General features: G+C 61.4%; 55 protein-coding genes and 1 pseudogene (2 of these 56 only partly in view). 33 read left to right on the top strand and 23 right to left on the bottom strand.

The features are described 5' to 3' along the window. Positions 1–22, bottom strand: partial view of a glycosyltransferase family 9 protein gene (locus tag RM463_RS12530; RefSeq protein ID WP_195688708.1) — the beginning only. Its footprint begins 1,082 nt before the window's first position; the window shows 22 of its 1,104 coding nt (coding positions 1–22); it begins with the start codon at positions 20–22; its stop codon lies off the left edge, out of view. Between RM463_RS12530 and RM463_RS12525 the strand changes: the two genes are divergently transcribed. After that, positions 21–740, top strand: coding sequence for a 3-deoxy-D-manno-octulosonic acid kinase (locus RM463_RS12525; protein WP_195688707.1), 720 nt, complete (start codon positions 21–23; stop codon positions 738–740). The two genes, RM463_RS12530 and RM463_RS12525, sit on opposite strands and share 2 nt — an antisense overlap. On the opposite strand, the gene RM463_RS12520 is transcribed toward RM463_RS12525, so the two are convergent. From RM463_RS12520 to RM463_RS12510, 3 genes are read right to left on the bottom strand one after another with little or no spacing between them, the layout of a single operon-like run. Further along, entirely contained in the window at positions 728–1,315 is a 588-nt protein-coding gene (locus RM463_RS12520; protein WP_195688706.1) for a YrbL family protein, read from the bottom strand. The two genes, RM463_RS12525 and RM463_RS12520, sit on opposite strands and share 13 nt — an antisense overlap. After that, positions 1,303–2,430, bottom strand: a complete 1,128-nt coding sequence (locus RM463_RS12515) for a glycosyltransferase family 4 protein (RefSeq protein WP_195688705.1) — start codon at positions 2,428–2,430, stop codon at positions 1,303–1,305. The genes RM463_RS12520 and RM463_RS12515 overlap by 13 nt, the downstream gene beginning before the upstream one ends. 25 nt (positions 2,431–2,455) lie before the next feature. Next, the gene (locus RM463_RS12510) at positions 2,456–3,205 is read right to left on the bottom strand and encodes a glycosyltransferase family 2 protein (RefSeq protein ID WP_195688704.1); all 750 of its coding nucleotides are present in this window, start codon (positions 3,203–3,205) and stop codon (positions 2,456–2,458) included. A 79-nt stretch (positions 3,206–3,284) separates the two neighbouring features. On the opposite strand from RM463_RS12510, the gene RM463_RS12505 reads away from it, so the two are divergent. Together RM463_RS12505 and RM463_RS12500 are read left to right on the top strand one after the other, a co-directional pair. After that, entirely contained in the window at positions 3,285–4,310 is a 1,026-nt protein-coding gene (locus RM463_RS12505; protein WP_195688703.1) for a glycosyltransferase family 4 protein, read from the top strand. Between the two features lie 140 nt (positions 4,311–4,450). Then, entirely contained in the window at positions 4,451–5,305 is an 855-nt protein-coding gene (locus RM463_RS12500) for a glycosyl transferase family 90 (RefSeq protein WP_229333015.1), read from the top strand. 75 nt (positions 5,306–5,380) lie between these two features. Here RM463_RS12500 and RM463_RS12495 read toward each other — a convergent pair whose 3' ends face one another. From RM463_RS12495 to RM463_RS12485, 3 genes and pseudogenes are all read right to left on the bottom strand, one after another. Next, entirely contained in the window at positions 5,381–6,391 is a 1,011-nt protein-coding gene (locus RM463_RS12495) for a capsular polysaccharide synthesis protein (protein ID WP_195688702.1), read from the bottom strand. 11 nt (positions 6,392–6,402) lie between these two features. Continuing rightward, positions 6,403–7,263: a hypothetical protein gene (locus tag RM463_RS12490; RefSeq protein WP_311430188.1), complete on the bottom strand. Its 861-nt coding sequence runs from the start codon at positions 7,261–7,263 to the stop codon at positions 6,403–6,405. Next, positions 7,209–8,045: pseudogene (locus tag RM463_RS12485) on the bottom strand (integrase core domain-containing protein). Before RM463_RS12485 ends, RM463_RS12490 begins: the two are co-directional and overlap by 55 nt. 505 nt (positions 8,046–8,550) lie before the next feature. Between RM463_RS12485 and RM463_RS12480 the strand changes: the two are divergent. Next, positions 8,551–10,230 carry a sulfatase-like hydrolase/transferase gene (locus tag RM463_RS12480; protein WP_195688700.1) on the top strand — a complete coding sequence of 560 codons (1,680 nt, stop codon included), beginning with the start codon at positions 8,551–8,553 and terminating at the stop codon, positions 10,228–10,230. Positions 10,231–10,237: 7 nt separating this feature from the next. On the opposite strand, the gene waaF is transcribed toward RM463_RS12480, so the two are convergent. After that, entirely contained in the window at positions 10,238–11,293 is a 1,056-nt protein-coding gene (gene waaF / locus RM463_RS12475) for a lipopolysaccharide heptosyltransferase II (RefSeq protein ID WP_195688699.1), read from the bottom strand. Next, positions 11,286–12,242: an ADP-glyceromanno-heptose 6-epimerase gene (rfaD, locus tag RM463_RS12470; RefSeq protein WP_132043438.1), complete on the bottom strand. Its 957-nt coding sequence runs from the start codon at positions 12,240–12,242 to the stop codon at positions 11,286–11,288. The genes waaF and rfaD overlap by 8 nt, the downstream gene beginning before the upstream one ends. 97 nt (positions 12,243–12,339) lie before the next feature. Here rfaD and glyQ point away from each other — a divergent pair, with 97 nt between their 5' ends. The 3 genes from glyQ to gmhB all read left to right on the top strand — a co-directional run bounded on the left by glyQ (position 12,340) and on the right by gmhB (position 16,252). After that, entirely contained in the window at positions 12,340–13,314 is a 975-nt protein-coding gene (gene glyQ, locus RM463_RS12465; RefSeq protein WP_195688698.1) for a glycine--tRNA ligase subunit alpha, read from the top strand. 2 nt (positions 13,315–13,316) lie between these two features. After that, a complete protein-coding gene (gene glyS, locus RM463_RS12460; protein WP_195688697.1) occupies positions 13,317–15,383 on the top strand; it encodes a glycine--tRNA ligase subunit beta in 2,067 nt (688 codons plus the stop codon). A 257-nt stretch (positions 15,384–15,640) separates the two neighbouring features. Next, positions 15,641–16,252 carry a D-glycero-beta-D-manno-heptose 1,7-bisphosphate 7-phosphatase gene (gene gmhB, locus RM463_RS12455; protein ID WP_195688696.1) on the top strand — a complete coding sequence of 204 codons (612 nt, stop codon included), beginning with the start codon at positions 15,641–15,643 and terminating at the stop codon, positions 16,250–16,252. Positions 16,253–16,394: 142 nt separating this feature from the next. On the opposite strand, the gene gyrB is transcribed toward gmhB, so the two are convergent. The 4 genes from gyrB to dnaA all read right to left on the bottom strand — a co-directional run bounded on the left by gyrB (position 16,395) and on the right by dnaA (position 22,671). Further along, positions 16,395–18,815, bottom strand: a complete 2,421-nt coding sequence (gene gyrB, locus RM463_RS12450) for a DNA topoisomerase (ATP-hydrolyzing) subunit B (protein ID WP_195688878.1) — start codon at positions 18,813–18,815, stop codon at positions 16,395–16,397. Between the two features lie 23 nt (positions 18,816–18,838). Continuing rightward, a complete protein-coding gene (recF, locus tag RM463_RS12445) occupies positions 18,839–19,942 on the bottom strand; it encodes a DNA replication/repair protein RecF (RefSeq protein WP_311430226.1) in 1,104 nt (367 codons plus the stop codon). Positions 19,943–19,990: 48 nt separating this feature from the next. Beyond that, positions 19,991–21,094 (bottom strand): DNA polymerase III subunit beta, encoded by a 1,104-nt coding sequence (dnaN, locus tag RM463_RS12440; protein ID WP_195688695.1) that lies wholly within the window; start codon positions 21,092–21,094, stop codon positions 19,991–19,993. Between the two features lie 107 nt (positions 21,095–21,201). Then, positions 21,202–22,671 carry a chromosomal replication initiator protein DnaA gene (dnaA, locus tag RM463_RS12435; RefSeq protein WP_195688694.1) on the bottom strand — a complete coding sequence of 490 codons (1,470 nt, stop codon included), beginning with the start codon at positions 22,669–22,671 and terminating at the stop codon, positions 21,202–21,204. Between the two features lie 578 nt (positions 22,672–23,249). Here dnaA and rpmH point away from each other — a divergent pair. From rpmH to mnmE, 4 genes are all read left to right on the top strand, one after another. Continuing rightward, positions 23,250–23,384 (top strand): 50S ribosomal protein L34, encoded by a 135-nt coding sequence (rpmH, locus tag RM463_RS12430; RefSeq protein WP_027960517.1) that lies wholly within the window; start codon positions 23,250–23,252, stop codon positions 23,382–23,384. Between the two features lie 13 nt (positions 23,385–23,397). Next, on the top strand, positions 23,398–23,850 hold the full coding sequence (gene rnpA / locus RM463_RS12425) for a ribonuclease P protein component (RefSeq protein ID WP_195688693.1): 453 nt from the start codon (positions 23,398–23,400) through the stop codon (positions 23,848–23,850). Positions 23,851–23,979: 129 nt separating this feature from the next. Next, the gene (yidC, locus tag RM463_RS12420; RefSeq protein WP_311430187.1) at positions 23,980–25,668 is read left to right on the top strand and encodes a membrane protein insertase YidC; all 1,689 of its coding nucleotides are present in this window, start codon (positions 23,980–23,982) and stop codon (positions 25,666–25,668) included. A 103-nt stretch (positions 25,669–25,771) separates the two neighbouring features. Then, positions 25,772–27,139 (top strand): tRNA uridine-5-carboxymethylaminomethyl(34) synthesis GTPase MnmE, encoded by a 1,368-nt coding sequence (mnmE, locus tag RM463_RS12415; protein WP_195688691.1) that lies wholly within the window; start codon positions 25,772–25,774, stop codon positions 27,137–27,139. 89 nt (positions 27,140–27,228) lie between these two features. On the opposite strand, the gene RM463_RS12410 is transcribed toward mnmE, so the two are convergent. Beyond that, positions 27,229–28,095, bottom strand: a complete 867-nt coding sequence (locus RM463_RS12410) for a MurR/RpiR family transcriptional regulator (RefSeq protein WP_195688690.1) — start codon at positions 28,093–28,095, stop codon at positions 27,229–27,231. Between the two features lie 110 nt (positions 28,096–28,205). Here RM463_RS12410 and RM463_RS12405 point away from each other — a divergent pair, with 110 nt between their 5' ends. From RM463_RS12405 to RM463_RS12375, 7 genes are all read left to right on the top strand, one after another. Further along, positions 28,206–29,012, top strand: a complete 807-nt coding sequence (locus RM463_RS12405) for an N-formylglutamate amidohydrolase (protein ID WP_195688689.1) — start codon at positions 28,206–28,208, stop codon at positions 29,010–29,012. Continuing rightward, on the top strand, positions 29,005–29,601 hold the full coding sequence (locus RM463_RS12400; protein ID WP_195688688.1) for a TRAP transporter small permease subunit: 597 nt from the start codon (positions 29,005–29,007) through the stop codon (positions 29,599–29,601). Before RM463_RS12405 ends, RM463_RS12400 begins: the two co-directional genes overlap by 8 nt. Next, on the top strand, positions 29,601–30,923 hold the full coding sequence (locus tag RM463_RS12395) for a TRAP transporter large permease subunit (RefSeq protein WP_195688687.1): 1,323 nt from the start codon (positions 29,601–29,603) through the stop codon (positions 30,921–30,923). The genes RM463_RS12400 and RM463_RS12395 overlap by 1 nt, the downstream gene beginning before the upstream one ends. 141 nt (positions 30,924–31,064) lie before the next feature. Next, positions 31,065–32,117 carry a TRAP transporter substrate-binding protein gene (locus tag RM463_RS12390; protein WP_195688686.1) on the top strand — a complete coding sequence of 351 codons (1,053 nt, stop codon included), beginning with the start codon at positions 31,065–31,067 and terminating at the stop codon, positions 32,115–32,117. 92 nt (positions 32,118–32,209) lie between these two features. Then, entirely contained in the window at positions 32,210–33,580 is a 1,371-nt protein-coding gene (locus tag RM463_RS12385; protein WP_311430186.1) for a glutamine synthetase family protein, read from the top strand. A 42-nt stretch (positions 33,581–33,622) separates the two neighbouring features. Further along, a complete protein-coding gene (locus RM463_RS12380) occupies positions 33,623–35,005 on the top strand; it encodes an aldehyde dehydrogenase family protein (protein WP_195688684.1) in 1,383 nt (460 codons plus the stop codon). Between the two features lie 64 nt (positions 35,006–35,069). After that, positions 35,070–36,215, top strand: a complete 1,146-nt coding sequence (locus RM463_RS12375) for an iron-containing alcohol dehydrogenase (RefSeq protein WP_311430185.1) — start codon at positions 35,070–35,072, stop codon at positions 36,213–36,215. Between the two features lie 20 nt (positions 36,216–36,235). Here RM463_RS12375 and RM463_RS12370 read toward each other — a convergent pair whose 3' ends face one another. The 9 genes from RM463_RS12370 to RM463_RS12330 form a co-directional block, all read right to left on the bottom strand. Continuing rightward, complete coding sequence (locus RM463_RS12370) at positions 36,236–37,084, bottom strand: 23S rRNA (adenine(2030)-N(6))-methyltransferase RlmJ (RefSeq protein WP_195688682.1); 849 nt, start codon at positions 37,082–37,084, stop codon at positions 36,236–36,238. Positions 37,085–37,174: 90 nt separating this feature from the next. Beyond that, a complete protein-coding gene (locus RM463_RS12365; RefSeq protein ID WP_195688681.1) occupies positions 37,175–37,852 on the bottom strand; it encodes an OmpA family protein in 678 nt (225 codons plus the stop codon). A gap of 92 nt (positions 37,853–37,944) precedes the next feature. Continuing rightward, on the bottom strand, positions 37,945–39,126 hold the full coding sequence (hemW, locus tag RM463_RS12360) for a radical SAM family heme chaperone HemW (protein ID WP_195688680.1): 1,182 nt from the start codon (positions 39,124–39,126) through the stop codon (positions 37,945–37,947). Continuing rightward, a complete protein-coding gene (rdgB, locus tag RM463_RS12355; RefSeq protein WP_195688679.1) occupies positions 39,126–39,740 on the bottom strand; it encodes an RdgB/HAM1 family non-canonical purine NTP pyrophosphatase in 615 nt (204 codons plus the stop codon). Before rdgB ends, hemW begins: the two co-directional genes overlap by 1 nt. Before the next feature lie 10 nt (positions 39,741–39,750). Then, positions 39,751–41,010 (bottom strand): bifunctional aminoglycoside phosphotransferase/ATP-binding protein, encoded by a 1,260-nt coding sequence (locus tag RM463_RS12350; protein WP_195688678.1) that lies wholly within the window; start codon positions 41,008–41,010, stop codon positions 39,751–39,753. A gap of 48 nt (positions 41,011–41,058) precedes the next feature. Continuing rightward, the gene (hemL, locus tag RM463_RS12345; RefSeq protein ID WP_195688677.1) at positions 41,059–42,351 is read right to left on the bottom strand and encodes a glutamate-1-semialdehyde 2,1-aminomutase; all 1,293 of its coding nucleotides are present in this window, start codon (positions 42,349–42,351) and stop codon (positions 41,059–41,061) included. Positions 42,352–42,475: 124 nt separating this feature from the next. Then, positions 42,476–43,321, bottom strand: a complete 846-nt coding sequence (locus tag RM463_RS12340; RefSeq protein ID WP_195688676.1) for a hydroxymethylpyrimidine/phosphomethylpyrimidine kinase — start codon at positions 43,319–43,321, stop codon at positions 42,476–42,478. Next, a complete protein-coding gene (gene hemJ, locus RM463_RS12335) occupies positions 43,321–43,752 on the bottom strand; it encodes a protoporphyrinogen oxidase HemJ (RefSeq protein WP_195688675.1) in 432 nt (143 codons plus the stop codon). Before hemJ ends, RM463_RS12340 begins: the two co-directional genes overlap by 1 nt. 38 nt (positions 43,753–43,790) lie before the next feature. Then, positions 43,791–45,653 carry a chloride channel protein gene (locus RM463_RS12330; RefSeq protein ID WP_195688674.1) on the bottom strand — a complete coding sequence of 621 codons (1,863 nt, stop codon included), beginning with the start codon at positions 45,651–45,653 and terminating at the stop codon, positions 43,791–43,793. A 108-nt stretch (positions 45,654–45,761) separates the two neighbouring features. On the opposite strand from RM463_RS12330, the gene argC reads away from it, so the two are divergent. The 15 genes from argC to atpA form a co-directional block, all read left to right on the top strand. Continuing rightward, positions 45,762–46,796, top strand: a complete 1,035-nt coding sequence (gene argC / locus RM463_RS12325; RefSeq protein WP_195688673.1) for an N-acetyl-gamma-glutamyl-phosphate reductase — start codon at positions 45,762–45,764, stop codon at positions 46,794–46,796. A gap of 287 nt (positions 46,797–47,083) precedes the next feature. After that, positions 47,084–47,437 (top strand): iron-sulfur cluster insertion protein ErpA, encoded by a 354-nt coding sequence (gene erpA, locus RM463_RS12320; protein ID WP_132043384.1) that lies wholly within the window; start codon positions 47,084–47,086, stop codon positions 47,435–47,437. Between the two features lie 112 nt (positions 47,438–47,549). Continuing rightward, the gene (locus tag RM463_RS12315) at positions 47,550–48,338 is read left to right on the top strand and encodes a transporter substrate-binding domain-containing protein (protein WP_311430183.1); all 789 of its coding nucleotides are present in this window, start codon (positions 47,550–47,552) and stop codon (positions 48,336–48,338) included. Positions 48,339–48,447: 109 nt separating this feature from the next. Next, positions 48,448–49,119 carry an amino acid ABC transporter permease gene (locus RM463_RS12310; RefSeq protein WP_195688670.1) on the top strand — a complete coding sequence of 224 codons (672 nt, stop codon included), beginning with the start codon at positions 48,448–48,450 and terminating at the stop codon, positions 49,117–49,119. A gap of 33 nt (positions 49,120–49,152) precedes the next feature. Then, positions 49,153–49,920, top strand: coding sequence for an amino acid ABC transporter ATP-binding protein (locus RM463_RS12305; RefSeq protein WP_311430182.1), 768 nt, complete (start codon positions 49,153–49,155; stop codon positions 49,918–49,920). Positions 49,921–50,484: 564 nt separating this feature from the next. After that, the gene (mnmG, locus tag RM463_RS12300; protein ID WP_311430181.1) at positions 50,485–52,389 is read left to right on the top strand and encodes a tRNA uridine-5-carboxymethylaminomethyl(34) synthesis enzyme MnmG; all 1,905 of its coding nucleotides are present in this window, start codon (positions 50,485–50,487) and stop codon (positions 52,387–52,389) included. Continuing rightward, positions 52,386–53,036, top strand: a complete 651-nt coding sequence (rsmG, locus tag RM463_RS12295; RefSeq protein ID WP_195688667.1) for a 16S rRNA (guanine(527)-N(7))-methyltransferase RsmG — start codon at positions 52,386–52,388, stop codon at positions 53,034–53,036. Before mnmG ends, rsmG begins: the two co-directional genes overlap by 4 nt. 31 nt (positions 53,037–53,067) lie before the next feature. Beyond that, entirely contained in the window at positions 53,068–53,838 is a 771-nt protein-coding gene (locus RM463_RS12290) for a ParA family protein (protein WP_195688666.1), read from the top strand. Positions 53,839–53,874: 36 nt separating this feature from the next. Further along, a complete protein-coding gene (locus RM463_RS12285; RefSeq protein WP_311430180.1) occupies positions 53,875–54,792 on the top strand; it encodes a ParB/RepB/Spo0J family partition protein in 918 nt (305 codons plus the stop codon). A gap of 189 nt (positions 54,793–54,981) precedes the next feature. Continuing rightward, complete coding sequence (locus RM463_RS12280; protein WP_311430179.1) at positions 54,982–55,362, top strand: ATP synthase subunit I; 381 nt, start codon at positions 54,982–54,984, stop codon at positions 55,360–55,362. A 16-nt stretch (positions 55,363–55,378) separates the two neighbouring features. Further along, positions 55,379–56,206 (top strand): F0F1 ATP synthase subunit A, encoded by an 828-nt coding sequence (gene atpB / locus RM463_RS12275; protein WP_195688663.1) that lies wholly within the window; start codon positions 55,379–55,381, stop codon positions 56,204–56,206. A 78-nt stretch (positions 56,207–56,284) separates the two neighbouring features. Beyond that, positions 56,285–56,512, top strand: coding sequence for a F0F1 ATP synthase subunit C (gene atpE, locus RM463_RS12270; RefSeq protein WP_023006402.1), 228 nt, complete (start codon positions 56,285–56,287; stop codon positions 56,510–56,512). 76 nt (positions 56,513–56,588) lie between these two features. Then, complete coding sequence (locus RM463_RS12265) at positions 56,589–57,059, top strand: F0F1 ATP synthase subunit B (RefSeq protein WP_311430178.1); 471 nt, start codon at positions 56,589–56,591, stop codon at positions 57,057–57,059. An 11-nt stretch (positions 57,060–57,070) separates the two neighbouring features. Next, a complete protein-coding gene (locus tag RM463_RS12260; RefSeq protein ID WP_299234150.1) occupies positions 57,071–57,607 on the top strand; it encodes a F0F1 ATP synthase subunit delta in 537 nt (178 codons plus the stop codon). A 16-nt stretch (positions 57,608–57,623) separates the two neighbouring features. After that, on the top strand, positions 57,624–57,671 hold the beginning of the coding sequence (gene atpA / locus RM463_RS12255; RefSeq protein WP_311430177.1) for a F0F1 ATP synthase subunit alpha. 1,497 nt of this gene lie beyond the right edge of the window; 48 of the gene's 1,545 nt are visible here — the first part of the coding sequence; its start codon is at positions 57,624–57,626; its stop codon lies off the right edge, out of view.

The following is a 57,671-nucleotide window of genomic DNA, read 5'->3' as shown; positions in this document are numbered from 1 at the left end:
GGGCGGGCAGAGGATGCTTCATGCGCTTGGCAACATTGAGAACGGGAAAGTTCTACATTCTATATGATAAGGACAGTCTATGTGACGCCGACCAGGCGCCACAAATTGGCCCGTCAACCTTCGAACCCGACTGGTGGCTGGCGCAAGGCCGGGTCACCGGCCAGGCCCCGGGGCGCGGTGCCAGCCTGTTTCTGGATGCCGGTACTGGAGAAGAGTGGGTACTGCGCCCTTACCGCCGCGGCGGCATGGTGGCACGCTTCAGTGATGCCCGTTATCTATGGACCGGCCTGGAGCGCACCCGCGCCTTTCGCGAGATGCGTCTCACCGCCGACCTGCTTGCCCGTGACCTGCCGGTTCCGCGACCGGTCGCCGCCAACGTCACCCGCCATGGTCTGACCTATGAGGCCGCGCTACTCACCGTGCGCATTCCCGGCGCCCGCGCCCTGGCCAGCCTGCTGGAAAATGGCGAAGCCGATGGCGAGCTACTGCAACGGGTCGGTGCCACCATCCGCCGTTTCCACGATACAGGCCTCGACCATGTCGACCTCAATGCCCGCAACCTGCTGGTGGATAAAGGCGGCAAGGTGTGGTTGATCGACCTGGATCGCTGTCGACTGCGTCCCGACGGAGCCTGGAAAGCCCGCAACCTGAAGAGACTAGAGAGCTCTGTAGCCAAGTTTGTCGCTACAGAAGAAATAACGCGCATAATCGAGCGGATTACTGCCAGCTATGGTAGTTGACGCTCTTGTGTGGTCATGAAGCGCGGCTTGACTGTTTTCTCCATGAACCTTGCCCACTTGCGCCGAATCTTGCGCCGTCCAAGCCAAGGCACATATGCTGGCAATGGAATAAATTCCGAGACACCAAGGCCGTCGATCAGTATGACCGCGGTGGTATCCGTCCGCTCAATCACAAGCAGATTGCTCATCACCAGATCGCAAGGCACCACATTATAGGCCAACAAGTAGGTCTGGAGTGCTTCGAGCCCAACCCAAAATTGACCTACCTGCTGCTGCGTCAGCGGCTTGGCCAAGTATTCAGCCACATTAGGTGGAAGTAGTCCCTGATCATCGAGCACCAACTGCTGCTCGATTCCGATCACTTCATCATCTTTCACCACCCCAAAGAACTCAGGAATAAATGTGAAAGGAACCTTCCTTCGCTTCAACAGCCGGAAATATCGAAGTTCGCGATAAGTCTGCTTGGCCTTTTCTCTTCTACTGAGTTTAATACAGCGAGCTGGATCATTTGGGTGCAGATAGCAGATGCGCTCATCTCCCCGGCCGATGATCTTCCAGTTTTTTACATCTGGCATTGAGCCGCCTGCTTTTCCTGATATACGTCAAGGATGCACCGGTAGTTCTGGGCCATGATTTCTTCTATGTCGAGGGATAATGCCAGCTCTCGGCAGCAAATTTTCAGACTAGCATCACCTTTCCTCCTGGCCCAGTGGGACATAGCGTCGGTGAGTGCTTCAATGTCATCTGGGCGATCGATAACCGTAGCCACCTCTGACGTCACCACCTCTTTAGCGCCACACTTTTGGGTAGTTATAACTGGCGTTCCACAGGCAAGTGCCTCAAGTACGGTAAAGCCAAACGGCTCGTAATACGCCGGTAGCATATAGCAGTCGGCAAGGGAAAAATATCGTTCTGGTGAAGGCTGCTCGCCCAGGAATCGGCATTTATCTGCAATGCCGAGACTCTGGGCAAGCTCCTGATACTGAGCCTGTCGAGAGTCACGCCCAACCACCAGCAAGATGGCTTCTCCGTCGAGCCGGGAGAAGGCTTCAAGGGTTGGCTCCAGCCCTTTGCGACGATAACCGGTGCCCAGAAACAGAAAAACAGGAACTTGACCATCCAATTCTAATTCCTGGGCAAGAGCACTAACATCACCACTGAGCCGTGTGCGGTCAAAACGCTGAGTGTCGACAAAGTTATGAATCACAGAGCGCCGCTCAGCAGGTACATTGTACGCTTCGGCAATCTCATGGTCGCTTTGCCGAGAATTTGATACCACATGATAATAGGCGCCAGGCGCCATGGCCCGAGCCTCAATTTGCGCAGCCACCCTATCCTTCCACCGCCACTGACGCTTCGGCTTCGAGGCAAGATGGTGATGGACAGTGCCACCACCTATGCGCAACAGATCATGTGTCCAGGTTTTTCCCAATCCATAGACGAGATCATAGCCTGCAGCCTCTACATGGCGCTCCACCGCCTGGGCAAAACGCCACATGCGCTGGGCCTTACCAATACTGAACGGGCGTAAGCGAACAAAACGAATAGCCGGATGAGACGGAGCCACGTGGGAACGGCAGATGATTGTAACATCCTCACCACGCTCGGCTAGATACCGTGACAGTTCATTAAGAAACCGCTCAGTACCGCCGGAGGCAGCGTGGCGCATATGTACTAGGGCTATTTTCACCGGCATGGCCTCATGGTCGGCTCGTTCATATATCCCGAACACGACGTTTCATATATTTCCAGAACACACCGTTTGCATTAGCCACGGCGATTACCAAACCACGCCAGCCATCGAGAAAGCCGCACTTTAAAAGATAGGTACGCAAGAAAGCAAACGCGGATTTTAACACAACAACCCACACGGGATATACCGGAAACTTGTCCGATTTTGCACGAATAGTCGAATATCGATTTATCTTATCCAAAAACTGACCAAGTTCGGTGACAGCCAGATGCTCAATGCAACCGTCTAAACGAACGACTGACGTGGATTTTGCAACCTTCACTGACTCATGCACCATGGCATCATTGAAGTTATGCCATTGGCGATGAAAGACACGCACCAACCAGTCATTGCCCCAGCCCGAATGATGCACGGGCTTGCCCAATAGCCAGTTTTCTCGCAACACCTCTACCACCTGATCGGTATCAGCGGTGGGCAGCCAGCTGGCCAGCGCCTCAAGCCAGCAACTGGTGGGCGCCTCGTCGGCGTCCAACGAGACAATCCACTCACTACGAGCGAGTGACACGGCATGGCGCTTGGTAGGGCCAAAGCCAAGAAAGTCGCCCTGGTGAAGCGATACGTTGGCGTAGCGACGAGCAATTTCGAGAGTCTCATCGGTGGAGCCATTGTCGTAAACTACCACCTCCCCCAGGGCTTCGAGCGAGTCCAAGGTGCGGCCCAAGGTTGCCGACGCGTTGCGCGTGATGATCACGGCGCTTAGCTCAGAGAGCATGCAAAAACCACCCTGCCAGAATAGACACCGGATGCTACTATAGCCGTCATTATACCCACAAACCTTCTACGAGGCGGCTTTGCACATCATCCATGCCAATCTGGCCCGGGGGTTTCGCGGCGGCGAGCGGCAAACAGTGCTGCTGATCCAGGCACTGGCCGACAAGGCAGAAGTATCACTCCAGACGCTTGTGTGCCGGCCAGATTCGCCTATGCGCGCAGAGCTGGCCACAACCCACGGTCTTCGATTTGTCAGCGCTCGCCATCAGCTGGCCGGCCATCGACAGGCGGGGCGAGCCACCATGGTTCATGCCCATGACGCCAAGGCTGTACATTGGGCTTGGCTACACCATCGACTGTTTGGCATTCCCTACCTGATTACCCGTCGGGTGGATACACCCGTCAAGCACAAACTCAGCAACAGAATTTTTTACCGTGAAGCGCATCGCTGCGTCGCGCTATCCCGGGTTATTGCCGAGAATATCCAGCCGCTAAGCCCGCACCCGGTGGCACAAATTCCCAGCGCATTTACTCCACTAGTCTCAGACCCCAACATAACGCGGGCTTTCCGTGCACGCTATCCCGGTCGATTCCTGGTCGGCCACGCTGGGGCCCTTGTGGACCGACACAAGGGACAACGTGTTCTGCTCGACGCGGCTCGACGACTACAACACTCGCAGCCGGACATGCTATTTGTGTTTTTTGGCCAAGGCGAGGATGAGGCCGAACTAAAACAAGAAAGTATCAGGCTGGACAACGTAATCTGGGCCGGCTTCAAGTCCGATATCGGCAATTACCTTCCGGCATTGGATATTTTTGCCTTTCCTTCTCGTAACGAAGGGCTAGGGTCAGTGTTGCTGGATGCCATACGAGCAGAGGTGCCCGTGGTAGCTAGCAAGACGGGCGGTATCCCGGATATTGTCCGTCATGAAGAAACCGGTCTCTTGTTTCCGACTGGTGATAGTGAGTATCTAGCTGAATGTTTGGTAAGGCTGCGCGACATCGACTTACGCAAAAGGCTTGTAGAAAAAGCCTCCCAGCATTTAGCCAAATACAGCCCTGAGGCTATGGCTAACTCATACACATCACTCTATTCTCGAGTCTAAAAAATCGTATTTATTCAATGAAATTACTCAACATGGGCGGAAAGAACGCTTATCGTGCGCATAAATTCATGTTTTACGCCTCAGGTCTGCTAGGTGCCCTACCTCCGAGAAGCCTTTTCCGACGTCGGCGCGATAAACTGATGGCCCAGTTTGACACCCTGCCTTCAGCCGATCAGGAATTTATCATGAAACGCGTAGCCTATTACAACAAACTTGACACCTTATCAGAGCTTTCTGGTGCAGCCACTAGCAACCAAGACTTCAAAATACACTCAAAAAAATCCACATATCATCTCGACTTTTACCAAGTTGCTAAGCACTTCCCAGCAAGTAGTGCATATCACTATCGTTTTGGCGACAAGACTTTCGTTCCAAACGAACCCACGTTTGTCAAGAGCAGGCCAATTAACGGGGAAAACTACAATTCAGTACTACTCAAACTCGACAGCGTTCGACATTTTTACACGGTAAACGATCCTTATGATTATGATAAAAAAAAGAGCACCCTAGTGTGGCGGGGAGCAGCACATCAACCCCACCGCCAAAATTTTCTAGCACAGTGCCACGATATGGCCCAGTGCGATGTTGGTGCTACCGACAACAAGGTAGAAACGACCGCATATCGAAAGCCATTCATGTCTATCAAACAACAGCTTGGGCACAAGTTTATCTTCAGTATTGAGGGCAACGATGTTGCCACAAATCTGAAATGGATAATGGCATCGAATTCGTTGTGCTTTATGAAACAACCAGCTTATGAAACTTGGTTCATGGAAGGTACGCTGACCCCAGGCCACCACTATGTAGAGGTCAGTGATGATTTTTCCGACCTGGACGAAAAAGTTGCATACTACCTAACACATCCCGAAGAAGCCCAAGACATCATACACAACGCCAACCAATACATTACCAATTTTTATCACCCGCAACGGGAAAGGCTCATCGCACTGCTGGTTTTTGAGCACTACTTAGCACACACACAACAATATATTTAATAAATACCCACGGTAACTTTACAATATTTTTCTGATGATGATGAGTGAGGTTAGATGCAGGACTCATGGGCTAGTCTAAATGTTAAAATTTCCCAAAATATCAAGCAGCAGTACTGCTTTACGTTCTAAATAAACCTTTTCCTCTTGATATCTACCTTTATAGGTCTGCTTTGCAACAACCGAATTTAAAAAAACATCTATAGACTCTTTGTTATTACAAAAATTGTTTGGCAAATTAAAGAACATTTTTTCTTCAAAGTCATTAAATAATTCACCCATGCTTTCATTTAAAAAATAGGCCAATGTGAAATATGGCATAAAACCATACTTCTCAGCGTTATGTACACCTTGTGCATATATTTTATCAGGATGTGTCTTTTCATACCCCAGCTTGCGCATCATTTTCTTACTATTCGAAACGTAAATTGCGAACTCTCTATCCTTCAGCAAATAACTTAAATAAAGACCAAATGCTTTAGCAATTAAAGGTGAGCCTTTTTTAGCATAAATAAACCAAACTTCAAGGGGGCGACTCTTTACCTCTTCTTGTCTAAACATGAAAAAATCAGCTTGGTGCTTAATATGTGGAAGCCAAGAGCTAAGCGGCTTTAGGCAAAAGGTGGTTGCATCTGCCCATACACCACCAAACTGAGTTAGCAAATAGACTCTCAACAAATCAGCCTTATTAGCCTTTGTTAGCCTTATGTTGCATAAATGAAATATAGAATTAAAATCAAACCCTAACTTATTTTCGATATTCTCATCATTTAAAAATACCACCTTATAATCCGGGTTTAGCTTTTCCCAAGAAACATAGCTGAGCCGAACCACTTCAGGTGCGTTTGCCAAGTCTGAATCCCAATAAATCCATATAATTTTAGTATCGGTGCCTTGCTCATATGAGGTTAAGCATGCATCTTCTAAAATCTTTAAAGAAATCTTTGCTCTTTCTTTTAGCTCTTCATTTTCAAACCCTTCACCGATACCATGAGAATATCTATATCTCTTCTCTACCCAATCTAACTTTTTTCTAACTTTGAAAAACTTTTTTTCGAAAAAATTGCTTTTTATAAACTTATCCAGCATTTACGCCTCCATCACAACTCAATATTATAAAAACTCATCACATTAGCTATTTGCTTGTCATTATACCCCCTGTCCACGTTTAATTTATTCAAACCCACAACATAGCTATTCGATATTTCGATGAAATCTTTGAAATCCCTACCTTGTACATTTATAATCTCAGTTCCATTTAATTTTGCCATGAAAAACAACCACACATCATCTGCATAAGGGCAAATATCAGTGAATATTTCTTTCTTTGCCACATCTTTATACAAGGATCCCGGAGGATATAATATTGCTCCGCTGCCTGTTAAAAATATATTACCATTATTATCATTGGTTTCTTTCGCCCACTTCCTATAAGGCCTTATTTTACCTTTCTTATAAGTAATCTCATGTGCTCTATTTCCTATTATAGCGTTTGGATTTTTTTTATGACTTCTCAACAAGATTTCAATAGTATCTCTAGGGTATAAAACATCATCGTCTAAAGTAATAATCACACTATTTGGAAAACTTTCTATCGTAGGAATTATCTTCTTGTAACTTCTAATATCTGAACAAAACCTAACCTCAAGTCCAAAACTCACCCTTGATGTGATTGATATTGGCAAGTCATTAAAGTCAAATTCATCTTCTGCAAGCCATAGAATAACTCTGTTAGGCAAAACAGTTTGCTGAGAAATAGTTTCAAGAACCAAATACACGTCATGGATTCTTTTTGAGTAAGTCGTCAAGCTTACAACTATCTCACCATTTACAATACGCTTTTCTTGAGTTAGCTTCTTCGGCTTTCTCGCATCAACCTGGCACTGTTTTTTAGCCACCTCTCTCTCTACAAGTGCTCCGATTTTATAAATATTTCTCTTTTGCACCTTCTTAAAAAACATGGAACTTGGCCTCTATTCGTAAAAACAGGAAGAATGTCGGGTCCCGTATGACTAACTACCCGTTTGGTAAATAACTCAGAACGTTTGTCCTGCTATTCTTTAATCGCTGCGATCGGTGACTGATGGTACAGTGCCTTCTGCGGGATATGTTGATTGTACAGCCAAGCGTAGCACTTGAGTGTCTCTTCCAAGTCCTCGCTTGAGACATAGCACCGGGTCGAGAGCACGTCGCTAACCCGTTCGTTGAAGCGCTCCACCATGCCATTCATCTGCGGCCGTCCCGGCTTGATTAGCCAGTGCTCGATACCATAGACCTGACACTACTGATCGAAGGAATGGCGACCGCTGGGCTTGCGTTCGCCTGCCCGCGTGAAGCGACCGGTGAAAGACTTGGGTTTCTCGTCGTCACCGGCGGCCTGCCGAGCCAGTTCCACCAGCGTCGGCACTTCATGCCGCTTGAGCATGCGATGCAGGGCAGAGCGTGACAAGCGGGGATTCAGGAACTCACACGCAACGACGAGATGGTCATCCAGGCCGAGGCACAGGAACTCACGAGCCGTGATCAGCACCTCCTCTTGCTCGGACGTGAGCGTAGCCAGGAGGTTGTGACGCGTGTAGGGTCGATCATAGACATTATCACGATAACGCCAGCGCCGAATGGTCACGGTGACAACACCACACTGACGGGCCAGCTCGCTATCCGTGATGCTGGAGGGTGCTGCCTGGATCTTGGCACGAATCTTCGGTGTCGTCGCCGCTTGTTTATGCAGCTTGATGTCCATGAACCTGCTCCCGGATGAATTGCTGAAGAAGCTCCCTCGCGGCTAGCAAAAAATAATTTGATCATCCGGGACCCTACACTCCCCATCAAATGCAGCACTGACAGCTAATGATCGATGCTATTTTTTCCAGCGAATTCTACTTGATGATCGAAGCAAGCTCTATCCTGAATCCGAGAAGCTGACGCCAGCATTTTTCTTATCATCCAGTAGCGCACAACTTTTGTCTCTGGCCAAAAAATCGGAAGATCCCGGTAGTTGTCAAGAAATCTGTCGACTCTGCGTTCATTCAGGCCCCATGATCTTGCTCCACCAGTGCTGGGTAGGATCAAATGCATGCCGGACCAAAATGACGCCCCCAGAACTGACACGGGCTTTGTTATCGCCTTCTCCAACGCCAATGGCGTATTCTGGAAGTACATGAAGGCCTACGCGCTCCACCAGTCTTCCTGACAGGGTCCATGGATGCAGCTGAAAGGCCGCCACCCGATCCCTATCGAAGAGACTCATGCAACTCGCAAACCCGAACTGGCTCAAACATTCTCGCTGGTGGTCCCTGCTCGTCATCGGGGTCTGCCTTGGCTATGCCATCGCCACCGTGGCCGTGCTGCCACTCTGGAGCCTGATCCCCATCACCGGCCTCTGGCTGGGCCTTGGCTGGCTGCTGCGCTGGGGAAGGCCGGCCACGCCACGCCCGCCCCGGCAGATCTGGCCCTGGTCGCTGGTGCCCCTTTGCCTGTGGGGCGTCTACGTCTACCTGGCCGAAAGCTTCGGCATCGTCGAGATCGGGGCGATCTTCTTCCACCTCCAGGCCGGGATCGCCGAGCATGGAGGCAGCAGCCGCCTGCTGGCGGCGGCACTCTATACCCTGGCGATGCTGGCCCTGCTCGCTGCCTATACCTGGCTGGTGCGCCGTGACCATCGCTGGCGCCTCGTCGACCGCCTGCTGGCACTGGTACTGATCGCCACCAATCCGCTCTTCTACAGCATGGGGCAACGCAGTGCGGCCATCGTCACCGATGACGGTGCCTGGCTGGATCGTCGCTATGTGGCTCCGACGATCCAGCAGGCGCCGGAGAGCCCACCCAACCTGCTGCTGCTCTACCTGGAAAGCATGGAGCGCACCTATGCCGACCGCCAGCGCTTCGGGGATGCCTACGCCTTCCTCGATGCCCTGGGCCGACGCGGTCATGTCTTCGAGGGCATACGCCAGCTGGAGAACACCGGCTGGACCATGGCCGGCATGATCGCTAGCCAGTGTGGCACCCCGCTGATGCCCGCGGGCCTGCTCCACGACAACCAGTTCGAGCCTCTGGGCCGCGTGGTTCCCGGTATTCGCTGCCTGGGCGACCTGCTGGATGAACAGGGCTATCGTCTCAGCTTCCTGGGCGGCGCCAGTACCGAGTTCGCCGGCAAGGGAATCTTCTACGAGGATCATGGCTTCGACAGGGTGATGGGACGAGCCAGTCTCGAGCCTCGTCTCGTCGAGCCCGATTATGTCAACGACTGGGGACTCTACGACGACAATCTGTATGACTTTACCATCAACGAGATTCGCCGCCTGGAGGCGGAAGATGCCGGCCCCTGGGGGGTGGTCAATCTGAGTCTCACCGCCCATGCGCCCAGAGGCTATCCGGCGCGGGCCTGTCGAAAGCGTCAGGGCGAGTTCGACGGCGAGGATATCCTCTACTCCGTGGAGTGTTCGGCCTGGCTCGCCTTCGACCTGATCGACCGACTCGAAAATGAAGGGCTGCTGGAGAATACGCTGGTCGTGCTCGCCAGCGATCATCTGACGATGCGTGTGTCGGCCTGGGAGCAACTCATCGCCGGCGAGCGGGACAACACCTTCATGTTGCTGGGCCAGGGTATCGAGGCCGGCCAGCGGACCCATCGCGAGGCCGCCTCTATCGATCTTTTCCCCACCATACTTGAGGCGATGGGCTATACCATCGAGCGCCACCGGGCTGGGTTAGGTGTCTCCCTGCTCTCCGAGCAACCGACCCTGGTGGAGCAGCATGGCCTGACCGACCTGGCGGCTCGCATGCACGAAGAGACCGCCCTGCAGCAGCGCTTATGGGAAGGCCTGATACCTGAAGGCAGGCAGCAGAAGAGCGGGCAGGCCGCTTCCCGGCAGATTCTGGATGCGCTCGACAATACTGCAGATGAAGCAAACTCCGGCAAGGACTAACCGCGCATCAGCTCCTTGCGATGGTGGTACGCCACGCATGAATCGCCCGGTGCACTCGCTCGGGAGCCATCTCCACCAGGCAGCGCGTATGACCCAGTGGGCAGGTACGCTCGAAGCAGGGCGAGCACTCAACGGCCAGGTAGTGGATCTCGGCGTTATCGGTCAGTGGCGGCGTATAGGCCGGCGACGAGGAGCCATAGAGCGCCTGGACGCGAGTGCCCACCGCCGCCGCCACATGCATCAGCCCCGAGTCATTGGTGACCACCTGCTCGCAGTCGGCCAGCAGGTCCACGGCGTCGGCGAGGCGTGTCTTGCCGCACAGATTATGGGCACCCATCAGCCCATCGACGATCGTCTCACCCGCCTCGACATCCTTGGGCCCTCCCAGCACCCGCACCTCGACCCCCTCTGCTATCAGCGCCTCGGCCAGGCTGCGGAAGTGCTCCAGCGGCCACTGCTTGGCGGGGCCGTACTCGGCCCCCGGCATCATGCCGATGGCCGGTGACGCGGAAAGCCCCAGACGCTCGCGCAGGGCGGCCTGATTACCCGCGTCCACCATCAGCCGAGGCTGAGGTATGGGGAAGTTGCCCCTGGCCGCCTCCTCGGCGGACAGCCCCAGGGAGACAAAACGCTTGACGGTCTGGTCGAGCACGCTCTTGTCGAGACGACGACGCTCGGTGAGCAGACCAAGGCGCTGCTCGCCATGGAAGCCGACGCGTCGTGGGATACCCGCCAGGAAAGGCACCAGCGCCGATTTCCAGGAGCGCGGCAGCACGATGGCTCGATCGAAACGACCCCGCAGCCCGCGAGCCGCCTCACGGCGTACGGACCAGCCGAACTGGCCATGAGCCACGTCCAGGGCGATCGTCTCATCCACCTCGGGCATGCGCTCGAGGATCGGCAGCGACCAGCCCGGCGCCATCACGGCGAGTGTGCAGCCGGGGTGGCGGTCACGCAGCGTCATCAACAGGCTCTGGGCCATCACCATGTCGCCGACCCAGGAGGGGCCGACCACCAGGATACGCTCGCCGCTTGTCTCCCCCCGCGAAGCCGATTCAGCCATTCAGCCACTCCAGGTACTCGCGTACCCCCTCGGCCACGGTGCGAAATTCGCGATCGTATCCGGCCTCGCGCAGCCGCGAGATATCGGCTCGGGTATAGCTCTGATAGCGCCCCTTCAGCTCATCGGGAAAGTCGATGTACTCGATGGCCCCATGACCATAGTAATCGATCACCGCGTTCCCGATCGCCTTGAAGGGTTCGGCACGACCGGTGCCCAGATTGAAGATGCCGGACGCTTCGGGGTTGTCGAGGAACCACAGGTTCACATCCACCACATCCCCGACGTAGACGAAGTCGCGGCTCTGCATGCCGGCATCAAAGCCATCCCAGGCGCCGAACAGCTTGACGTCCTGGCCGGCGCTGATCTGGGTATGGTGGTGATAGGCCACGCTGGCCATCTTGCCCTTGTGCTGCTCTCGGGGACCATAGACGTTGAAGTAGCGGAAACCCACCACCTGGCTGCGAAATGAATCCCGGTGGATACGCACATACTGGTCGAAAAGCAGCTTGGAGTAGCCATAGACGTTGAGCGGCTTCTCGTGCTCCGGCGCCTCCTGAAACACCTCGCTGCCACCGTAGGTGGCCGCCGAGGAGGCATAGAGGAAGGGAATCCCCCGCTGCTGACAGAAGTGCAGCAGCACCTTGGAGTACTCGAAGTTGTTATCGAGCATGAAGCGGCCATCCCACTCGGTGGTATCGGAGCAGGCTCCCTCGTGAAAGATCGCCTCGATCTCCGGCAGCCTGGCAGACTCTCCGCGCAACTCGGCCTCTACCCGCTGGCGGAAGTCATCCTTGTCCAGATAGTCACCCAGGCTGCAATCGGCCAGATTGACGAACTTGGTGCCGTCGCTCAGGTCGTCGACCACCATCACATCCTGATGGCCACGCTGATTGAGTGCCTTGACCAGATTCGAGCCGATGAAGCCGGCCCCGCCTGTCACTACGATCATGGAGAGATTCCTCTGTTCGGGGCGTGCGCCTATAACCGATCTTCCGGTGATTGTATACTTGAAGCCCTGTGAATTCATGGCCAACGGTGCTTTTCCAATGACACTCGCGACACCAACGTCGACCTCGCCCTCCGGGCCGGCGCCAGACGTCTCAACCTTTCAGGGTCTGATCCTGGCCCTGCAGCAGTACTGGGCCGATCAGGGCTGCGTGGTGCTGCAGCCGCTGGACATGGAGGTCGGTGCCGGTACCTTCCATCCGTCGACCTTCCTGCGCTCCATCGGGCCCGAGACCTGGAACGCCGCCTATGTGCAGCCCTCCCGTCGTCCGACCGACGGCCGCTATGGCGAGAACCCCAACCGCCTGCAACACTACTACCAGTTTCAGGTGGTGATGAAGCCCTCCCCCGCCGAGTTTCAGGAGCTCTATCTCGGCTCTCTCAAGCACCTGGGCCTCGACCCCCTGGTTCACGACATCCGTTTCGTCGAGGACAACTGGGAGTCCCCCACCCTGGGTGCCTGGGGCCTGGGCTGGGAAGTGTGGCTCAACGGCATGGAGGTGACTCAGTTCACCTACTTCCAGCAGGCCGGCGGCATCGAATGCTTTCCCGTGACCGGCGAGCTGACCTACGGCCTCGAGCGTATCGCCATGTATCTGCAGGACGTGGACAGCGTCTACGACTTGGTGTGGACCACTGCCCCGGATGGTTCCAGGGTCAGCTACGGCGATGTCTACCTCCAGAACGAGCGTGAGCAGTCCGCCTATAACTTCGAACACGCCGACGTCGATTACCTGTTCGGTGCCTTCGACCAGAACGAGCGGGACTGCACTAGGCTGCTCGAGGCCAATCTGCCGCTGCCCGCCTATGAACAGGTGCTCAAGGCCTCGCACACCTTCAACCTGCTCGATGCCCGCCACGCCATCTCGGTGACCGAACGCCAGCGCTACATCCTGCGCGTACGCACCATGGCCCGTGACGTGGCCCACGCCTATTTCGATTCGCGCAAGGCCGCCGGCTTCCCGCTGGCTCCCGAGGCACTGCGCCGCGAACTGCTTGAACAGGGAGACGCTTGAGCATGGCTGCCAACACCCTACTGGTTGAACTGGGCGTCGAGGAACTACCTCCGAACGCCATCGACGCCCTCTCCGATGCCCTGGCCGAAGGGCTGCGCCGCGGCCTGAGCGATGCCGATGTCGAGCATGGCGAAATACGTGCGTACGCCACGCCGCGTCGCCTGGCGGTCCAGATCGAGTCCCTGGCCGGCAAGCAGCCCGACCGGGTGGTGGAGAAGCGCGGCCCGGCACTGGCCGCTGCCTTCAAGGATGGCCAGCCCTCCAAGGCCGCCGAAGGCTTCGCTCGCTCCTGCGGCGTCAGCGTGGATGAGCTGATTCACCTGGAAACCGACAAGGGCACCTGGCTGGGGTATCGCGAACAACAGCAGGGGGAGAGTATCGCTGCCCTGCTGCCAGCCATCCTCAAGAAAGCCGTCGCCGCCCTGCCGGTACCCAAGAACATGCGCTGGGGTGCCTCACGGGTGGAGTTTTCCCGGCCGGCACACTGGCTGGTCGTGCTCTATGGCAACGAGATCATCGAAGCCGAGGCACTGGGCCTCGAGGCCGGCCGCACGACCCGTGGCCATCGCTTTCATGCTCCCGACCCCATCGAACTGGCCCACGCCGATGACTATCTCGCCACCCTGGAACAGGCGTGGGTTCTGGCCGACCGCGAGCTACGCCGCGAGCGTATCCGTGAGCAGGTACTTTCGGAAGCGGAGGTGCAGGAGGCCACCGCAGTCATCGATGAGGCGCTGCTGGTCGAAGTCAGCGGCCTGGTGGAGTGGCCCGTGGCCCTCACCGGCAGCTTCGACGAGCGCTTCCTTGAGGTACCGGCCGAGTGTCTGATCTCCTCGATGAAGGCGAACCAGAAGTACTTCCACCTGCTCGATAGCGAAGGCCAGCTGAAGCCGCTGTTTATCACCGTTGCCAATATCGACAGCAGTGAGCCCGACCGCGTCATCGAGGGCAACGAGAAGGTCATTCGCCCCCGCCTGGCCGATGCTGCCTTCTTCTACGATACCGACCGCAGGCGCACCCTGGCCTCTCGAATCGACGAGCTCTCGGGCGTTGTATTCCAGAAGCAGCTCGGCACCCTCGCCGACAAGGCCCACCGTACCGCCGCCGTGGCCGCCTTTATCGCCGGCCAGCTAGGTGGTGATGTCAGCCATGCCCGCCGCGCCGCCGAACTGGCCAAGTGCGACCTGGTGACCGAGATGGTGCTCGAGTTTCCCGAGCTCCAGGGCACCATGGGTCGCTACTACGCCGCTCAGGATGGTGAGCCCGCCGAGGTGGCCCGGGCCATGGAGGAGCAGTACCTCCCCCGCTTCGCGAGCGATGCCACTCCCCGGAGCCGGACCGGCCAGGCCCTGGCCCTGGCCGACCGCCTCGACACCCTGACCGGCATCTTCGGTATCGGCGCCCGCCCCACCGGTACCAAGGACCCCTTTGCGCTGCGTCGCGCCGCCATCGGTGTGCTCAACATCATGGTCAAGGGGGAGCTGCAACTCGACCTCCGTGAGCTGCTCGAGCTGGCCGCGGCCCAGCACCAGGGGCTGCCGTACGCCGAGAACCTTGTGGATGAGGTGCTTGCCTACATGCTCGACCGCTTCCGGGCCTGGGGTCAGGGTGAGGACATCTCGACCGAGGCTTACCTGGCGGTGCGGGCACGCCCCGTGACTCGTCCGCTGGATTTCGCCCGCCGCCTGCGCGCGGTAGAGGCGTTCACCGGACGCGACGAGGCCGCCGCCCTCGCCGCTGCCAACAAGCGTGTCTCCAATATCCTTGCCAAACAGGGCAGTGAGGTGAGCAGCACCGTGGATGCCACTCTGCTGCAGGAAGCCGCCGAGAAGAGGCTCCACGACGCGGTGGTCAGTCACCGAGACAGGGTCACGCCACTGCTCGTTGAGGCGCGCTATCAGGAGGCGCTGGATGTCCTGGCCGGCCTGCGTGAGCCGGTTGATACCTTCTTCGATGAAGTGATGGTCATGGCCGATGATGAGGGGGTGCGCTGTAACCGGCTCGCCCTGCTGGCCGGCCTGCGGGCACTGTTCCTCGAGGTTGCCGATATCGCTCAGCTCCAGCAGTAACCGCCCCCCGTAGCACCATCGAGGCCGGCAGCAACAACTGCCGGCCTTTTTGTATCTGGCCACCCTGGTGTTTCACATGGAACATGGGCTGCCATTCATGGTGATGTTTCACGTGGAACATCGCCGTTCCAGCCACGCAACGCCAAACAATAGCCAATCACCCCCACGCCCTTGCTCCTTGCTCCTTGCTCCTTGGCAGGCCATGTTTCACGTGAAACACTGCGTGCCAACCAACCCAGCGAAAAGGAAACGGTGCCGTGCATACCAGTGATCGCCTGGTGATCCTCGACCGAGATGGCGTGATCAACCAGGACTCTGATGACTATGTGAAATCTCTGGCGGAGTGGATTCCCTACCCCAGCGCCATCGCAGCCATAGCACGCCTGAGCCAGGCCGGTTGGACGGTAGCCGTGGCGACCAACCAGTCGGGCATTTCTCGTGGTTACTACACCGAGGAAACCCTGGCAGAGATGCATGAGGAACTTTGCCGCCGGGTAACCGAGGCCGGTGGCGAGATTGCCCATATCGCCTGGTGCCCTCACGGTCCCGATGACCACTGCTGCTGCCGCAAGCCGCTGCCCGGGCTACTGGAGCAGATTCGCGATGCCCTGCAGCTGCGTGGCCTGGCAGGCAGCTGGATGGTGGGAGACAGCCTGCGCGACCTGCAGGCCGGAGCCCCCATGGGCTGTCGCCCCGTTCTGGTTCGCACTGGCAAGGGTCAGCGCACCCTTGAGCAACACACCGAGCTGGCCGCTCCGGGTAACGATACGCTGATCTTCGACAGCCTGGCCGACTTCGTCGGCTGGCTTCTAGGAGATGGGGGTGACAGTGGACGTGGGAGTGAGAGCGAGGATGGAAATAAGGCGTGAGGCACAAGGGCCCGGCTCAGCCTCCCCACGCCTTGAGGTACAGTGATGAAGAGGCCCGTCATCGATAGCGATGACGGGCCTCTTACAGTCGCCTGATGACGGGCATCAAGGCGATTGGCGGTGTTTCACATGAAACATGTGATCAGACATCGAGATTGGCCACCAGGGCGAAGCGCTCGATGAAGTCCCGGCGCGGCTCCACCTCATCGCCCATCAGGGTATTGAACATCATGTCGGCGCCCACGGCATCCTCGATGGAGACGCGCAGCATACGCCGTGTCTCGGGATTCATGGTGGTCTCCCAGAGCTGCTCGGGGTTCATCTCCCCCAGCCCCTTGTAGCGCTGGATGGAGAGGCCACGCTGGGCTTCATTCATCAGCCACTCGAGGGCAGCGTAGAAGCTCGACACGGAGCGCTTGCGCTCCCCGCGCGCCACATAGGCGCCCTCCTCCAGAAGCCCGTTCAGGGTCTCGCCGAGGCTCGTCATGGCGCGATAGTCGGCGCTGGTAAAGAAGTCGATGCCCCACACATAATCGGTCGCCACGCCATGGGCGGCGATCGTCACCGCCGGAAGGTAGAGGCCTCGCTCACTGTCATCCTCGAGCCGGAAGCTGTAGCGCGGTCCACCTTCATAGGCGAGCTGCGCATCCATCTCGGCCTGCAGACCCTCGATCCAGTTCTGCATGGTGACCCGGTCGCGCAGACTCACCTCGCCGTCGAGTTCCGCGGCATGCACGATCTTGCGCAGCACCTCTTCGGGATAGACCCTCGACAGACGCTCGATGCGACGCATGACATCACGATACTGGTCGACAAGTGCCTCGAGCTGGGCCCCGCTGATCCCTGGCGCATCGGCATTGACATAGAGGCGAGCGCCATCCAGAGCCGTGGTGGTCAGGTAGTCGGTCATCGCCTGCTCATCCTTCAGGTAGAGCTCCTGCTTGCCACGCTTCACCTTGTAGAGCGGTGGCTGGGCAATAAACACATGCCCCCGCTCGATCAGCTGCGACATCTGCCGGAAGAAGAAGGTCAGCAGCAGGGTGCGGATATGCGAGCCATCCACGTCGGCATCGGTCATGATGATGATCGAGTGATAGCGCAGCTTGTCGGGGTTGAACTCCTCACGCCCGATACCACAGCCCAGCGCGGTGATCAGGGTGCCGACCTCTGCCGACGATAGCATCTTGTCGAAGCGCGCCTTCTCGACGTTGAGGATCTTGCCCTTGAGCGGCAGGATGGCCTGGGTACGGCGGTCACGCCCCTGCTTCGCACTGCCACCGGCGGAGTCACCCTCTACCAGAAACAGCTCCGACAGACTCGGGTCCTTCTCCTGGCAGTCGGCCAGCTTGCCTGGCAGGCCGGCGATATCCAGGGCCCCCTTGCGCCGCGTCATGTCCCGCGCCTTGCGTGCCGCTTCACGGGCACGCGCGGCATCGAGCATCTTGTTGACGATCGCCTTGGCTTCGTTGGGCTTCTCGATCAGATACTCGCCAAGCAGACGCGCCATCTCCTGCTCTACCGCCGTCTTGACCTCCGAGGAGACCAGCTTGTCCTTGGTCTGGGAGGAGAACTTGGGGTCCGGCACCTTCACCGAGATGATCGCCGTCAGCCCTTCCCTCGCATCATCACCGGCGGTACTGATCTTCGACTTCTTGAGCAGCCCCTCCGACTCGATATACCCGTTGAGGGTACGCGTCAGTGCCGCGCGGAAGCCTGCCAGATGGGCGCCACCATCCCGTTGCGGAATGTTGTTGGTATAGCAGAAGATGTTCTCGTTGAAGGAGTCGCTCCACTGCATCGCCACCTCTACCCCGATACCGTCCTCGCGGTCGATATTGAAGTGGAAGACAGGGTTGAGGACTGTCTTGTTGGTGTTGAGGTGATCGACAAAGGCCTTGAGGCCGCCTTCATAGTGGAACAACTCCTCCTTGCCGGAGCGCTCATCGATCAGGCGAATGGCCACCCCGGAGTTGAGGAAGGAGAGTTCGCGCAAGCGCTTGGCCAGGATGTCGAAGTGAAACTCGATATTGCCGAAGGTCTCCGACGAGGGACGGAAGTGCACGCGCGTACCGGAGTTTTCCGTCTTCCCCACCACCGACAGTGGCGCCTGGGGCACACCGTGACGATAGAGCTGCTCGTGCACGTTACCGGCACGCCACACCGTTAGGCGAAGCTCCTCGGACAGCGCATTGACCACCGAGATGCCGACGCCATGCAGACCACCGGAAACCTTGTAGGAGTTGTCATCGAACTTGCCGCCGGCATGCAGTACCGTCATGATCACTTCGGCGGCGGATACTCCCTCCTCCTCGTGAATATCCGTCGGAATGCCGCGGCCATTATCGCTCACCGTCACCGACTCATCGGGATGAATAACGACACGAATCTCGCTGCAGTATCCGGCCAGCGCCTCGTCGATGGAGTTGTCCACCAGCTCGAACACCATATGGTGGAGCCCGGTGCCATCATCGGTATCGCCGATATACATGCCGGGACGCTTGCGTACGGCATCGAGCCCCTTGAGAACCTTGATACTCGATGAGTCGTAGGCCTGTTCGCTCATTGACTGCTCCGTCATGAAATCTGTCACTCCAGTGGCAGCAACGTACCGTTCCCGGACGCCGAGCGTTTCACGTGAAACATCTCGACCGGGGTCTCGGCCTGCCACAGATCCGCCAGGGCATCGTGATCGATGGTGGTGATGAACACCTGGCAGCGCATGTTTTCCAGCCAGCGGCAGAACAGTCGCCGATGCGTGTCGTCCAGTTCCGCTGGAAGGTCGTCAATCAGGTAGACGCAGCGGCGTCCCGTACTGGCTTCCAGCAATCGCCCCTGAGCCAGCTTCAGGGCACTGACAACCAGTTTCTGCTGGCCCCTGGACAGGACCTCCACCGCGGGCCGCTTTCCCAGGCGGATCGCCAGGTCGGCTCGCTGAGGCCCCTGCTGGGTAAACCCCATCTGCCGATCGACATCGCGGCCCTGTCGCAACAGTTCGCCCAGCGACTTGCGTCGATCCCAGCCGCGCGAGTAGCGCAACTGAAGATCCTTCAGCGGCAACAGCCCGTTCAGGGTTTCCTCGAAGACCGGGAGGAAGGCCGTGATCCAGGCGGTGCGCATCTCATCGATCCGCTCGCTCCAGTGCACCAGCTCCAGCTCCCAGGCCGCCAGAGAGTCGGGGTCCATTCTACCATGCCTGAGCAGGGCGTTCCGATGTTTCAGCGCCCGCCGAGCGCGTTGCCAGGCCTCCAGGAAGTCATGTTTCACGTGAAACACTCCCCAGTCGAGGAACTCTCGCCGGCCAGCCGGAGAGCCCTCCAGAAGCCGGAAGGCATCGGGATTGATCAGCTGCAGGGGAAGGGTCTCCACCAGTCGCGAGAGCCGACTGACACGCTCCCCTGCAAGGCGAACCTCAAGTTCGTCCTCATTGCGACGGCGCCTGACGCCGAATGGCACAGGGGGGGAGCCGGCGATACGGCCATGGACCATCAGTTCATCACCGCCATGGGCAATGACATGACGCATGTTACGGGTACGGAACGAGCGCCCCATACCCAGAACATGGATACCTTCCAGCAGGCTAGTCTTGCCACTCCCATTCTCGCCAGAAATCAGATTGACTTGGCAATTCGGTTTGAAATCAACAGGTTGAAGATTTCTCAGGCCATGGAAGACGAGATGATCAAGGGGCATAGACATAAAGGGAGAACATGGCGGCCCGGTCGGGCCGCCCTGGGTGGGTCACAGGCGCATCGGCATGACGACGTAGAGAGCGTCCCCACCACCCGGCTCCTCCATCAGCGCACTGCTATTGGAGTCTGCCAGCGTCATCTGGATGCGCTCGTCGTCGATGGCATTGAGCACATCGACCAGATAGCCGACATTGAAGCCGATCTCGAGAGAGTCGCCGCTGTATTCGATCGCGATGTTCTCCTCGGCCTCTTCCTGCTCGGGATTATTGGCCATCACCTTGAGATTGCCCTCCTCGAGGTGAAGTCGCACTCCTCGATACTTCTCGTTGGAGAGAATCGCGGTGCGTGACAGCACCTGCCGCATCTCGGCACGCTCGGCGATGAACACCTTGTCCCCACCGCGGGGAACCACTCGCTCATAGTCGGGGAACTTGCCGTCAACCAGCTTGGAGGTGAAGGTGAAGTCTCCCGTGTGGGCCCGAATATGGCTGGCTCCCAGGGTCAGGCTGACCGGATCCTCACCATCATCGAGCAGGCGCACCAGCTCCAGGATCCCCTTGCGCGGCACGATCAACTTCTGAGGCGACTCCACATGAAGCTCCGCCGGACGCGAACAGACCGCCAGGCGGTGGCCGTCGGTAGCCACCGCGCGGATCAGGTTGTCACGCATCTCGAGGAGCATGCCATTGAGGTAGTAGCGCACATCCTGCTGTGCCATGGCGAAGGAGGTAGCGTCGATCAGGTGCTTGAGCATTCCCCGCGGCAGGCTCAACTCGGTGCTGCCCTGACTGTCCTCGATGCTCGGGAACTCGGCGACCGGCAAGGTAGAGAGGGTGAAGCGCGATCGACCACTACGCAATACGGCGCGCCCATCCTCGAGGGAGAGCTGGATCTCGGCCTGGTCGGGGAGCGACTTGCAGATATCCATCAGCTTTCGGGCTGGCACGGTAACGCCACCAGGCTCATCCACCCGGGTTGCCACGGTGCGACCGATCAGCTCTACCTCCAGGTCGGTGCCGGTCAGAGCGACCTCCTCCTGCCCTACCTGAATCAACACATTGGAAAGTACCGGCAGGGTCTGGCGGCGTTCGACCACGCCTGCCACCAGCGTCAACGGTCGCAGCAGCGCTTCGCGGGAGATGGAAAATTTCATGTCGGCTCCACGTCTTGTCCTGAAGGGGTTGCAGCCGGCAGGGGCCCGGCCAGATGGCATGACGACCATTAAACCACAAGCCGGCAGTATCTCGGAGGGCGAAGCGATCAGCTGGTCAGCAGACGCATGAGGTTCTTGTAGTCCTCACGGATATCGGAGCTCTCCTCCTGAAGTTGCTTCACCTTGCGACAGGCGTGCAGCACCGTGGTGTGATCACGCCCTCCGAAGGCATCACCGATCTCCGGCAGGCTATGATTGGTCAGCTCCTTGGCCAGGGCCATGGCCACCTGTCGAGGGCGTGCCACCGAGCGAGAGCGGCGCTTGGAGAGCAGGTCGGCGAGCTTGATCTTGTAGTACTCGGCCACGGTGCGCTGGATATTGTCGACCCCCACCTGCTTGTCCTGGAGGGCCAGCAGGTCCTTCAGCGATTCGCGGATAAAGTCCTGGGTGATCGGCTTGCCCATGAAGTGGGAGTCGGCGATTACCTTCTTGAGTGCCCCCTCCAGCTCACGCACGTTGGAACGGATCTTCTGGGCGATAAAGAAGGCGGCGTCGTGCGGCAGGTCGACCCTGGCCTGATCGGCCTTCTTCATCAGGATGGCGACACGCGTCTCGAGCTCCGGGGGCTCGATCGCGACCGTCAGCCCCCAGCCGAAGCGGGACTTGAGGCGCTCTTCCACACCGCTGATCTCCTTGGGATAACGATCGGAGGTCAGGATCATCTGCTGCCCGCCCTCGAGCAGGGCGTTGAAGGTATGGAAGAACTCCTCCTGGGAGCGCTCCTTGCCGGCGAAGAACTGGATGTCATCGATCAGCAGGGCGTCGACGCTACGGTAGAAACGCTTGAAATCGTTGATGGCGTTGAGCTGCAGTGCCTTGACCATATCGGCCACGAAGCGCTCGGAATGCAGATAGACGACCCGCGCATTCTCGCGCCGGCCCGCCAGGGCATTGCCTACGGCATGCATCAGGTGGGTCTTGCCCAGGCCCACGCCCCCATAGAGAAACAGCGGGTTATAGGCCCCACCGGGATTCTCCGATACCTGGCGCGAGGCGGCCCGAGCCAGCTGGTTCGACTTGCCCTCGACAAAGGTCTCGAAGGTGAAGTTGGGATTGAGGCCACTGGTGTGCTTGAGACTCCCCTCCACCTGGACCTGACGCTCCCCTCCTGGTCGTCGGGCCGACGGCGCGTCGTCTCGGGATGTCTGAATCTCGGCCTCGTCGGCCACCTCACCCCGGGGTCGCGTATGGACCGCCGGAGCTGCCGGCTGCCGCGGCGTCGCCGACACGGGCGTGCCGAGCTCCCGCGGTTGTGGCCGAGGCGTGGCACGCCGGCTTCCCACGCTCAGGACCACCTTGGGCGGCCGCGCCGGGGAGAGCTCGCGCAGCAGTTCGGTGATCCGCTTGGCAAACTTGTCGCTGACCCAGTCACGCACGAAGCGATTGGGGGCCAACAGGCACAGCTCTCCCCCTTCGCCCTCCTCTACCTGAAGCGGGCGAATCCAGGTGTTGAACTGCTGCGAGCTCAACTCATCCTGCAGGGTATCCAGACACTGTTGCCAGAGAGCCAGCGACACGCGACGTCACCACCTTGTCGTAAAACGGCCGGGCATTGTATCGCCACAACACTCGGTTATCCACACCCCGAGGCACCTTGACACACCCTGTGGAAAACAGGCGTATGGTGTGATGACGCCTTCTGGATTGAGCTGTGGGCAACCCAGCGCTGTGGAGAAGACCCATTTTCATCCACAGGATCTCCGCGAGGAGGGCACCGTTTTTCCCGCCATTATCCACATATTTTATTGCAGCCCAACTAATTGTCATAATTGATATAAAACCAGTTATCCACAAACAGCTTCCCCAGTATTAATAACAAGGCATTACAAGATATAAACATTATTGTTATTGATGCCGCGCAAGCCCGCTACGTACTTGAATCCCCCCTGGCTGCCGAGATCCCACACCACCCAGCACGATCGCCCACCACGCCTGCCTTGACGAAGAGTGCAATTAGCACACGGAAAAATTGCACCGCTCGGGGGAAAACACTACAATTTCCGGTCTTGAGCCGAATACGTCCGGGTTCCCAGCGGGAATCCAGACGCCTCGAAAACGACGAATCGTCCTGAAAACCACGTGGGAATAACGAGTTATGAAACGCACCTTTCAGCCCAGTGTCCTGAAGCGCAAGCGCATGCATGGTTTCCGTGCCCGGATGGCCACCAAGAACGGTCGTGCCGTACTGGCGCGTCGTCGCGCCAAGGGTCGCAAGCGCCTGAGCGCCTGATCACGGACCCTGCGTGCCCTGCCAAACGTTTCCCCGCCGTCTGCGCCTGCTGACGGCAGGGGATTACCGTCAGGTCTTCGATAACGCTGCCTTTAAGGTACATGGTAAAGGGCTGATGGCACTCGCCTCGCCCAACGATCTGGGACACCCCCGTATCGGCCTTGTGATCAGCAAGAAGAGCATGCGCCGCGCCGTGGACCGCAATCGTGTCAAGCGGCTGGTGCGCGAATCGATCCGGTTCCAGCAACATCGGCTACCTGCCGTCGACATCGTGATACTGTCACGTCGCGGAGTCGGCGAACTGGACAATGAGACCCTGCACCGGCAGCTGTTCGGAATGTGGCGAAGGCTGACCCGCGACGCCAAGAAATCGTTCGCAACACAGCCATCACCGAGCATCGAGCCACTCTCATCGGATCGGAGCCCGCAGGATCATGAGCGCACCCCTTCTCGAGGCAGGACTTGACGCTGCCGGGGCTACCCTAGAAAGTCCGTGTTCGGAATACAGCCTGCCCTTGGCAGGCTTTTGTCTATCTCGGGCGGCTGAATCGCCTTCCGCCCCTGGCAAGTTCACTACCCACTGGGCAGAACCCTCATGGACGTAAAACGACTCCTATTGCTGATTCCACTGGCGGTGCTCGCCTATCTGATCGTCGTTCAGTGGAATCAGGACTACGGCCAGATGGCCGCTGAGCCGCAGGCTCCCTCCTTCGCCAGCAGCCAGCCCCAAAGCACCGGCTCCCAGGCCGAAAGTGCCGAGGAAGGCCTGGCAGCCCCCACGGCGAACGGTGGCGATCGCATGACGGAGGCGATGCCTGGCGAGAACGCGACAGCGTCCAGCCGGGACCTGGTTGCCGTGATGACCGATGTGCTGGACCTGCGTATCGATCCCCAGGGCGGTGACATCGTCTATGCGGCGCTGCCTCAGCATAAGTTGACCCTCGACTCGGACCGCTCCTATGTGATGCTCTCCGATGGCGAGACGCGCAGCTATGTGGCACGTTCCGGGCTTCAGCTGGATGGCCAGTCTGGGCGCATCGCCTACGCTCCCGAGCAGACCGAGTATCGCCTGGCCGAAGGAGACAGCCGCCTCGAGGTGGACCTCAATGGTGAGGTCAACGGCATCGAGGTCATCAAGCGATTCACCTTCGAGCGCAACAGCTATGCGGTGGATGTCGAATACTTCCTGGCCAACCACACCGAGTCTCCTGTCTCCGCTCGCTTCATCGGCCAGCTGGCCCGCGACAACAGCAGCGACCCCTCCAGTGGCCCCAAGATGGGCATGCGCTCCTATCTGGGCGCGGCCTACTCCACGCCTGAGGATCGTTACCTGAAGGTCGACTTCGAGGAGATCCAGGAGGGCAAGTTCGAGAACCGCGAAGCCGAGGGCGGCTGGGTAGCGATCATCCAGCACTACTTCGTCAGCGCCTGGGCCCCGCCGCAGAACCAACAGAACCTCTTCTACGCCACCACCGACTCCCGCGGTCGTAATGTGGCCGCCTTCGCCGGCCCGGTGACGGAACTGGCGGCCAATGGCGAAACACGCCTCGGCGCCACCCTCTATGTGGGCCCCAAGGTGCAGGACTACATGGAAGCGGTGGCACCCAACCTCAAGCTGACCGTCGATTTCGGCTGGCTGTGGTTTATCGCCAACCCGCTGTTCTGGTTGCTCGACAAGATTCATGACGTCATCGGCAACTGGGGCTGGTCCATCGTGCTGTTGACCATCCTGGTCAAGACCGCCCTGTGGCCGCTCTCCGCCAAGGCTTACAAGTCCATGGCCCGCATGCGCAAACTGGGCCCGGAGATGCAGCGCCTCAAGGAACAGTATGGCGACGACCGCCAGAAGATGTCCCAGGAGATGATGAAGTTCTACCAGAAGGAGAAGATCAATCCTCTGGGTGGCTGTCTGCCGATTCTGGTGCAGATGCCGGTATTCATCGCACTCTACTGGATGCTGCTGGAGTCCGTGGAACTGCGTCACGCGCCCTTCATGTTCTGGATTCAGGATCTCTCGGTGAAGGATCCGCTGTTTATCCTGCCGATCCTGATGGGTGCCTCCATGTTCGTGCAGCAGATGCTCAACCCGACGCCGCCGGACCCCATGCAGGCGAAGATCATGCGCATGCTGCCCATCGTCTTCACCTTCTTCTTCCTGTGGTTCCCGGCCGGTCTGGTTATCTACTGGGTGGTGAACAACATCATCTCCATCGCCCAGCAGTACGTGATCACTCGCAAGATCGAGAACGACCCAAGCGTCGGCAAGGGCATGAAGACCAAGTAACCGCTCATTCCCGAGCCACTCCCCGGACCCCCGCCTCATGCGGGGGTCTGGCGTTTCAGGGAAGGCGCAACGACAATGCCTGCATCACGCATAGGAGACCCCCATGGCCCCGCTTCACGACCAGGACACCATCGCCGCACTGGCCACGCCGCCGGGACGCGGCGGCGTCGGCATCATCCGGGTCTCAGGCCCGCTCTGTGCAATGATCGCCAAGGCGGTGGTGGGCCACTCCCCCGCACCTCGTCACGCGCACTATGGACCCTTTCGAGGCGGCGGCGGCGTGATCGATGAAGGCATCGCGCTCTTCTTCCCCGGGCCACACTCCTTCACCGGGGAGGATGTCCTCGAGCTGCAGGGGCATGGTGGTCCGGTGATCATGGATCTGCTGCTCGGCCGCTGCCTCGAGCTGGGGGCCCGCCCCGCCCGTCCGGGGGAGTTCTCCGAGCGCGCCTTCCTCAACGACAAGCTCGACCTCGCCCAGGCCGAGGCGATCGCCGACCTGATCGATGCCAGCTCCCAGGCCGCGGCGGAAAATGCCTTGCGCTCCCTGCAGGGGGACTTCTCCAGGCGTGTCGAGGGCCTGGTGGAGCGTCTGATCGAGCTGCGCATCTATGTGGAGGCGGCCATCGACTTCCCCGAAGAGGAGATCGACTTCCTGGGTGACGGCCGGGTGGCGGCGATGCTCGCCGAGGTAAAGGCGGAGCTGGCCATGGTGCGTGCCGCCGCCGGCCAGGGCGCACTGATGCGTGAGGGCATGAACGTGGTGATCGCCGGCCGGCCCAATGCCGGCAAGTCGAGCCTGCTCAATGCCCTGACCGAGCAGGAGACGGCCATCGTCACCGATATAGCCGGCACCACTCGGGACGTGCTGCGCGAGCATATCCATATCGACGGCATGCCGCTGCATGTGATCGACACCGCCGGCCTGCGCGACACGCCGGACGCCGTGGAGCGGATCGGTGTGGCTCGCGCCTGGGCGGAGATCGAGAAGGCCGACCGGGTGCTGCTGCTGGTCGATGCCGCGGCCACCGACGCTACCGACCCGATGGCCATCTGGCCGGAGTTCGTGGCCCGGCTACCCGATCCTTCTCGGCTGACCCTGGTACGCAACAAGATCGACGCCAGCGAAGAGCGCCCGGGGCTCGACTTGTCCACACCCACTCCCATCGTGAAGCTCTCGGCGAAGACCACGGAGGGTGTGGATAACCTGAAGGCGCATCTCAAGGAGGTGATGGGCTTCAACGCCACGGCGGAGGGACGCTTCTCGGCCCGTCGGCGCCACCTCGATGCCCTGGACCGTGCCGAGGAGGCACTGGAGAACGGAGAAGCCCAGCTCACCGGCCACGGCGCCGGCGAGCTGCTCGCCGAGGACCTGCGTGATGCCCAGCAGGCGCTGGGCCAGATCACCGGTGAGTTCAGCGCCGATGATCTGCTCGGCGAGATTTTCGGTAGCTTCTGTATCGGCAAGTAGATAAGCATGCGAGAGCTTCGACGGCTTCTGTATCGGCAAGTAGATAAGCATGCGAGATCTTCGGCAGCTTCTGGATCGACCAGAAGCGTTCACTTGCGAAAGAAGTGCGTCTTGTCGAACAGCTCGTCCAGTCGCTCGTAGCGATCACGGACCTCCGGCCATCGCTGCTCCTGGACCGCGGCGATCATCGCCTCGAGCAGCAGCAGGGTGGAGACGCTGGAGTCCCACCCGGAAGGAATCTCCACCCAGCAGTTGAAGGTCACATCGGCCACACTCGAGATCGGTGATCCCCACTGGTCGGTACACAGCACGATGGCCACGCCACGCTGGCCGACCAGCTCGGCCAGGCGCAGCAGGTTGGTCTCGTAACGGCGGATATCGAAGATCAGCAGGGTATCCCCGGGCTGCATGTCGAGCACGTAATGGGGCCAGGTACCCGAGGAGTCGCTCAGATGAGTGACTCGAGGGCGAACCGCCTGCAGATGGGTGAAGGCGTAGTCGGCCAGGGCATGAGTGATGCGTCCACCGACGATATAGAGCTGATGCTCGGCATCGGCCATTCGGTGAACCGCCCGATCGAACTGCTCCAGCTCTATCTGGGCGAAGGTCTGCTCAAGGTTATGGCGAACCGCATGGGTGAAGCGGTTCAACAGGTGCGTCTCGGGCGCCTCGGTGAGCCAGCTGTTGCGCCGCTGGGTCGGGCCCACCCCGCGGGCCTCCAGCTCCTCGAGCAGCGCCTGATGAAACTGAGGATAGCCCTTGAAACCAAGCTTCTTGACCATTCGCGCCACGGTCGGCGAGGAGACCCCTGCGTTGCCGGCGACGCTGGTAATCGAGGCGAGCCCCGCCGCCGGGTAGTTCTCCAGCAGGGTATTGGCCAGCTTGCGCTCGGACTGGGTCAGTACCGAGTAGTGCTGGCGGATAAGCTCACGCACGGTAGCCTTGAGGGTCGTCAAGCATCACCTGTCTGTGGCACGCCATGGCGGTGTGAACGGCGCTTCTGAAGAAATCTTGACATGCTGATCAACTCCCGTCTATATCTTTACAAGACCGTGGAGGAAGCACGATGTCAACAACAACAACGTCAACAACAGTGACATCCCCGAGCGTAGAGCTGCACAACCCTGCCGGCATGGGGCCGGTGATATTATTGTGCGAACACGCATCGCATCATATCCCCACGCCCTATCACGAACTGGGTCTCGCCCCCCGTCACCGCTACAGCCATGCGGCCTGGGACCCAGGAGCCCGCGAGCTGGCCCTGCGGCTCTCACAGGCGCTGGATGCGCCCCTGGTGGCCAGCCGTGTGTCGCGACTGGTGTATGACTGCAATCGCCCGCCCGAGGCGGCCAGCGCCATGCCCGAGCGCTCCGAGATCATCGAGGTCCCGGGCAATCGTCGGCTGACACCTGCCCAGCGCCAAGCCCGTATCGAGTCCGTCTACCTTCCCTTCTGCGCCAGCGTGACCCGGGTCATCGAGTCTCGCACCGAGCAACACCATCCCACCGCGCTGGTCACCGTGCACAGCTTCACCCCCGACTACCACGGCCGACGAAGGGCGGTGGAGATCGGTGTGCTCCACGACGCCGACAGCCGCCTGGCCGATGCCATGCTGGTCCAGGCACCACGTCTGGCGCACCGCAAGGTAGAGCGCAACGCGCCCTACGGGCCCGAAGACGGCGTGACCCACTCGCTGAAGTTGCATGGCATCGGCCATGGGCTGCCCAACGTGATGCTCGAGATCCGCAACGACCTGCTGGCCACCCCCGAGGCCATCCACACCCTGGCCGACGAGCTGCTGCAACTGCTCGAACCGGCTCTGGTGGCACTGGGGTTGATCCGCCCCGGCCCGAAAGGATCCCCCCATGCCTAGCCTGATCCGTGGCTATATCCGTGCCATCGACGCTCTCAACCGCGTCATCGGACGGGCCGCCATGTACCTGATCTTCGTGCTGATCGGCGTGCTGCTGTGGTCGTCGACCTCCAAGGTGTTCCTGACTCCCTCGATGTGGACGCTCGAGACCGCCCAGTTCGTCATGGTGGCCTACTTCGTGCTGGGTGGCCCCTACTCGATCCAGCTGGGTTCGAACGTTCGCATGGATCTGTTCTACGGCGACTGGAGCCTGAAGACCAAGGCCTGGGTCGATGCCTTCACGGTGTGCTTTCTGCTCTTCTATCTGGGGGTGCTGCTGTATGGCGGACTGGTATCGACCGCCTACTCGCTGGGTTACTTCGGCAGCGAACCCTTCGCCTTCCTGTTCAACCTGGGATGGACCTTCCTGACCCAGGGCTCCTCGGCAGCGGGGGAGATGATCGGCTTCCTGGAGCGCAGCCCCACCGCCTGGCGGCCGTGGCTCTGGCCGATCAAGACCCTGCTGTGCATCGGGATTTTTCTGATGATTCTTCAATCCCTTGCCGAATTTTTCCGGGATATCGGCCGGCTTCGCGGAGTGGACATCTGATGTCGTACGAGATGATCGCCATCGTCATGTTCAGCTCGATGATGCTGATGCTGATGACCGGACAGCGGGTATTCGGCGCCATCGGCTTCGTCGGCGCCCTGGCCGGCGTGCTCCTCTGGGGCACGGGAGGGGTGGATATTCCCTTCTCCTCGGCCATGAAGCTGATGAAGTGGTACCCGCTACTGACCCTGCCGATGTTCGTCTTCATGGGCTATGTGCTGTCGGAAAGCCGCATCGCCGACGATCTGTATCGGATGTTTCATGTCTGGATGGGCCCGGTAAGGGGAGGCCTGGCCATCGGGACCATCGGCCTGATGGTGCTGATCTCGGCCATGAACGGGCTTTCGGTGGCGGGCATGGCCATTGGCGCCACCATCGCCCTGCCCGAACTGCTGCGACGTGGCTACGACAAGATCATGGTCACCGGGGTCATACAGGCAGGCTCGAGCCTGGGGATTCTCGTGCCACCCTCCGTGGTGCTGGTGCTCTACGCCATGATCGCCCGTCAGCCGGTGGGCCAGCTATGGCTGGCCGGGGTGCTGCCGGGGCTGATGATGGCGACGCTGTTTATCCTCTACATCTACTTTCGCTGTCGCCTGCAGCCCGAGCTGGGACCGGTGCTGCCCGCCGAGGAGCGCGATGTGCCCATGGCGGAAAAGCTGCGCCTGCTGCGCGCGGGCGTGCTGCCGCTGGTGATCTTCGCGGTGATGATGGTGCCCTTCGTCAAGGGCTGGACCTCGCTGGTCGAAAGCTCGGCGGTGGGGGCCACGGCGGCCCTGCTGGCGGCCATCCTCAAGGGACGCATGACGCGCCGGGTATTCGAGGTATCGGTGCGCCAGACCCTGGCGATCTCCTGCATGTTCATGTGGATCATCCTCGCCGCCCTGGCCTTCGGCGCCATCTTCGATGGGCTGGGTGCGGTCAAGGCGATCGAGAGCCTGTTCACGGAGAAGCTGGGACTATCGCCATGGCTGATCCTGATCCTGATGCAGCTCAGCTTCATCGTGATGGGAACCTTCCTCGACGACACCGCCATGCTGGTGATCGTGGCGCCGCTTTATGTGCCGCTGGTCGATGCGCTGGGCTTCGATCTGATCTGGTACGGCGTGCTCTACACCATCACCACCCAGATCGCCTACATGACCCCGCCATTCGGCTACAACCTGTTCCTGATGCGCGCCATGGCCCCTCCCGAGATCGGCCTGCGCGACATCTATCGTTCGATCATCCCCTTCGTGTTCGTGATGACCGTGGCCCTGAGCCTGGTGATGCTGTTCCCACAGATCGCCCTGTGGCTGCCCGGCTATGTCTATGGCCACTAGACATATCAATGACATCGACTTGGCGTTGGCTTCGGGTCTCATCGCCATGAAAGGGGCTCTCAGGGAGGAGCGCCAAGAGCGTAAAACCAGGAAAAGACGAGCGTTATCAACAGTGTTATGAAATAGCAGGAGAGCGACACAATGACAACAAGACGCAAGTTTCTGATCACCGCCGCCGCCGGAGCCGCCATGGCACCGCTGGCCAGCCGCGTCATGGCGCAGTCCCAGGACGAGCCCACCATCAAGTGGCGCATGCAGACCTACGCCGGCGCCGCACTGGCCGAGCACGTCGCCAAGCCGGCCATCGACCTGTTCAACCGCATCGCCGGAGACCGCATGCAGATCGAGCTGTTCTACGCCGATCAGCTGGTGCCTACCGGCGAGCTGTTCCGTGCCCTGCAGCGCGGCACCATCGACGCGGTGCAGTCTGACGACGACTCCATGGCCTCACCCACGGAGGTGACCGTGTTCGGCGGCTACTTCCCCTTCGGGTCGCGCTATAGCCTGGATGTCCCGGTGCTGTTCAACCAGTACGGACTCAAGGAGATCTGGGAGGAGGAGTACGCCAAGGTCGGCGTCAAGCACGTCAGCGCCGGCGCCTGGGACCCCTGCCATTTCGTCACCAAGGAGCCGATTCGCAGCCTCAAGGATCTCGAGGGCAAGCGTATCTTCACCTTCCCCACCGCCGGGCGCTTCCTGTCACAGTTCGGTGTGGTACCGGTGACGCTCCCCTGGGAGGACATCGAGGTGGCCGTGCAGACCGGCGAGCTGGACGGTATCGCCTGGTCCGGTATCACCGAGGACTACACGGTGGGCTGGGCCGATGTCACCAACTACTTCCTGACCAACAACATCTCGGGGGCCTGGATTGGCCACTTCTTCGTCAATATGGAGCGCTGGAATGCGCTGCCCGAGGATCTTCGGCTGCTGTTCGAGGTGTGCTGCGAGCAGTCTCACTATTATCGCCAGCACTGGTACTGGGGCGGTGAGGCCAGGCTGCGGGTGCATGGCGACAAGCTCGAACTCACCTCCATCCCCGATGCCGAGTGGGATCAGGTGGAGAATGCCGCCCAGGAGTTCTGGGACGAAATCGCCGCCCAGTCGGAGACCAAGGCCAAGGTGGTCGAGATCTTCAAGCAGTACAACGCCGACATGCGCAAGGCCGGCCGTCCCTACCGCTACACCGACGCCTGAGCTATCACACCCCCGGCTACGCCGGGCTCAAAGCCCACCGCGCCCCGACACCGTCGGGACGCGGCACGGCGACCCCATAAGGAGCCATGGAAATGAACAGTGCAGTGACGCTGGATGCCCTGGAAGACCTAGCGGATCGGGTCAAAAACGGTGAGGTGGACACGGTGCTGGCGTGTTTCGTCGATATGCAGGGCCGCCTGATGGGCAAGCGGCTGCATGCGCACCACTTCATCGACGGAGGCTGGCGGGAGACTCACTGCTGCAACTATCTGCTGGCCACCGATCTGGAGATGGAGACCCCGGATGGCTATGCCAGCACCTCCTGGCAGGCCGGGTACGGCGACTACATCATGCGCCCCGATCTGACCACGCTACGCCCCCTGCCCTGGCTCGAGGGCACGGTGCTGGTGCTGTGTGACGTGCTGGATCACCACACCCACGAGCCCGTGCCCCATTCACCCCGAGCGATGCTGAAGCGCCAGCTGGCACGTCTGAGTGATCTGGGACTGAGCGCGATGATGGCCACCGAGCTGGAATTCTTCCTGTTCGAGAAGAGCTTCGATGAGATCCGCCGGGGGGACTTCCGCGACCTGCAGCCGATCAGTGGCTACAACGAGGACTACCATATCTTCCAGACCAGCAAGGAGGAGCATGTGATGCGTCCGGTGCGCAATCATCTCCACGCCGCCGGGATACCCATCGAGGGGACCAAGGGGGAAGCCGGCAGGGGTCAGGAAGAGCTCAATATTCGCTACGCACCGGCGCTCGATACCGCCGACTATCACACCATCGCCAAGCACGCGATCAAGGAGATCGCCTGGCAGCAGGGTCGCGCGGTGACCTTTCTGCCCAAGTGGCACCACGCTCATTCGGGCAGCTCCAGCCATATTCATCAGTCATTGTTTCGAGATGGATCGTCCGCCTTCTTCGATGAGGATGACGACCTGGGCATGTCGCAACTGATGAAGCACTACCTGGCCGGACTGCTGCACTACGCCACCGATACCACCTACTTCCTGGCGCCCTACGTCAACAGCTACAAGCGTTTCCAGAAGGGCTCCTTCGCCCCGACGCGCACGGTGTGGTCGGTGGATAACCGCACCGCCGGCTTCCGCCTCTGTGCAGCGGGTACCGAGGCGGTACGGGTGGAAAACCGCATCGGCGGCTCCGACCTGAACCCCTACCTGGCCATGGCGGCCCAGCTGGCCGCCGGCATTCGCGGGATCACCGAGGAGCTGGCGCTATCGCCGCCGGCCAAGGGCGACACCTACAGCGGCGACAGTGGCTTGATTCCGCAGAATCTGCGCGATGCCAGGGATGCTCTCGCAGGCTCCACGATGCTGCGCGAGTCATTGGGCGACGATGTGGTCGATCACTACGTGCGCGCCGCCGAGGTCGAGCTGGAAGCGTTCGACCAGGTGGTGACCCAGTTCGAGGTGGCACGCGGCTTCGAGCGTGCCTGAGAGAGTCACTGCTACAACGATTTCAGCCTATCGGAGAGGATAATGGGCCAGACACTGCAATGCATCTCACCAATCGACGGCACGGTCTATGCCGAACGCCTGACGCTGTCACCCGACGCCGCCCGACAGGCGGCACGACAGGCGCGTCAGGCCCAGCTCGAGTGGGCGGCACGTCCGCTGCAGGAGCGTATCGACCGCGTCCTGGGTGGCATCACCGCGGTGGGTGAGATGAACGACGTTATCGTTCCCGAGCTGGCCCGGATGATGGGGCGGCCGGTGCGCTACGGGGGCGAGTTCGGCGGCTTCGAGGAGCGCGGCCGACACATGGCTTCCATCGCCCAGGAGGCGCTGGCCGATATCAGGGTCGGCGACGACCCCGGCCTCAAGCGCTATATCAAGCGTGTCCCTCACGGCGTGGTGCTGGTGGTCGCGCCCTGGAACTACCCCTACATGACCGCCATCAACAGCGTCGCCCCGGCACTGATCGCCGGCAACAGCGTGCTCCTCAAGCACGCCACCCAGACCCTGCTGGTGGGTGAGCGCATGGCTCAGGCGTTCCACGCAGCAGGGGTGCCCGAGGCGGTGTTCCAGAACGTCTTCCTCGATCACGCCACCACTTCGACGCTGATCGCCGAGGGGAGCTTCGATTTCATCAACTTTACCGGCTCGGTGAACGCCGGCCGCACCCTGGAGCAAGCGGCGGCAGGCACCTTTACCGGCATGGCCCTGGAGCTGGGGGGCAAGGACCCGGGCTATGTGATGGAGGACGCCGACCTCGACGCCGCCGTCGCCACCCTGATCGACGCCGCGATGTTCAACTCCGGCCAGTGCTGCTGCGGCATCGAGCGCATCTACGTGCACGAAAGCCTCTTCGACGCCTTTGTCGAGAAAGCCGTGGCACTCGTCGAGGGCTACCGGCTGGGCAACCCGCTGGAAGAGACCACCGATATCGGACCCATGGCCCATGTGCGCTTCGCCGCCGAGGTACGTGCCCAGATCGATGAGGCGGTCGCTGCCGGCGCCACGGCGCATATCGCCACAAAACCCCAGGACGACGGCGGTGCCTACCTCACGCCGCAGATCCTGACCGACGTAACCCACGACATGCGGGTGATGCGCGACGAGAGCTTCGGTCCGGTGGTGGGCATCATGCCCGTCGCCGATGATGCCGAGGCGATTCGTCTGATGAATGACAGCCCCTTCGGGCTGACCGCGAGCCTATGGACCACCGACGCCGCACGTGCCCGGCATATCGGCGACCAGCTCCAGACCGGCACCGTGTTCATGAACCGCGCCGACTACCTCGACCCTGCGCTGTGCTGGACCGGCTGCAAGGATACCGGCCGCGGCGGCTCACTCTCGGTCATCGGCTACCACAACCTGACCCGCCCCAAGTCCTACTACCTCCAGGCGCCATCGGGCTAACCGATACCAGGCATCGAACACGCCCCGAACGGGGCAACGCTTACTATCCGAGGAAGGTAACAACATGACGCTGACGGGAAACTGGTCCTACCCCACCGCCATCCGCTTCGGCGCAGGGCGGATTGGCGAACTACCCGAGGCCTGTGCCCAGGCCGGCATCCGCCGCCCCCTGTTGGTAACCGACAGGGAGCTGGCCACCCTGCCCATCACTCAAGCCACGCTGGATATCCTCGAGGCGGCCGGCCTCGGACGCGCGCTGTTCGCCGAAGTCGACCCCAATCCCAATGACACCAACCTGGCGGCCGGAGTGGAGGCGTACCGGGACGGCAACCATGACGGTGTCATTGCCTTTGGAGGGGGGTCCGGGCTCGACCTGGGCAAGATGGTAGCCTTCATGGCCGGCCAGACGCGCCCGGTGTGGGACTTCGAGGATATCGATGACTGGTGGACCCGTGCCGACGCCGAGGCGATCGCCCCCATCGTCGCGGTGCCTACCACCGCCGGAACCGGCTCGGAGGTAGGGCGGGCCAGCGTGATCACCAACTCCCTAACTCACGAGAAGAAGATCATCTTCCATCCCAGGGTGCTGCCCTCGGTGGTGATCTGCGACCCCGAGCTCACCGTCGGCATGCCGAAGCCGATCACAGCCGGTACCGGCCTGGATGCCTTTGCACACTGCGTCGAGGCATTCTCCAGCCCCCACTATCACCCCATGAGCCAGGGCATCGCCCTCGAGGGCATGCGTCTGGTCAAGGAGTATCTGCCGCGCGCCTATGCCGATGGCGGCGACATCGAGGCCCGCGGCCAGATGATGAGCGCGGCGATGATGGGCTCCACCGCCTTTCAGAAAGGCCTGGGGGCCATCCATGCGATGAGTCATCCCATCGGGGCGCTGTTCAATAGCCACCATGGCACCACCAATGCCATCTGCATGCCGGCGGTACTCGATCTCAACGCCGAGGCGATCCGCGAGCGCTTCGACATGGCCGCTGCCTACCTGGGCATCGAAGGCGGTTTCGATGGCTTCCGCACCTTTGTACAGACGCTCAACGACCGGCTGGGCATTCCCCGTACCCTCTCCGAGATAGGAGTGACCGAGGATCGCATCGACGAGCTGACCCGCATGGCCCTTCAGGACCCCAGCTGCGGAGGTAACCCCATCGTGCTGACCCAGGACAATCTCGAGGCACTGTTCAGGCGCTGCCTGTAATCCCTTCGACTCTCTGCCCGCTACTCGCCCACCCACCAGTCGGCCTGGTAGCGGGCCTCTCGCGACAGCAGCGGTGCCACCCGCGCCATGGCCCCGGCCAGGCGCTTATCGAGCCCCCAGGGCGGATTGATCACCAGCATGCCGCTGCCATACATGCCGCGCTCGCCCTCCCTGGGGGCATGCTGCAGGAACTCGCTGCGCCATACCTTGCGCAGGCCATGCGCCTTCACCGCCTCGAGCAGCTCATGGTGGCGCCCCGCCGGCAGCAGCGGGTACCACACCAGCACCACGGCATGACGCGCCTTGTGCAGGGTCGTCGACAGCGTATCGGCCACCTCGACATACTCCTGCTTGCGCTCGTAACTGGGGTCGATCAGCACACAGAGACGCGGCGTCTTCACCGGCAAGCGCTCCACGAGCCCCTTCAAGCCATCGCCGTGGATCGTGCGAACGGCGCCCCCCAGCACCTGGTCCGCCAGGTGATCATGCTCCCCGGGATGCAGCTCGAAGAGCAGCTGACGATCCTGGGAGCGCCGGCGCTGGCTCATCCACCAGGGCGACCCTGGGTAATGGCTCAACCGTGACGGATCCGACTGTACCTCGGCCAGTGCCACCAGCCAGTCATGCAGAAGCCCATCCGTCGAAAGCGACTCACGGGACTCCCATAGCGGCAGAACCCCCTGATGGTACTCATGCAGCCGAGCCGTCTCCTCCGCGGCCAGGGGATAGAGGCCTCGGCCGGCGTGAGTATCAATAAACGTAACAGGTGATTCTTTACGTAATAAATGATCGATGACCCCGTACAGGGTCAAGTGTTTATGAACGTCGGCGAAGTTGCCGGCATGATAGGCGTGCTGATAGGAGAGCATGGAGCGGGTCCGCGAATCGGCCAGAAAGAGAAAGGGCTCGCCACACCAGTGACGAGCCCGAAGGGTTACCGCTCGCTGTCGCGGTAGCGCTTACTCGAAGCGACTCTGGATGGGAGAGAGGGTAATCTCGACCCGACGGTTCTGGGCACGCCCCTGCTCGGTGTTGTTGTTGGCCACCGGCTGGTTCTCGCCATAGCCGGTCATGTTGAGACGACCGCTCGCCACACCGGCCTGGGAGAGGTAGTTGCCGACGGCCTGGGCACGACGCTCGGAGAGGCGCTGGTTATAACCGGCATCGCCTGTGCTGTCGGTATGCCCACCGATATTGACGCGGGTGTCGTCATACTGGGTCAGCACCCTGGCCACATCATTGAGGGCATTACGCGCATTGGAGGTCAGTTCGCTGGAGTCGAAGCCGAAGGTGACCTCGCTGGGCATGTTCAGCACGATATCGTCACCGCGACGGTCGACACCAATGCCGGTGCCCTGGGTGCTCTGGCGAAGCTGCTGCTCCTGACGATCCATGTAGGCACCGACACCGGCACCCGCGGCGGCGCCCACGGCGGCACCCACCAGGGCACGATCGCGACGGCTGGTGCTGCCGTCACCGCTCAGGGCACCGGCGGCGGCCCCCACCACGGCGCCGATGGCGGCACCGGTCCCCGTCTGGTTGCGGTTGGTCTGACCGCTATAGGGATCCGTAGTGGCACAACCCGCCAGCAGAACGGCGGCTGCCAGCGGGGCAACAAGGCGGAATGGCTTGGTCATCGTGATTATCTCCTTGGTTCGGTGGCCCGGTCGATCATCCATGGGGCCATTGAGGGCAAAGGTTGCGATGAGCCTTTACACGGGCGGCATCGTCACTGCTCGTCGATCGATGCCAGCAATTCATTCAAGAATAGTAGACCTCGCGGGGTAGCTTGAAGCCTGTGGCCGGCTTCCATCAACAATCCTTTTTCACGGGCGGTCGCGAGACGTTCGGCCAGCACGGCTTCCGGTAGGCCGGTGGACTCACGCCAGAGCGCCATCGGCACCCCCTCGGGGAGTCGCAGGACATTCATGGCGAACTCCAGCGGCAGATCGGCCTCGCCGACGCGATGCGCATCGGCAACGAAGCCGCGCGGGTCATGCCGCCGGCGCAGATAGGCCTCGGGCTGACGACTCTTCCAGCGGCGTTCGATACGCAAGCCGCCCTCCTCGCCGGGTAGGCTCAACTTGCCATGGGCGCCGGCCCCGATGCCCAGGTAGTCACCGAACCGCCAGTAGTTGAGATTATGCCGCGATCGATAGCCCTCTCTCGCATAGGCCGAGATCTCGTAACGGTGATAACCCGAAGCCTCGAGACGCTCATGGCCCCGATCCTGGATCTCCCACAGCGCTTCCTCCTCGGGCAGAGCCGGCGGATAGCGGTAGAACTCCGTATTGGGTTCCAGGGTGAGCTGATACCAGGAGAGATGCTCGGGTCCCAGCGCCTGGGCACGCTCAAGATCCTGCAGCGCCTGTTCGGGGGTCTGGCCCGGCAACCCATGCATCAGATCGACATTGAGGTTGTCGAAACCGGCCTCGCGGGCTTCGGCAAAGGCGGCCTCGGCGTCATCACCACTGTGGATGCGGCCCAGTGCCTCGAGCTGCGCCGCCTGGAAGCTCTGGATACCCAGCGACAGGCGGTTGATGCCCACCTCTCGGTAGCCGGCGAAGCGACCGCGCTCTAGGGTGCCGGGATTGGCCTCGAGGGTGATCTCGATATCGCGGGCCAGGGGCAGCCGCTCGGAAACCCCCGTCAGCAGGCGACGATAGAAGCCTGAAGAGAGCAGACTCGGGGTGCCGCCGCCGATAAAGAGGCTGACCAGCTCGCGCTCCCCCGCCAGCGGCAGGTCGGCGTCCAGATCGGCGAGCAAGGCCTCGAGATAGGCCTCCTCGGGCAGCCCGGCATCGCGGCCGACCCCATGCGAGTTGAAGTCGCAGTAGGGGCACTTGCGCACACACCAGGGCACGTGGACATAGAGGGCCAAGGGCGGAAGCACCGGGGACGGAAATGCCATCAGCGGCTCCCGTCGACTCGGCGGAACGGCTCGACCAGAGCCTGCAACGCCCGCCCCCGGTGACTCAAGCGGTTCTTCTCCGCCGCCGACAGCTCGGCGGCACTCATGCCCTGATCGGGCAGCCAGAACAGCGGATCATAACCGAAGCCACCCTCGCCACGCGGATGGGCGAGGATCTGCCCCTCCCAGCTACACTGCACGATCAGCGGCACCGGGTCCTCGGGATGGCGAAGGTACACGAGTACACACCAGTAGCGTGCATCGCGGGCCCCTTCGGGAACCTCGGCCAGCGCCTCGAGCAGCTTCGCATTGTTGCGCGCATCGCTCTTCGGTTCGCCGGCATAGCGGGCCGAATAGATACCGGGTGCCCCCTCGAGGGCGTCGACCTCGAGGCCCGAATCATCGGCCAGCGCCGGCAGGCCACTGACACGACTGGCCTCACGCGCCTTCAATAGAGCGTTTTCGACGAAGGTCAGGCCGCTCTCCTCCACCTCGGCGACGGCAAAGTCCGACTGTGGGAATACCTGGCAGCCCAGCGGCCCCAGCAGCTGGGCGAATTCACGCAGCTTGCCGGCATTACCGCTGGCAAGCACCAGACGAGCGGGAGTGATCATGACATTTCTCTCAGGCAAGCTTCACGTGCTCCTCGATCAACCCCAGCAGGGTATCGGCGGCATTGTCCGCGGTGGTATCGAGATGGACCAGATGCAGACGCTCCTCGTCGCCGAACGGCTCGAATCGCCGCTGCTGCCGCGCCAGTACCGCCAGGCTCTCCTCGACGGCGCCCCCCTGGCGCGTGGCCCGTTTCTCGATGCGCCGCCTCAGGGTGGCATCATCGGCCTCGAAGCTGACCAGCAGACAGGGAAGGCCACGCGCCTCGGCCTGCTGACGCAGCTGATCGCGCTGGGCACGCGTCAGACAGGTGGCATCCACGCAGGCGGGAATGCCGGCATCGAGCAGAAAGCCGGCACAGGCGGCAAGCCGCCGATAGGTCGCCGCGGTGGCCGCCTCGCCGAAGATATCCACAGCCGTCTGGCCGGGATCGCCCTGTGGATGGCCTGAACCCTCCTCGGGCTGTGCGAGTCGCTGGCGTTCCGCCTCCGAGCTGACACGAATCGCACCGAGGCCGGTCACCAGCCCACGGGTAAAACGGCTCTTGCCGCTGCCCGAGACGCCCACGGCGATCACCAGTGGAGGGAAGCGGAACTCCGCGATCCGCTCGGCAAGGGCCAGGTAGCGACGGCACTCGGCCATGCTTTCGGCCAGCAGGGCGGAGTTTTCCGAATCGACACCATCCGCGAGTCGACGTCGCAGGGCGCGTCGTGCCGACGTCAGGGCATGACAGGTTCCGAACAGCGACAGCAGACGGGCGAGTTCATAGTCCCCCGACCGACGCAGATAGCGATCCAGCGCCAGCCGCGTCAGCTCCGGGGTCTCGCGGCCCTCCAGGCCCACCAGCAGCGCCGCCAGGTCGCTGGCCGGATCGTCGGCGAGATCGGCCCCCGGCACCTCCAGGTCACGTCCGATGGCGTTGACCAGCAGCGGTCGACCGGCGTGACACAGGCGGCTTTCGGGATGGTGCAGCGCCCAGCTCGGCACCCGACGGTGGGCACGCGCCTCGAGGATGGGCGTCAGCCGCACCAGATCCTGCTCCAGCCACTCTCCCAGCTGATCGAGTCGCTTACGCTCCCCTTCATCCCACAGAGCCCCGCGAATCTCCGCCAGCTCGGCCTTCATGGCCAGCGTCAATGGCCGACCGGCCTCCTGCGCCGCGGCGGCGTCGGATATCGCATCGCGATGATGGGCCACCAGCGCATCGATAAGCGATTCCAGCTCAAGACTTTCGCCACTGCCGGCCTTGTCGGCGTCCAGGGTATGACGCATGGGGGTTCTCCCGGTGGTGATTCAATGAGGCGTCAGTCCTGACGCTGCTCAGTCTTGACGTTGCATAGCCACGAAGGCCTTCTCGGCGGCATCCAGGGTGAACTGGATATCCTCCGGTGTATGGGCGCTGGACATGAAGCCCGCCTCGTAGGCCGACGGCGCGAGATAGACACCCTCGTCGAGCATCGCCGAGAAGAAACGGCGGAAGGCATCGGCATCACAGGCGGTGGCCTGGGCGAAGTTGTCGACTCGGCTCTGGCCGGTGAAGAAGAGGCCGAACATGCCCCCCGCACTCTGGGTGATCATCTCCACCCCTGCCGCGTCGGCACGCTCCTGCAGGCCGTGGCAGAGGGTATCGACCCGCTGTGCCAGGGCATCATGGAAGCCGGGCTCACGCAGCTTGCCGAGGAGTGCGATGCCCGCCGCCATGGCCAGCGGGTTGCCGGATAGCGTGCCCGCCTGATAGATGGAGCCCAGCGGCGAAATATTGGACATGAGGGCCTCGTTCCCGCCGAAGGCGCCCACCGGCATGCCACCGCCAACGATCTTGCCCAGGCAGGTCAGGTCGGGGCGCACGCCATAGTGCGCCTGGGCACCTCCCATGGCCACGCGGAACCCGGTCATCACCTCGTCGAAGATCAGCACGCTGTCGTGGGCGTTGCAGACTCGACGCAGGCACTCCAGGAAGCCGGGCTGCGGGGGAATGCAGTTCATATTGCCGGCCACCGGCTCGACGATGATGCAGGCCACCTGATCGCCGATCTCCTCGAAGCACTGCTCCACGGCCTCGACATCATTATAGGCCAGGGTGATGGTGTGCTCGGCCAGGGAAGCGGGAACCCCGGGAGAGCTGGGCTCGCCGTGGGTCAGTGCGCCCGAGCCGGCCTTGACCAGCAGGGAGTCGGAGTGACCGTGGTAGTTGCCCTCGAACTTGACGATCTTGTCGCGTCCGGTGACGCCACGTGCCAGACGGATCGCCGACATGGTGGCCTCGGTACCGGAGTTAACCATGCGTACCATCTCGATGGAGGGGATCATCTCGCAGATAAGATCCGCCATGGTGGTCTCGATGGCGGTGGGGGTCCCGAACGAGAGGCCGTTGTCGAGGCGGCTGCGCACCGCGCCCAGCACATCGGGGTCGGCATGTCCGGTGATCATCGGACCCCAGGAGCCCACGTAATCCACATAACGCTGGCCCTCGACATCGAACAGATAGGCTCCCTGGGCGCGCTCCATGAACACCGGCGGGCGATGCAGCCCCTTGAAGGCGCGCACCGGCGAGTTGACGCCCCCGGGAATATGCCGGCAGGCCTGAGCGAAAAGCTGAGCGGAGGTTGTCATATCGTATCTGTCCTCGAAGCTGTGGATAATTCTCTGGATAAGCTATTCACAGGGGGTGAAAAGGTGGCAAACGTCTTCAATTCCCCCATTCTCGATGCTCCGGCCGCCAAAGACCATCCCCCCATCAGGGAGAAGCGGGCGATCCGCGGTGCGTCGCCATCGGCAAGTGCCAGAGGCGACGCGGCAGCGCCTGGCCCGAGCCGGGTCGCCAACCGTGCGACAGGGCTTCCCAGGTGAAGGCCTGTGCCTGTTCACACGCCGCCACCAGCGACTCCCCAAGGGCTAGGCGCGTGGCCAGGAAGGCCGCCATGGTGCAGCCGGAGCCATGAAACTGCCCCGTCAGCCGCGGCCAGTTCCACTGACGACTCTGGTCAATGGCATGCAGTGTGTGTGTCACCCGATCCGCCGGTGCGCCGGGTACGGGGTCGTCTGTCCCGGTCACCAGTACCGCCTGACAGCCAAGATGCATCAGCGCCACGGCTCGCTCCGTGTCCTCGGCCAGTTGCGGCGACAGCCTCGTCAGCTCACCCCGGTTGGGGGTCAGGATATCCACCCGTGGCAGCAGCCGTTCCCGGTAGGCGTCGATCAGCTCGATTGTGGATAACTCTCTTCCCCCGCCGGCGCGCAGCACCGGATCGGCCACTACCGGCACCCCGGGGAAGCGTTCGAGAATATCGCTGACCGCATCCAGGGTAGCCAGATCGGCCACCAGGCCGAGCTTGATCGCCGCCACCTCGAACTCATCGAGGGCAGCGACACTGGCCCGCATGACATCGGGGTCGGCAGGCAACACCCTGGAGACATCCGTACAGGACTGAACGGTCAGGGCCGTGGGGACGGTAAGCGCCCAGCCGCCACCGGCGGCCACCGCCTCGGCGTCGGCTACCAGACCCGCGCCGCCGGTAGGGTCATGACCCGCCAGTACCAGCACCACCGGAAGATGGGGTTCGTGTGTCACGTTGTCTGCCATCAGAACGGCTTGAGCACGGCCAGGAAGATGATGATCAGCAGGGCGATCACCGGCAGCTCGTTGAACCAGCGAAAGAAGACATGACCACGCCGGCAGCGTGCCTCGGCAAACTGCTTCAAATAGATCAAACAGACATGGTGATAGCCGACCAGCAGTGCCACCAGCAGCAGCTTGGCATGGATCCACCCCTGAGTCAGCCAGCCGGGGTTGAGCACCAGCATGATGCCGCCGAACAGCAGCACGGCAATCATGGAGGGGGTCATGATGCCGCGATAGAGCTTGCGCTCCATGACCAGGAAGTGATCGATTGCCTGCTGCTCCCCCCGGTCACGCGCCTTGGCGTGGTAGACGTAGAGCCGGGGCAGATAGAACATGGCGGCAAACCAGGTCACCATGGCGATGAGATGCAGGGCCTTGAACCACAGATACATGGGAGTTCCTTGCGAGACCGATGAGGTGATGGGTGGCGTCAGCCACCGACGCGATAGAAGCGTTCGATGGCTCCGCGGGTGATGATACCGGAAATGCGCTTCTGCTTCGGCCGATGACCATGCTCGACATAGAGCGCATCGAGCATCGAGTCGTTGAGCTTGTTGAACGCCTCGGAGAGCGTGGCCTGCAACCCGATCGGGGCGAGCTCCAGGCGCTCGCCGGGTATCTCCAGCAGATCCACCAGGGGTGGTTCACTCCTGTCCCTGCTTCTCTCTTTCGGTGTTCCCTTCCTGCGACCCTGTCGATCGCCGGCCTCCTCGCCCTCGAGGGGTGAACCTGCATTCTCCTTCTCTTCCCGGGCGGTCTCTTCCTGGACAGTGAGCCAGCGAGCCAGATCCGCGGCCTTGAGCGCCAGTATCGGCTTCTCGTCACTGGAGCGCTCGATCAGGATCCACACCGGCTCCGATTTCAGCAGCGCCCGCGCCTTCTCATGGGTCACCATGCGCTGGGTACGCTCCAGCCGACGATCCATCACCGCCGGTACCGAGACCCGCGAGAGCGCCTGCATCAACGGCTGCTGAAGGGGGTGCAGCCCCTGGCGCTTCACGCTCAGGAAGAAGCCGCTACAGCGGCATAGCTGCCGCGCGGTCAGGCAGGAGATCACCACCGCGAGCATGCCTGGGAGGATGATATTGGGGTTGTGAGTCAGCTCGAGCAGCGCCATCAGCGCCGCCAGCGGCGCCTGCAGTACCGCCCCCATCATCGCCGCCATGCCCAGCATGGCGAACAGCGCCGGGTCGGATGCCTCGATGGGCAGAAGCCAGTGGCCCGCCATGCCACACAGCGCACCGGCTGCCCCACCGATCACCAGTACCGGCCCGATGATGCTGACCGGAATTCCGCAGGCCACGGTGCCGGCGGTAAGCAACAGCTTGCCGATCGCCACGGCGATCAGCACATCCACCGCCACCGAACCGCTGAGAGTGGCCTGCAGTGTGTCGTAGCCCATGCCCTGTACCTGGGGGTACCACCAGGCCACGACGGCCACGGCACCGCCTGCCATCAGGAAGCGCAGCGCCATGGGCAGAGGCTCCAGGCGATCCCCCAGCCGCGAGACCCTCACGAACAAGCCGGCGAGCAGGCCAATGACAAGGGCACTGACGATGATCCACGGCAGATCGAGCAGCGAGTTGAGATGCAGGTCGGGCACGAAGATCGCAGGGTCGGGGCCATAGACCATCTGAGCCACCACAGCGCCCATGGTGGAGGCCAGGATCACCGGCATGAAGCCGATGATGGTGTACTCCATCATCACCACTTCCATGGCGAAGATGACACCGGCAATCGGGGTATTGAAGGAGGCGGCGATACCGGCCGCCGTACCACAGGCGACCAGCACACGCAGGCTGTTATGGGGCAGTCGCAGGCGCTGGCCCAGGCCGCTGGAAGCGGCGGCCCCTAGGTGAATGGCCGGCCCCTCGCGACCGGCGGAGAGCCCCCCCAGCACCGAGATCAGGCCTACCACCCATTGGGTCAGCCAGTTACGCAGCGGAAAGCGTCCCTGATGGTAGGTCAGGCGGTCGATCACGTGAACGACCCCCACCTGACGGCCAGCCGGGGGAATCGACCACATCCACAACCCGATCAGCAGCGCCGCCCCCAGCGGCATCAGGCTGCGCAGCACCGGTGGAATGGGCTCGAAAGCCTCGGGACTGTCGGCGGGGAAGAGCCACAGTCCACCCAGCTCCAGCAGACTGCGAAACCCCACCATCAGCACGCCGGTCAGCACTCCCGCCACAACGCCCAGGACGCAGAGTTGCGGTAGGGCATCCACATTGGCAAGCTGGTGGCGAAAGCGCTCCAGTCCTTGGCCGACATTGAAGCGTGGCAAACGCGGCACGTCGTGGTTTCCTTTACGACTGAGTGACAACCTTCCGGTCTTTCACCTGTGTATCATACCCCAGCGGGGCGTTGACAGCCCGGCACCCATCAATCCAAGGAGGCTTACGTGATCAAGGTCGGAATCGTCGGCGGCACCGGGTATACCGGCGTCGAACTGCTCAGGCTGCTGGCCCAGCATCCCCAGGTGGAGATCGAGGCCATTACCTCACGCTCCGAGGCGGGCCAGTGCGTCACCGATCTCTATCCCAATCTGCGTGGTCACTATGACGACCTGACCTTCAGCGAACCCGATGTGAAGCGTCTCGGCGCCTGCGATGCCGTGTTCTTCGCCACTCCCCACGGCGTGGCCCACGCCCTGGCCGGTGAGCTGCTCGAGCAGGGCACTCGCGTCATCGATCTTTCCGCCGACTTCCGCCTGCGTGATGCCACGGAGTGGGCCGAGTGGTATGGCCAGCCCCATGGAGCACCGGCACTGCTCGACGAGGCGGTGTATGGCCTGCCCGAAGTCAATCGTGACAGGATTCGTGAGGCACGCCTGATCGCCGTACCCGGCTGCTATCCCACCGCCGTCCAGCTCGGCCTGCTGCCGCTGCTTGAGGCCGGCCTGATCGATGTGGAACGTATCATTGCCGACTGCAAGTCCGGTGTCACCGGTGCCGGCCGCGGCGCCAAGGTGCCCTCGCTGCTGGCCGAGGCCAGCGAATCCATGAAGGCCTACGGCGCCAGCGGCCATCGCCACCTGCCGGAAATCCGCCAGGGCCTGGGCGATGCCGCGGGCCGGGCGGTAGGATTGACCTTCGTGCCCCATCTGACGCCGATGATTCGCGGTATCCACGCCACCCTCTACGGCCGCCTCACCGGCAGTCACGACGACCTGCAGGGGCTGTTCGAACAACGCTTCGCCAACGAGCCCTTCGTCGATGTGATGCCGCCGGGTAGCCACCCGGAGACCCGCAGCGTCAAGGGTGCCAACCTCTGCCGACTCGCCCTGCACCGCCCCGGCGACGGCGATACCGTGGTCGTGCTCTCGGTGATCGACAACCTCGTCAAGGGCGCCTCGGGCCAGGCGATCCACAACCTCAACCTGATGTTCGGCTTCGACGAGAACGCCGGGCTTGCCGCCCCCGCGCTGATGCCCTGATCCCTTCCCGCTTTCCCGGCAGAGGTTGACCAGAGCTATCGCAGATAACTTGACAGCTCGGTAGCTCGGGGCTGATCTGGCGACAAGCCCCGGAGCGCCGGACCGACGAGGAGGCGCTGTGAACCCTTCTCTGGGCGCTACCGACGCCTTCCCTGGCGTAGGACCTCCCCTTCGGCTTGTCCCCAGCGCCCCTTGGCTCCGGTAACTGCGATAGTCCTGAGAAGTTGACCCTTTTGCTGGGGTTTGCGGATAATGATCGGTCACACTTCCATCCCCTGGAGTCCACCATGAGCGAAGCCGAATCCTTCGTCCCCACGCCTCTGATGCTGTCCGACAGCGCACGGGCCCGGCTGCGCGCGCTGATCGCGGAACAGGGCAACAGCGAGCTGAAGCTACGCGTCTACGTCACCGGTGGCGGCTGCTCGGGCTTCCAGTATGGCTTCGACTTCGCCGACGACATCGCCGACGACGATACCGTCATTGCGTTCGGTGACGTGGCGCTGGTGGTCGACCCTCTCTCCTACCAGTATCTGGTGGGCTCCACCGTCGACTACGAGGAGGGGCTGGCCGGCGCTCGCTTCCTGGTTCAGAACCCCAACGCCAGCACCACCTGTGGCTGTGGAGCCTCCTTCATGGTGTAACACCGCTCCGCTGGTGTGGAGCGTGAGATTCCCCAACTTGACGCTCTGTCGGAATCTCGCCAAGGTTGACACGGCGAGTCCCACAGAAAAGTCCCAAGAACAGGGGAACCCCATGAAGAATAGCACTACGGCTTCACCCTTCCTGAAACAGACCCTTATGGCCAGCGCCCTGGCGCTGGGCAGTGGTCTGGCCGGCTCCGCCCTGGCCCAGGACGCCACCGTCAACGTGGTCACCGACCCCAGTTTCGTTCCCTTCGAGATGCTGGATACCGAGACCGGTGAGATGGTCGGCTTCGATATGGATATCATCCATGAAGTGGCCGAGCGCGCCGGCTTCGAGGTCAACCTGACCACCATGGAGTTCAACGGCATCATTCCGGCGATCCAGACCGGCAGCCAGGAGATCGCCATCGCCGGTGTGACCATCACCGAAGAGCGCGCCGAGATCGTCGACTTCTCCGACCCCTACTACGACTCCGGCCTGCGCATCATGGTGCGTGCGGATAACGACGAGGTGGAGAGCCTGGAGGATCTCGAAGGCCTGACCGTGGCCACCAAGATTGGCTCCACCAGCTATGACTTCCTCCAGGAAAAGCTGGGCGACAGCGCCGAGATCACGCCCTATCCGGGCACTTCCGACATGTACATGGCGCTGCTCGGCCGCAATGTCGATGCCACCTTCTACGATGCGCCCAACGTCGGCTACTTCGCCCAGACCCGCGGCGAGGGACGTACCAAGGTGGTCGGCCCCCTCTACGAGGGGCAGCAGTATGGCATCGTCTTCCACAAGGGCAGCGAGTGGGTAGAGCCGGTCAACGAGGCACTGGCCGCGATGCAGGAAGATGGCACCTACGACGAGATCTACACCAAGTGGTTCGGCGAGGCGCCCAGCGACGACTGAGGCGGCTCCCCCTCCCGATATCGTCGCCCTAGGGCGACGCGAGTATCCGCGGGGCCGGGCGGCATGACCACCCGGCCCCGTGTCGTTTAACACTCCCGGAGAACTTCTCGTGGACGTGACCTTTCAATTCGACTGGGCGGCCGCCTTCAGCTCGATACCACACCTGTTGCCGGGCGTTCCCTGGACGCTGCTGATCTCCTTCGGCGGTCTCGCCATCGGCTTCGTGATCGGCATCGTCTTCGGCCTTATGCGCATCAGCCCGGTCGTCTGGCTGCGCCTGCCCGCCATCTTCTATATCGAAGTGTTTCGGGGCACCCCGATCCTGGTGCAGGTACTGTTCATCTTCTACGGCCTGCCGCAGATTCTCGGTGAACCGATCAACGCCCTGACCGCCGGCATTGCCGCCATCGCCGTCAACTCCGGTGCCTACATCTCCGAGGTGGTTCGTGGTGGCGTGCAGTCCATCGAACGTGGCCAGCGCGAAGCCTCACTCTCCCTTGGGCTGTCGCGTACCCAGGCATTCCGTTACGTGATCTGGCCTCAGGCCCTGCGTCGCATGATCCCGCCACTAGGCAACCAGGCGATCATCAGCATCAAGGATACCTCGCTGTTCTCCGTGATCGGGGTCGGCGAGCTGGTGCGACAGGGCCAGATCTATATCGCCACCACCTTCACCGCCATGGAGGTCTACCTGATGGTGGCAATGCTCTATCTGGCCATCACCTGGACCCTGTCGATCCTGCTGCGCCAGCTCGAGCGTCGCGGCCTGGTCGGCCAGTGACGGGGTTAACAAAGAGCAAGTGAGGGCCAACACATGACCCAGAAAGAGAAGACGACCTCCGCCATCGTACGCATGGAGAAGGTCAACAAGCACTTCGGCAATCTGCACGTTCTGAAGGAGATCGACCTGGAGGTCATGCCCGGTGAGGTGGTGGTGATCATCGGCGCCAGTGGCTCCGGAAAGTCGACCCTGATTCGCTGCATCAATGGCCTGGAGGAGTTTCAGGATGGCCATATCGATGTGGACGGCAACGAGCTCACTCCCCACGGCAAGAGCGGCCGCGCGCTGCAGAGGATCCGCACGGAGGTGGGCATGGTGTTCCAGCAGTTCAACCTCTTTCCCCATCTGAGCGTGCGCGACAACGTCACCCTGGCCCCCATGAAGGTGCGTGGCTGGAGCGAGGAGGACGCGGTGGAAACCGCCGAACGTCTGCTCGAGCGCGTCGGGATCGCCGATCAGTCCGAGAAGTATCCGACCCAGCTCTCCGGTGGCCAGCAACAGCGAATTGCCCTGGCCAGGGCACTGGCCATGGAACCACGGCTGATGCTGTTCGACGAGCCGACTTCCGCACTCGACCCCGAGATGATCGGCGAGGTGCTCGACGCCATGCGTGAGCTGGCCAGGGAAGGCATGACCATGATCATCGTCACCCATGAGATGGGGTTCGCTCGGGAAGTCGCCGATCGGGTCATCTATGTCCACAAGGGTGAGATCGCCGAGGTGGCGCCCCCCGAGAAGATCTTCGATAGCCCGAACGATGAGCGTACCCGCAGCTTCCTCTCGCGGGTGCTCAAGCACTGAGACTGTCCTGTCTATAAGAGCTGTTCGAGAGTCCTGCCCCCCGAGGAAAGGAAAAATGGCCCAGCCGCATCGCGGCTGGGCCATTTTTTTGGCTGTGGACAGAATTTCTTCTGATCTCCTGAATTTCGGCTGCAGGGCCCGCGCCTGAGGGGTTCGTGGATAACTGCGGCGGTTGTTCACAGGCGCGGGCACAAGCCAGGTAGCCGACGGTGGAAAAGCGGTGAGGGGTTGCCGTTGTGGACAAGCCGGCACTCCATCCACAGGCTTTCCGCCGCTCATCCGCAGGCTGTCAGCCCCTTCTCCTCGCCGTGGTCAACAATGCAAGTCACTAATCAGAAAGGAGAGGAATTGGTTATCCACAGATATTGTCCACACAAGTAGTTACAACCATTACAGAACTTCTTTATTTATATACTGATATTAATTAATAGTCGGTAAGGAGAAAAACACACCGGCGACCAGGGTGTGGAAAACCCTGACGATTACCCACAGGAGGTTTATACTGGCGGGCTGATTTCATCCCTAGTTCGCAAGACAGGCGCCATGGCGCCAATGAGGTGCACCTTGGATTACCCCGACCGCTTCGACGTCATCGTCATCGGCGGCGGCCATGCGGGAACCGAAGCCGCCCTGGCCGCTGCTCGCATGGGCTCTCGAACCCTGCTGCTGACCCACAACATCGAGACCCTCGGGCAGATGTCCTGCAATCCGGCCATCGGGGGCATCGGCAAGAGCCATCTGGTCAAGGAGATCGATGCACTGGGCGGAGCCATGGCACAGGCCACCGACCTGGGAGGCATCCAGTTCCGCGTGCTGAATGCCCGCAAGGGGCCTGCCGTGCGGGCGACCCGTGCCCAGGCCGACCGAGTGCGCTACAAGGCCGCCATTCGTGGCCTGCTGGAGAACCAGCCGAACCTGACGCTGTTCCAGCAGGCCGCCGGTGACCTGATCGTCGATAACGACCAGGTACGCGGTGTGGTCACCGAGACCGGTATTCGTTTTCACGGCGAAACCGTGGTGCTGTGCACCGGTACCTTCCTCGGTGGCGTCATCCATATCGGACTCGACAGCACCCACGGAGGCCGTGCCGGTGATCCGCCCTCGAACCGCCTGGCCGATCGTCTGCGTGCCCTGCCGTTCCGGGTCGATCGTCTCAAGACCGGCACCCCCCCACGCCTCGATGCGCGCAGCCTGGACTTCTCCCAGCTGGAGGAGCAGCCCGGTGATTCGCCCACCCCGGTAATGTCGTTCATGGGCAGCCGTGACCAGCACCCCCGCCAGGTAAGCTGTCATATTGCCCATACCAACGAGCGCAGCCACGAGATCATCCATGCCAACCTCGATCGCTCGCCGATGTACTCCGGGACGATCGAGGGGGTCGGTCCACGCTACTGCCCCTCCATCGAGGACAAGGTCCACCGTTTCGCCGACAAGGCAAGCCATCAGGTCTTCATCGAGCCCGAGGGGCTCGATACCCATGAGCTCTACCCCAATGGCATCTCGACCTCACTGCCCTTCGATGTGCAGCTGCAGGTCGTCCGCTCCATGAAGGGGCTCGAGAATGCCCATATCACCCGGCCCGGCTACGCCATCGAGTACGACTTCTTCGACCCGCGTGACCTCAGGCATTCGCTGGAGACCCGGTTCATCTCCAACCTGTTCTTCGCCGGGCAGATCAATGGCACCACCGGCTACGAGGAGGCCGGTGCCCAGGGACTGCTGGCGGGTCTCAATGCCGCCCGCCGTGCACAGGGGCTCGATACCTGGTGCCCCGGACGCGACGAGGCCTATCTCGGCGTGCTGGTGGATGACCTGATCACGCTCGGCACCCGGGAGCCCTACCGGATGTTCACCTCCCGCGCCGAGTACCGCCTGCTGCTTCGCGAAGACAACGCCGACCTCCGTCTCACCGAGATGGGCCGCAAGCTCGGACTGGTGGATGACGTACGCTGGGCGGCCTTCAGCGAGAAGCGCGAGGCCATCGAGCGTGAAAGCGCCCGGCTCAAGGCCAGCTGGGTCCAGCCCGACAGTGCCGCGGCGGGTATCATCACCGAGAGGACCGGCAAGGCGCTGACCCGGGAGTACAGCCTGATGGACCTGCTCAAGCGTCCCGAACTCGGCTATGGCGATGTGGCGGGACTTCCGGGCATCGAGGGTCAGGCGGTGAGCGACGAGGCAGTGGCCGAGCAGGTGCAGATCCAGGCCAAGTACCAGGGGTATATCGACCGCCAGCGCGACGAGATCGCCAAGCTGAAGCGCCACGAGGCGACGCCGTTGCCCGCTGATCTCGACTACACCCGGGTCGATGGGCTGTCGCATGAGATTCGTCAGAAGCTGGAGGAGGCGCGTCCCGAGACGCTTGCCCAGGCCTCGCGGATCTCCGGCATCACGCCCGCAGCGATATCGATCCTGCTGATTCACCTCAAGAAGCGTCGACTCCTCGATGATCACAAGGTGGCCAACGCATGATGGAGTCACAGGGCATGGTGGAGACGAGACTCGACGAGGGGCTCAAGCAGCTGGAGATCAGCGTCGATCCCGAGCAGCGTCGCCAGCTGCTCGCGCTGGTCGGGTTGTTGCACAAGTGGAACCGCGCCTATAACCTCACCGCGATACGCTCGGCCGAGGAGATGGTCTCGCGCCACCTGCTGGACAGCGCCGCGGTGCTGCCCTACGTGAGCGGGCGAACACTGCTGGACGTGGGCGCCGGGCCGGGCTTTCCCGGGTTGGTGCTGGCGATCCTCAGGCCTGACCTCGAGGTAACCCTGCTCGACAGCAACGGCAAGAAGGTTCGCTTCCAGCGTCAGGCGGCGATGGAGCTGGGGCTCACGAATGTAACGCCGGAACAGGCGCGGATAGAGGCCTTCGAGGAGCGCTATGACCAGGTGATCTCCCGAGCGTTCGCCAGTCTTGGCGACTTCGTCGCGCTGACCCGTGAGCGAGTGGTGGCCGGTGGCCAATGGCTGGCCATGAAGGGGCCCTCCGTGGATGAGGAGCTGGCCGAGCTGCCGGCTGAGATCATCCCGGTGGCCCATCACCGCCTCGAGGTGCCCTTTGATGTCGGCACTCGCCTGCTGGTGGTGCTAGAGCGCCGGACACAAGCCCCGGCACCCTGACAACCCGCGTTTCCCCGCAACGGAGTTGCCCGTGACCAAGATCATCGCCCTGACCAACCAGAAAGGTGGCGTCGGCAAGACCACCACCGCGGTCAATCTCGCCGCCAGCCTGGCGGCCCTGGATCGCCGTGTGCTGCTGGTCGATCTCGACCCTCAGGGCCATGCGACCATGGGCAGTGGCATCGACAAGCATGACCTGGATGGCAGCGTGCTCGAGGTGTTGCTCGGCGAGCGTGATGCCACCGGGGTGATCCTCGACTGTCCCGAGGCGGGCTATGCCTTACTGCCGGGCAACGGTGACCTGACCGCCGCCGAGGTCGCCCTGCTGGACAGAGAGGCGGGACGCGAGCGCTGCCTGGAGAACGCCCTGTCGGCAGTGGCAGACGAGTATGACGTGGTGCTGATCGACTGCCCCCCGTCGCTCAACATGCTGACCGTCAATGGCCTGACAGCGGCCCATGGGGTGCTGATACCGCTGCAGTGCGAGTTCTACGCCCTGGAGGGGCTCTCCGCGCTGCTCGACACCGTGGAGCAGATCAAGGACAGCGTGAACCCCGGGCTCGAGATCTTCGGCATCCTGCGTACCATGTTCGATGCCCGTAACAGCCTGACCCGCGACATCACCAAGCAGCTGCGCGACTACTTCGGCGAGACCCTGCTCAAGGCCACCATTCCCCGCAACGTGCGGGTCGCCGAGGCGCCCAGCCATGGCCTGCCGGTGACCAAGTATGCGCGCTTCTCGCGGGGGAGCCAGGCCCACCGGGTGCTGGCCAAGGAACTGATTCGGCGCCTGTCGCTGTAACTCCTGTTGTGCAACATCAGTGATGAGGGAAAGTCGATGACGCGTAAACGCGCCCTGGGACGCGGCCTGGATGCCCTGATCGGTGGTAATGCCCGCCGCCGCGAGAGCCTCGACCTGCCCGAGGTGGAACTTGATGACGATGAGGTGTCGAGCAACCCTGCCACCGAGCCGGAACCGGTCGAGCGTCTCGAGCGGCTGCCGCTAGGCCAGCTTTCCCGCGGCAAGTACCAGCCACGCCGCGATATTCAGCCCGAGGCGCTGGAGGAGCTGGCCGACTCGATTCGAGCCCAAGGGGTGATGCAGCCCATCGTGGTGCGCCCCGTGTCCCAGGACCGCTACGAGATCATTGCCGGGGAGCGCCGCTGGCGTGCCGCCCAGCTGGCCGAACTCGATGTCATTCCCGCGGTGGTTCGCGAGGTAAGCGACGAGGTCGCGCTGGCCCTGGCGCTGATCGAAAATATCCAGCGCGAGAACCTCAACCCGGTCGAGGAGGCCATGGCCCTCAAGCGGCTGCTGGAGGAGTTCGAGCTTACCCAGCAGCAGGTGGCCGACGCGGTGGGCAAGTCCCGCACCCAGGTCACCAACCTGCTGCGGCTGCTGGCCCTCGACCCCGAGGTGCAGACCCTGCTGGAGCGTGGCGACCTCGACATGGGTCATGCACGTGCCCTGCTGGTCCTGCCGGCTGCCAAGCAGCGCAAGGCCGCCCACGAGGTGGTCAATCAGGACCTGACCGTGCGCGCGACCGAGGCACTGGTGAGGCGGCTTGCCGAGGGACAGCCCGGCAAGGCCGAGCCGGCACCGCCCAGCCCGGACGTCACCCGACTGGAGACTCGTCTGGGCGAGCTCCTCGGCGCCCCGGTGAAGATCCAGCATGGCCGTGGCGGCAAGGGCCGAGTGACCATCCGCTACTCGAGTCTCGATGAGCTGGATGGGATCCTCGAGCACATTCGCTAGCCGTTGTGGCATGATGCACGTCAGGTTGTCGACAACTTTTGCACCTTTGGTCGAAAAATGACCGAAAATCACGGGGAAAGCCTGCCACCTCAGTTGAAGCGCCGGCGGGGCTTCCCTATAATCCGCGGTGATTTTGGCCTTGTGCCAGGCTCGACCCAAGGATCCGGCGAGAAAACGATGAGATATCCCGTGACTCGCCGGCACAATCTGGGCTGGCGTCTACTGCGACTGGAAGCCCTGGTGATGTTCGCCCTGGTCGCCGCAGCGGCCCTGCTGGGAGGCGTCGAGGTGGGGCTATCGGCCCTCTCGGGGGCCCTGGTCGGCCTGCTGCCCCAGGCGTTCTTCGTCTGGCGAAGCAGCCTGGCGCGAGGCGGCAGACAGGCACATCGGTTCGTGATGAACCTTTACCGTGCCGAAGCGGGCAAGTTCGGTTTGACGGTGGCACTGCTGGCGATGGTCTTCGTGGCAGTGCCCCCCTCAAACCCGATTTCTTTCTTCAGCGCATACGTGGCGACCCATCTCATGCCCTGGCTGGCAGCATGGCTAAGGCGCGAGCGGTCGACCCCTTAACCGAGGTGATCTTCGCATGGCAGCAGGCAGTGATAACGCGGCGGCTAACTATATACAGCACCACCTCCAGAACCTGACCTTCGGCCACCACCCCGAGAACGGCTGGTCCCTGGCACACAGTGCCGAGGAGGCCAGCGAGATGGGGTTCTGGGCCATCCATCTGGATACCATGGGCTGGTCCATCGCCATGGGGGTGCTGTTCATCTGGCTGTTCCGCAAGGCCGGCAAGGCGGCGACGACCGGTGTTCCCGGGCCGCTGCAGAACCTGGTGGAAGTGGTCTTCGAGTTTATCGAACTCACCGTGCGTGGCGCCTTCCACGGCCGCAACCCGGTGATCGCGCCCCTGGCACTGACGTTGTTCGTCTGGATCTTCCTGATGAACGCCCTCAAGCTGGTCCCGATCGACTTCGCGCCCGGAGTGTTCGCCCGCCTCGGCATCGACTACATGAAGCTCGTGCCGACCACCGACCCCAATGCCACCCTGGGCATGGCCATCGGTGTCTTCGGTCTGATCATCTACTACAGCATCAAGGTCAAGGGTGCAGGCGGCTTCGCCAAGGAGCTGTCGCTGACCCCCTTCAACCACTGGTCACTGATTCCCTTCAACCTGGTGATGGAAATCATCGGTCTGCTGGTCAAGCCGCTGAGCCTTGGCCTGCGTCTGTTCGGCAACATGTTTGCCGGTGAGGTGATCTTCATCCTGATCGCCCTGCTGCCCTTCTGGGTGTCCTGGACCCTGAGTGTGCCCTGGGCCATCTTCCATATCCTGATCATCACCCTGCAGGCCTTTATCTTTACCGTGCTGACTGTCGTCTATCTGAGCCAGGCACACGAGCACCACTGAAGTCGAACCCCTTGCAACACCCTTAACCTTCAACCCTAAACCCTTAACCCTAAACTACTCTCAATCAGGAGCATTACCATGGAACTCGTCTATATCGCTGCCTCCCTCATGATCGGCCTGGGCGCTCTGGGTACCGGCATCGGCTTCGCCATCCTGGGCGGCAAGCTGCTCGAGTCTACCGCTCGTCAGCCGGAGCTGGGCGACCAGCTGCAGACCAAGACCTTCCTGATGGCGGGCCTGCTCGACGCCGTGCCGATGATCGGCGTGGGTATCGCGATGTACCTGATCTTCGTCGTTGCCGGTTAATGCATGACAGCACCGAGCGCACGGCGCTCGGTTTGCTTGTTTCCGGACAACACGAACCTGTCAGAGGTACCGCCCCGTGAATATCAACATGACGCTGATCGGGCAGACGATCGCCTTCGCGATCTTTGTCTGGTTCTGCATAAAGTACGTGTGGCCACCGATCAGCAATGCGCTTCATGAGCGCCAGAAGAAGATTGCTGACGGCCTGGATGCGGCCAGCCGTGCATCGCGCGACCTGGAACTCGCCCAGGAGCGCGCCGAGCAGACGCTGCGTGAAAGCAAGGAACAGGCTTCACAGATTCTCGAGCAGGCCAACAAGCGTTCCTCCCAGATGGTCGAGGAGGCCCGTGAGCAGGCCCGCGTCGAAGGCGAGCGTATCGTCGCCTCCGCTCGTGCCGAGATCGAGCAGGAAGTCAATCGCGCCAAGGACGAGCTGCGCTCCCAGGTGTCCAGCCTGGCGGTCACCGGTGCCGAGCGTGTCCTGGAAGCCTCCATCGACGAAAAGGCCCATCGCAAGCTGCTCGACAAGCTTGCTGCCGAACTGTGAGGAGGTGATCCATGGCGGAACTGTCTACCGTCGCCAGGCCCTATGCCAAGGCGGCGTTCGAGTACGCACGCGATCACCAGACGCTGGATACCTGGTCCGACTGGCTGAGCAAGCTGGCCATGGTGGTAACGAGCCGTGAGGCACTCAAGCTTCTCGCCAGCCCCAAGCTCGATGTAGAGCGCAAGGTGGCCCTGGTGGTCGAGCTGGCGGAGGTCGACCTCGATGAGGCGGCTAGCCGCTTCCTCAACACCCTGGGTGAGAAGGGGCGCCTGCCGGCCCTGGCCGCTATCCGCGAACAGTTCGAGACGCTGCTCGCCGATCACGAGAAGCGCGTCGACGTTACCGTGGTGTCGGCCTACAAGCTCACCAAGGCCCAGCAGGACAAGCTCTCCGGCGCGCTCAAGAAGCGCCTGAATCGCGAAATCTCCATTACCACTCAGGTGGATCCCGAGCTTCTCGGTGGTGTCATCCTGCGTGCCGGCGATACCGTCATCGACGGGTCGGTGCGTGGTCGATTGAGCCGCCTTTCCGAAGCCCTTACCGCCTGAGTCTGAGGGACATGGCATGCAGCAACTGAATCCTTCCGAGATCAGCGACATCATCAAGCAGCGT

The sequence above is a fragment of the Halomonas sp. LES1 genome (genome assembly GCF_031846005.1).
GTDB lineage: Bacteria > Pseudomonadota > Gammaproteobacteria > Pseudomonadales > Halomonadaceae > Halomonas.
Note: the sequence above shows the minus strand (reverse complement) of the source record. Positions and strands in the feature narration are given on the sequence as shown.

What these genes read in the sequence shown, in the direction of transcription:
- RM463_RS12525 (WP_195688707.1), top strand. Translation starts at nt 21, where the DNA reads ATGCGCTTGGCAACATTGAGAACGGGAAAGTTCTACATTCTATATGAT.
- RM463_RS12520 (WP_195688706.1), bottom strand. Translation starts at nt 1,315, where the DNA reads ATGCCAGATGTAAAAAACTGGAAGATCATCGGCCGGGGAGATGAGCGC.
- RM463_RS12510 (WP_195688704.1), bottom strand. Translation starts at nt 3,205, where the DNA reads ATGCTCTCTGAGCTAAGCGCCGTGATCATCACGCGCAACGCGTCGGCA.
- RM463_RS12500 (WP_229333015.1), top strand. Translation starts at nt 4,451, where the DNA reads ATGGCCCAGTTTGACACCCTGCCTTCAGCCGATCAGGAATTTATCATG.
- RM463_RS12495 (WP_195688702.1), bottom strand. Translation starts at nt 6,391, where the DNA reads ATGCTGGATAAGTTTATAAAAAGCAATTTTTTCGAAAAAAAGTTTTTC.
- RM463_RS12490 (WP_311430188.1), bottom strand. Translation starts at nt 7,263, where the DNA reads ATGTTTTTTAAGAAGGTGCAAAAGAGAAATATTTATAAAATCGGAGCA.
- RM463_RS12480 (WP_195688700.1), top strand. Translation starts at nt 8,551, where the DNA reads ATGCAACTCGCAAACCCGAACTGGCTCAAACATTCTCGCTGGTGGTCC.
- waaF (WP_195688699.1), bottom strand. Translation starts at nt 11,293, where the DNA reads ATGGCTGAATCGGCTTCGCGGGGGGAGACAAGCGGCGAGCGTATCCTG.
- rfaD (WP_132043438.1), bottom strand. Translation starts at nt 12,242, where the DNA reads ATGATCGTAGTGACAGGCGGGGCCGGCTTCATCGGCTCGAATCTGGTC.
- glyQ (WP_195688698.1), top strand. Translation starts at nt 12,340, where the DNA reads ATGACACTCGCGACACCAACGTCGACCTCGCCCTCCGGGCCGGCGCCA.
- glyS (WP_195688697.1), top strand. Translation starts at nt 13,317, where the DNA reads ATGGCTGCCAACACCCTACTGGTTGAACTGGGCGTCGAGGAACTACCT.
- gyrB (WP_195688878.1), bottom strand. Translation starts at nt 18,815, where the DNA reads ATGAGCGAACAGGCCTACGACTCATCGAGTATCAAGGTTCTCAAGGGG.
- recF (WP_311430226.1), bottom strand. Translation starts at nt 19,942, where the DNA reads ATGCCCCTTGATCATCTCGTCTTCCATGGCCTGAGAAATCTTCAACCT.
- dnaN (WP_195688695.1), bottom strand. Translation starts at nt 21,094, where the DNA reads ATGAAATTTTCCATCTCCCGCGAAGCGCTGCTGCGACCGTTGACGCTG.
- rpmH (WP_027960517.1), top strand. Translation starts at nt 23,250, where the DNA reads ATGAAACGCACCTTTCAGCCCAGTGTCCTGAAGCGCAAGCGCATGCAT.
- yidC (WP_311430187.1), top strand. Translation starts at nt 23,980, where the DNA reads ATGGACGTAAAACGACTCCTATTGCTGATTCCACTGGCGGTGCTCGCC.
- mnmE (WP_195688691.1), top strand. Translation starts at nt 25,772, where the DNA reads ATGGCCCCGCTTCACGACCAGGACACCATCGCCGCACTGGCCACGCCG.
- RM463_RS12405 (WP_195688689.1), top strand. Translation starts at nt 28,206, where the DNA reads ATGTCAACAACAACAACGTCAACAACAGTGACATCCCCGAGCGTAGAG.
- RM463_RS12400 (WP_195688688.1), top strand. Translation starts at nt 29,005, where the DNA reads ATGCCTAGCCTGATCCGTGGCTATATCCGTGCCATCGACGCTCTCAAC.
- RM463_RS12395 (WP_195688687.1), top strand. Translation starts at nt 29,601, where the DNA reads ATGTCGTACGAGATGATCGCCATCGTCATGTTCAGCTCGATGATGCTG.
- RM463_RS12390 (WP_195688686.1), top strand. Translation starts at nt 31,065, where the DNA reads ATGACAACAAGACGCAAGTTTCTGATCACCGCCGCCGCCGGAGCCGCC.
- RM463_RS12385 (WP_311430186.1), top strand. Translation starts at nt 32,210, where the DNA reads ATGAACAGTGCAGTGACGCTGGATGCCCTGGAAGACCTAGCGGATCGG.
- RM463_RS12380 (WP_195688684.1), top strand. Translation starts at nt 33,623, where the DNA reads ATGGGCCAGACACTGCAATGCATCTCACCAATCGACGGCACGGTCTAT.
- RM463_RS12375 (WP_311430185.1), top strand. Translation starts at nt 35,070, where the DNA reads ATGACGCTGACGGGAAACTGGTCCTACCCCACCGCCATCCGCTTCGGC.
- RM463_RS12370 (WP_195688682.1), bottom strand. Translation starts at nt 37,084, where the DNA reads ATGCTCTCCTATCAGCACGCCTATCATGCCGGCAACTTCGCCGACGTT.
- RM463_RS12365 (WP_195688681.1), bottom strand. Translation starts at nt 37,852, where the DNA reads ATGACCAAGCCATTCCGCCTTGTTGCCCCGCTGGCAGCCGCCGTTCTG.
- hemW (WP_195688680.1), bottom strand. Translation starts at nt 39,126, where the DNA reads ATGGCATTTCCGTCCCCGGTGCTTCCGCCCTTGGCCCTCTATGTCCAC.
- rdgB (WP_195688679.1), bottom strand. Translation starts at nt 39,740, where the DNA reads ATGATCACTCCCGCTCGTCTGGTGCTTGCCAGCGGTAATGCCGGCAAG.
- RM463_RS12350 (WP_195688678.1), bottom strand. Translation starts at nt 41,010, where the DNA reads ATGCGTCATACCCTGGACGCCGACAAGGCCGGCAGTGGCGAAAGTCTT.
- hemL (WP_195688677.1), bottom strand. Translation starts at nt 42,351, where the DNA reads ATGACAACCTCCGCTCAGCTTTTCGCTCAGGCCTGCCGGCATATTCCC.
- RM463_RS12340 (WP_195688676.1), bottom strand. Translation starts at nt 43,321, where the DNA reads ATGGCAGACAACGTGACACACGAACCCCATCTTCCGGTGGTGCTGGTA.
- hemJ (WP_195688675.1), bottom strand. Translation starts at nt 43,752, where the DNA reads ATGTATCTGTGGTTCAAGGCCCTGCATCTCATCGCCATGGTGACCTGG.
- erpA (WP_132043384.1), top strand. Translation starts at nt 47,084, where the DNA reads ATGAGCGAAGCCGAATCCTTCGTCCCCACGCCTCTGATGCTGTCCGAC.
- RM463_RS12315 (WP_311430183.1), top strand. Translation starts at nt 47,550, where the DNA reads ATGAAGAATAGCACTACGGCTTCACCCTTCCTGAAACAGACCCTTATG.
- RM463_RS12305 (WP_311430182.1), top strand. Translation starts at nt 49,153, where the DNA reads ATGACCCAGAAAGAGAAGACGACCTCCGCCATCGTACGCATGGAGAAG.
- rsmG (WP_195688667.1), top strand. Translation starts at nt 52,386, where the DNA reads ATGATGGAGTCACAGGGCATGGTGGAGACGAGACTCGACGAGGGGCTC.
- RM463_RS12285 (WP_311430180.1), top strand. Translation starts at nt 53,875, where the DNA reads ATGACGCGTAAACGCGCCCTGGGACGCGGCCTGGATGCCCTGATCGGT.
- atpB (WP_195688663.1), top strand. Translation starts at nt 55,379, where the DNA reads ATGGCAGCAGGCAGTGATAACGCGGCGGCTAACTATATACAGCACCAC.
- atpE (WP_023006402.1), top strand. Translation starts at nt 56,285, where the DNA reads ATGGAACTCGTCTATATCGCTGCCTCCCTCATGATCGGCCTGGGCGCT.
- RM463_RS12260 (WP_299234150.1), top strand. Translation starts at nt 57,071, where the DNA reads ATGGCGGAACTGTCTACCGTCGCCAGGCCCTATGCCAAGGCGGCGTTC.